Raw genomic sequence first — 49,837 nt, 5'->3', positions numbered from 1 at the left:
AGTAGTAGGTATCTTTACATTAGTTGGTACTATAATCGTTTACTATATAGCTTCAGCAATCACAGGTGGTGGTAGAGTAGATGAAGAGACTGAGCAAGTTGGTCTTGACGAAGCTGTTCATGGTGAAAAAAGTCTTAACCTGTAATTTAGTTGATTTAAACACTAAAAGTGGTTACAATTTTGAAAATTAAAAAAAGAGGGTGAATCCCTCTTATAATAAAAATATTATGGAGTCTAAATAATGAAAAGAATAGAAGCGGTTATAAAACCATTTAAATTAGAAGATGTAAAAGATGCACTTGCAGAGATCGGTATTACTGGTATGACTGTAAGTGAAGTAAAAGGATATGGACGTCAAAAAGGTCATTCTGAGCTTTACCGTGGTGCAGAATATGTAGTTGACTTTTTACCAAAGATCAAAATGGAGATGGTAGTTGACGATAAAGATGTAGATCAAGTTACATCTGCTATCGTAGAAGCAGCTCGTACTGGTAAAATCGGTGATGGTAAAATATTCGTTAGTGATATTGAAAAAATTATCCGTATCCGTACAGGTGAAACTGACGCAGAAGCTATATAGTTTAAGTATTTCCACAACTTTGTGGAAATATCCTAATCTATTCCTCTTAAATATTACTGATTAAAATTTAATCATTCCTCCCTATAATATAAGTTTTTATTTTAGATAAAATTCCCCTTTTGAATGGGAGGAATTGAATGGTTGAGACTGAATTTAAATATGTTATAGATACTTTTTTTGCACTGTTTTCTATGACACTAATTATACTTATGGTACCTGGTTTTGCAATGCTAGAAGCAGGTCTTGTACGTGCTAAAAATGTTACTGCAGTACTTACAATAAACACACTTATCTACGCTATTGCGTCTATCGCTTTTTTACTTATCGGTTATGAGTTGGCATTTGGTTCATGGGAAAATGATTCTATGAGTAAATGGGCTGCTTTTTTATTTCAGATGGCATTTGTCGGAAAAACTATTAATATTATGAGTGGTGGAGTTAGTGAGCGTGTACGTATTATTCCTGTAGCAGTTTTTGCATTTATTATGGGTGGTTTGATATACCCTTTAATAGTGAATATATCTTGGGGTGCTGATATGTTTGCAGGCACTTTTTTAGATATAGATATGTATGACCTTGCTGGTTCGACTGTTATACACTCAACAGGTGGATGGGCATTGCTAGCTACACTAATAATCATGGGTTCAAGAAAGGGAAGATATGGAAAAGACGGAAGTGTTAAAGTAATTCCTGCTTCAAATATCCCTTTAGTATTTTTGGGTGCTTTTCTTTTATGGATTGGTTGGTTTGGATTTAACGGTGGTAGTGTAGGTTCAATATCTTCAGTTGAAAATGCCGATGCTGTAGCAAAAACAATTATGAATACAAATACTGCCGGACTTGCAGGTGCAATTATTGCAACTATAGTTATGTATATAAGATATAAACTATTTGATATAACTATGATATTAAACGGTGCACTAGGTGGACTTGTTGCTGTAACTGCTGGACCAGATCTATATGATATATATACGCCTATTTTAATCGGAGCTATTGGTGGTGCTTTAGTTATTTTAGCAGTTCCATTATTTGATAAGTTAAAACTTGATGATCCTGTCGGTGCATTATCAGTTCACTTGGTAAATGGTATATGGGGCACACTAGCAGTAGGTATATTTGTAAGTGATGTATCTTTTATGGCTCAACTAAAAGGTGTATTAGTAGTAGGAGCTATAGTATTTCCTGTATCACTTCTAGTTGTATATATTATTAATAAATTTACTACTTACACAGCTGATGAAGAAGAGCAACTTCAAGGTATGGATATTGTTGAATGTGGTGTTGAAGCTTATCCAGAATTTAGAAAATCAATATAATTACTACAAAAATTGTGTATCTATAAGTTATTAAACACTTATAGATATACTTAATTCTTCAATAAACAAAAAGACTTTAGGTTAAATTAACTTTATTTGATTATATTTCCAACTAACTATAAATTTTTTATGTAAGAGAAGAAACTTTTATAAAAAAACTAAACTATTAACAGTTTCTACTATTAAAGGAGACCCTTATGAGAACTTCATGGGTAAAAGAGCGTGAAAATGACGAGTGTAAAACTCAGATGTATTACGCTAAGCAAGGTATCATCACACAAGAGATGGAGTATGTTGCTAAAATAGAGGACTTAGATCCTGAGCTTGTAAGAAGTGAGATTGCAAGGGGACGCTTAATAATTCCTGCCAATGTTAATCACACAAACTTAGAACCGATGGCTATCGGTTTAGCATCAAAATGTAAGATAAATGCAAATATAGGATCATCTGCAATAGCAAGTGATGTTCAAGGTGAGATAGAAAAAGTTCAAGTTTCACAACATTATAAAGCTGATACAGCGATGGACTTATCAACTGGTGGTGATCTGGACGAGATTCGTTCAGCCGTAATCGCTAATTCAAAAATTCCAATAGGTACTGTGCCGATTTATCAGATTTTACACGATGTTGGAAATAAGATAGAGGATTTAAGTATAGAGGTTATGCTTGAAGTACTAGAACGCCAAGCGAAGCAGGGTGTTTCATACTTTACTATCCACGCAGGTTTTTTATTAGAGACTATGCCAAAAGTAGCAAAACGTAAGATGGGTATAGTATCTCGCGGTGGTTCATTAATGGCAGCATGGATGATGCACTATCATAGAGAAAATCCTTTCTTTACGGCTTTTGATGATATCTTAGATATTTGTGCTAGATACGATGTTTCTTTATCTTTAGGAGATTCACTTCGTCCAGGTTGTCTAGCTGATGCAAGTGATGATGCACAACTTGGTGAGCTTAAAGTTCTTGGTGAATTAACACTTCGTGCTTGGGAGAAAAATGTTCAGGTTATGATTGAAGGTCCAGGTCATGTTCCTTTAAATCAGATTGAGCGTAATATGAAGATCCAACGTGAATATTGTCACGAGGCTCCTTTTTATATATTAGGACCACTTGTAACTGATATCGCAGCAGGGTATGATCATATCTCATCTGCTATCGGTGCTGCTGTTGGAGGATGGCATGGAGCATCTATGTTATGTTACGTAACTCCAAAAGAGCACTTAGGACTTCCAAATGCAGACGATGTACGTGAAGGTATTATTGCATACAAAATAGCTGCCCATGCTGCAGACATTGCACGTGGACGTAAGGGTGCACGTGATATTGACGATGAAATGAGTGATGCGCGTTATGCATTTGATTGGGAAAAACAGTTTGAACTTGCCCTTGATAGTGAACGTGCACGTGAGTATCATGATGAGACACTGCCTCAAGACGTATTTAAAGAAGCAGAATTTTGTTCTATGTGTGGACCTAAATTTTGTTCATACAAAATAACTCAAGAGATTATGGATAATCCTGAAGCTATTGCGAAAATTGCAGAAGATGCAAAATTAGCTGAAGCTAATTAAATTTTATAAAGGAAAAAATTTTATGACTGAACAAATTGTAAAAGATGCATTATCAAAAGTTACATATCCAGGTTTTACTAAAGATATCGTAACTTTTGGTTTTGTAAAAGATATTCAAATTTCTGGAAATGATGTAAGTGTAACTGTAGATATTACTTCATCGGCTCCAGAGGTTGCACAACAAATTACTGATGATGCACAATCTGAGTTAAAGCATGCTGGTGCTTCAAGTGCGACTATTAATATTACTGCACCTCAAATGCCAAAAGAGAGTTCTTCTAAGGGTAAAAATATAGCACCACAAGTTAAAAACTTTTTAATGGTAAGTTCTGGTAAAGGTGGTGTAGGTAAATCAACTACTTCTGTAAATATTGCAATCAGCCTTGCTAAACAAGGTAAAAAAGTTGGACTTTTAGATGCAGACATCTATGGTCCTAATATTCCCCGTATGATGGGTGTAGCTGATGTAAAACCTGAAGTTAACGGAAATAAAGTTATGCCTTTAAAAGCTTACGGTATTGAAGTTATGTCTATGGGTTCACTTATGGAAGATGGACAATCTCTAATCTGGCGTGGTGCTATGATTATGAAAGCAATTGAACAGTTCCTACGTGATATTTTATGGAGTGAACTAGATGTATTAGTTATCGATATGCCACCGGGAACAGGTGATGCACAACTTACACTTGCTCAAAGTGTACCTGTAACGGCTGGTCTTACTGTAACAACGCCGCAAAGTGTATCTTTAGATGACTCTAGACGTTCACTTGATATGTTTAAAAAGCTTCATATTCCAATTGCAGGTATAGTTGAGAATATGAGTGGATTTATTGCTCCGGATACTGGTGTTGAGTATGATATTTTTGGTAAAGGTACGACTCAACCTATGGCAGATGAGTTTGATACTAAAATAATTGCTGAAGTTCCAATAGAGCCAAGTATTCGTACAGGTGGAGATGAGGGTAAACCTATCTCTTACGTTGCTCCAACTAGTGAGAGTGCTAAACGTTATGATCAAGCGGCAGAAGCTATCTGGGCATTCATAGAAAATATAAATGCAGAGGGTGGGGTTGACAACCAAGCTGTTCAGCCGACTACACCTCCAGGTGTGTCTGCTTGTTCTATGTAATATAATACAAAAAGAAAACCAAAGTATCGGCGCATTTTCAGCGTCGTTACACTTGTCATGTACTTTTAGTACATTTCCTCGTTAAACTTCTCGAAACTACACCAATCTTTTGATTTTTAATTATCAGTTATCTAGTTTTTTTATTTATGTGGGGAAGAAATTAAGATAAAAGAAGTGAATTACTCCACCTCTTTTTAATAAGAACCTTCATATTTATCTTTATCCATCATGCTCTCATCAAACTCTACTATTTTATTTCTACCAGTGTTTTTAGCATTATATAAAGCAGTATCTGCATATTTAATACATTTCCAGATTGTATCACCATCATTAGGGAATTTTGCTATACCGATAGAGATAGTTTTTTGTAAAGATTCTCCACTACCTACATCAAAACGTAGTCTTCCAAAGTCTTGGTGAATTTTTCTTGCTACCATTAAAGCACCCTCATCAGTTGCATTGTGAAGCATGACTAAAAATTCTTCTCCACCGTAACGTATAGCAAGATCTGCTTCACGAATACTGCTTCTAAGTACATTTGCAAGATCAACTATAACTCTATCTCCAACATCGTGTCCATGAGTATCATTTACCATTTTAAAGAAGTCAACATCAAGCATTAATACATGATAAGTTTCATCTGCACGTCTAACTTGACTCATCACTTTATCTATAAAGTTTTCTAAAAATCTTCTGTTGTAAAGGTCTGTCATTCCGTCTCTTAAAGATGTGTCATGTAACTTATCCATAAGCAAGTTACTTTCAATCACAGGTTTAGCAGCTTCAAGATAGTTAGTAATACTTGGCATATAAGAAGTATATTTTGGAATGTCAAGTTCATCATACGACATCATATTGATTAACAGTGATGCTTCATCATTTATCTGATATGGATGGCATATAAAGTGTATATCTTCTGCATGATTTGATGTACAAAGGTTATGGAATTCAGTAGATATTACATCTGAATGTGTCCTACAAGCACGGCATTTTTGCGCATTTTTATCTACAAGTTCTACATTACATGTTTCTGTAAGTTTTTCATCAGTAATATAAATTAGTTTTCTTGTGTTGTGTTTGTTATCTATTTCGTATATTGCAAAGTTTTCGATATCAAATTTTCTTTTTAGAACGTCTATTATTCTAGAATATATGATATTCTTATTTTCATCAAGTTCTATAGTCTTTTTAAATTTATATATATCTGAAAGTTCATTAATGATCTGTTTAGCTTCATATAGCGGATCATTACATGAAGAGGATCTGTCTGTAACAAAAGTTGCTAGATTAACCCTAATCTCACCAAAAGCTTCATGCATTTTTTCAAACAGTGTATTTAACTGTTCAACAACTTTACCTGCTTCACCTTTAATTTTAGTTTGAAATTTATGAGTAAAGTCACCGCTATAAGCCTCTTGAATTCCAGCTTGAAGATCTTCAAAAAGTTTCATGTAAGGCGTTACATAGTAGTTTATAAGTATAAGGGCTATAACAATAAAGATAAGGTTAATACCTAAAATTTTTAAAATAGTAAAAAGACCTGCATTTCTCATGTCTGTAATATTAAATTCCATACTTATGGCACCAAGAGTATCTCCTCTTTTTACATCATGACATGTTAAACAGTTTATATTACCTACAGTAGTAGCTTTATAAGGCATAGTAACCCTAAGGTTTATTTTGTCTGTATACTCATCTATCTTTTTAATAACCTGACCTGTTTTTAGTACCTCTTCATCTATAGCATCACGTGCAAGTTCTGAGTTAAAGCCTTCCCCATATTGCTTTATTACATGTTGACTACGAACTAGCCATAGAGATTTAATATCATCATTATTTGAAATTTGTTCTAAGAAGTATTCACGTTTATCCATAATGCCGTTAACCATATGTGCAGTTAAGCCATCTTCAACAGTTCTAGCAGCTGTTTCAGCTTTTTCAAGAGCTGATTTTATACTGTATTCTCTGAAGTTTAGTGATACGTTTATAATTGTGGCTATAGCTAAGCCAAGAAGCATAAGAGTTACTATAAAAAGAAGTTTTATTTTTGTTCGCATATATATTCGCTTATATTAAGATTTGAATTAATTATCATATCTTAATATAATTTAATATATTTTGAAATTGTAAAAATTATCCTTTATTCTACAGTTACACTTTTTGCTAAATTCCTTGGCATATCTACATCGTTACCAAGGCGTATAGAGATCTCCAATGATAGTATTTGAACAACAATCATCATCTCAAAAAATTCCAGCATATAGTCTTTACATTTATTTATTTGTATAAAGTCATCTGCTTTGTCAAACTCTTTTGAAGATATGGCACATATAGTAGAGTCTCTTGCACTTAATTCCTCTACATTACTTTTAGATTTTTCATATAGTAAGTGTTCCGGTAGCAGAGCTATTGTAAAAAGTTCAGGATCAGCAAGTGCTATTGGACCGTGTTTCATTTCACCACTTGGATAACCCTCTGCATGAAGATAGCTGATCTCTTTTAATTTTAAGGCACCCTCTAGTGCAAGTGGATAAAATATATCGCGTCCAATAAAGAAAAAACCATGTCCGTGAAGATAACGTTTAGATAAACGCTTAATTCTTTCATGCATCTCATCATTTACTTTTACACTTGAAGGAACTTCTCGTAATAAGTCTATCTGGTGTTTTATCTCATTTGCACTCATAGAATTTTTTAGTTTCGCTATATATAAACTAAGCATCCAAAATACGGTAACTTGAGTAGCAAATGCTTTTGTAGAAGCTACACCTTTTTCTATGCCTGCACGAGTTAATATACTAGCATTCGCTTCACGCACCATTGAAGAGTTGTCAACATTACAAATAACAAGAGTTTTTAAACCTGCTTTTTTTGCCATTTTAAGTGTTTCAAGTGTATCTGCAGTTTCACCGCTTTGAGAGATTACTACAAAAAGAGTGTTTTGATTCATGATTGGCTGGCGGTATCTAAATTCACTAGCGATCTCAACAGAACATCTTATTTTTGAATAGCGCTCAAACATATATGAAGCTGTTAAAGCAGCATGGTATGATGTACCGCAGGCACATAGTTTGATCTCTTCAATCCCATCAAAAAGATTTTGATCTAATTCTTCAAATATGATTTCGTCGTCATTTAAGCGCCCAAGCAGAGTATCTGCTATAACATCACTTTGCTCATAAATTTCTTTTTCCATAAAGAAGCGGTAACCGTCTTTTTGAGCTGATAATTTATCTGAATTTAGGGTTGTAAAGTTCGGCTTTTTCTCTTTACCATCCATATCATAAATTTTAATATCATCTTTGCTGACATAACCATAGTCACCGTCTTCAAAGTAGTTGACTTCACGAGCCAAACCTATTAAAGGGGAATCTGACGATGCAAAAAACTTTTCATTTTTATCATTGATTCCAACTAGCATTGGAGATCCGTGCTTTGCAAAAAATATAGTATCAGGACGTGATTTTGTTACTATTAAAGTTGCATATGCACCTTCTAATTCACTAATTGTTTTTGAGAATGCTTCAAATTCATTAGAAGCTGTTTGTAGATTTTTTTCAAACTGATGAACTATAACTTCTGTATCTGTCTGACTTAAAAAATTTACTCCGCTTTGAACTAACTCTTTTTTTAGTTCAGAATAGTTCTCAATTATACCGTTGTGAACTACATATGAACTCTCACCTAAGTGCGGATGTGCATTTATTTCAGTCGGTTTACCGTGTGTAGCCCAGCGTGTATGACCGATTCCAACTGCAAATTTATCTGTTATAAAATCTTTTGTTTTCTCTTCTAAGTTTACTAGTTTTCCGACAGCTTTGTAGTTAGAAAATTCACCGTCTTGTAAAACAGCTATACCTGCTGAATCATATCCACGGTATTCTAGTTCTTTTAAACCATTAAGAAGTATCTCTTTTGTATTATCTTTTCCTAGGTATCCAACAATTCCACACATATATTTACCTTATTTTGTTAGCAGATCATAAATTTTTTCGACATTATTACATATATTATTTTGTTTACTCATTAAAAAGCTATCTCTTACTTTGTATTTTGTTGAGTGTATTTTTGCACTTGCTATATTTATGCCTAGTTTTTCAAATGCATCCATCATATATGCAAGTAGTCCAATTTGGTTTTTTGTATTTATATTCAGCTCTGCATGTGCGAGTGAATGATCACAGTCTATCGTGATCTCTTCTTTCTTAATTTCAATATTTTTATTCTCGACAACTCTGTCCATATCAAAAGCAGCTTCTATAATCTCTTCAACGTCCATTAGTTCAGCACCGTATACATTTTTCTTAAATTCAATTCTGAAGTATTTTATATCATCAAAAAGTGTAAGAATCTCCATTGTTCCAACATCTAAATGACTAAGAGTTGAGAGTAAAAAACCTATATTTAGTGGTACTTTTCTATAAATCTCTATAATTAAAGATTTCTCATTATCTGCAAAGTATTGGAATTCTTTAGTTTCTTTTGCTTTTTTTGCAATTTTTATAATCTCTTGAGGAGAGTGTTTAAAGAAAAACAGATTACTCTCAATCGTAAGGATTTTTTTCTGAAAAGTTTTTGGAAGAAGTTTAAATTCTTCAAGGTTTTTAACACGTTTTTCTATAATAAGACGTCTTTTAGCATCTGTAATTCGATCGGAGTTTTGTGATACTTCTAGTGCATTAACATATAATTCATATAATAATTTAGAGTAAAAAGATGTGTATATATCTTTACCAACACCGTTTATGTCTGCATATGTTAATATGTATAGTAGCTTTAGGTTTTTTTCATCTATAACGTTAGACATAAATTTATATAATGTTTTTTCATTATGTATATTTTCTTTAAAAGCTACACCACTCATATGTACATGATGTTTAACTAAAACAATAGCTCTTTTTTGTAACTCTTCAGACAGGTCTAGTTTTTTTATGTATGGTGCTACTAATTTTGCACCGACTTCGCTATGATCTTGTTTCCTTCCTTTACCAGTATCGTGAAATAAAACAACGACTTTTAAAAGCAGCTTTTCATCATCACTAAGTTCATCATGTAAATTTTTTATAAAAGGCTCTTTTATATTCTCAAGTGCTTCTACACACTTTATAGAATGTATATCTACCGGGTAATGGTGATAACCGTCAAACTGTGGTAGAAACATAACTTTTTTAAAGTTATGAAATAGTTTATGCAATACTCCAGAGTCATAAAAAAGTTTTAAAAAGCAGTAAATATTATTTTTTTGTAAAAGTCGTTTTATTAGTTTATGTGTTGATGGTTTTAGAGGAGATGTTATATTCGTGTATGTAAATTGTTTTAAAAAACCTGCATCAAAATTATATGGTTTGTCTTCTAAGTTTACAAGTATCTCTAAAAGTTCATCTATTGAGAGGTTTTTAAGATTAAATGATGCGTATATTCTATTTTCCAGTAAATATATACCTTTTTGAATTCTATTGTGTCTAAATTTTGTTATATATGCTTGTTTCTCTATATATGGGCGCACCATTTTTTTGACAAATATTTGTGTAAAGTTACTAATACGCCATTGAGCTTCAAGTATCTTTGATACAAGTTTTTGTTCATTTTTAAATCCGAGAATTTTGGCAGCTTCAGGCATAATCTGAAGCTGTAGCCTGTCTTCTTGTTTACCGCTTATAATATGTAGTGCACTTCTTAATCTAAATAGCAGCTCTAAAGCTATACGGTACTCCTTATACTCATCATCTGAGAAAACTTCTCCACAGAGATCTCTTAATGAGTCTACACCGAAAATGGTCTGTGCTACCCAAAATATAAGGTTAGAATCTCTAAGCCCACCTACACTCTCTTTAATGTTTGGTTGCATAGAAGTAGGATATTTTTTTCTTCTTAGTTGAGACTCTTCAACTTTTTGTAATATGAATTCTTTTTGTTTATATAAACGGATTTTGTTTAATTCTCTTTGCGTAGCATGCCAAGTAAAGCTTGAACCTGTAATAAATCTTGCTTCCATTAAAGATGTACGGATAGTAATATCTTCTTGACTTGCGTGAAAGAGGTCACTGACTTCATGTACACGGTGACCTAGTTTAAGTCCTGAATCAAGGGCTAGATAAAAAAGTTTTTCTATTATCTGTTTAGAGTTATAACCCTCTATTTCATGATAAACGATCAAAAGATCTATATCACTATGTACACATAATTGTTCGCGTCCATAACTACCTAAGGCTACTACACTGATTGGAATAGAATTCCTCATAGGAAGATAGTTTCCAAATGTACGACGAAGAATAGTGTTATACATCAATTTTATTATAGAATCTAGTTGTTTAGTATGTTTTACTAAAAAATCTTTACCCTGATTAGACTTAAAAAGTTCAGGCAGAGAAGTTTTATACTCTTTTATGTATTCTTTAAAAAGCTTGCTAAGTTCAAAGTCGCTACCATTTTGTTCTATAACATCTTCTATCTGTAATTTAATATCCAAGCAGTTATTCCTTCATTATCTTCATAAGACATTATAATGTAAATGGATTAATTTGATATAATCCCATAGATTAAATTATAAACAATAATAGAAAGAAAGAGAGTAGTGACAATTTTTTCTTTTTTCCGGCAATATTTTTGAAAATTATGCTCGTTAAAAAGATTGTCACTACATTGAGGTAAACCTAAATGACTATTACAAAAAGAGTAACTTTTATAGCAAAAGATGACGATGCAAGTATCGAAATGATGAAAGAGCTTTTAAGCGCCATGGTAAAGCCAAGTAAAGCTGAGGATGGATGTATATTTTATGAAATATTTCAATATCAAAACAATCCTAGAAAATTTATGGCTTATGAGAGTTGGCGTGATGAAGCTGCTTTAGATGGTCATAAAGCAAGTTCACATTATGCAGTTTATAAATCTTCGTATGAGCCGTATTGTGAGAAAAAATATACAGATGAATTGGAGGTTTTAGGATAATGTATCTATTTACAAGTGAGGTAGTAAGCCCAGGTCATCCGGATAAATGTGCAGATATTATTGCAGACAGTATAGTTGACAGACTGATCATAGAAGATCCAAAAAGCAGAGTTGCGAGCGAAGTTTTTGTAGCAGGTAAACATGTTATTATAGGTGGTGAAGTAACGTCAAATGCAAATGTAAGTGAAGCTGAATATGTACAGATAGTAAAAGATGCACTTGCAGGTATTGGCTATGATGGTAAGAGTGCTTTTACAAAAGAACAGTGTCTGCATCCTGATGATGTTAAAGTTCAAGTACTTTTAAATAGACAATCTCCAGATATCAATCAGGGTGTTGATCAAGAAGACGGTGAAGTTGGAGCAGGGGATCAGGGAATTATGTTTGGTTATGCTTCAAGTGAGACGGCAGATTATATGCCTGCAGCTATAACTTATGCAAGAATGTTAAGTGACAAAGTCTATCACTATGCACTAAAACACAACCATAAACTAGGCGTTGATATAAAAACTCAGGTAACTCTTGATTATGGTACAAAGGAAAACTTTGAAAACTGTAATCCTCAGTCTATCCATACAATAGTTGTATCGGCTCCATCAAACGAAGATATGGATATAGTAGAGGTTAGAGAACTTCTTCAGGGTCTAATCGATGACACTGGACTTCCAACTGACCTATACCATCCTGAAAAAACTATAATACACTTAAATCCAACAGGACGCTATGTAAATCACTCATCTTTACATGATAGTGGTTTAACTGGTAGAAAACTTATTGTTGATAGCTTTGGTGGATATGCACCAATTGGTGGTGGTGCTCAGAGTTCAAAAGATTATACAAAAGTTGACAGAAGTGGACTTTATGCTGCTAGATGGTTAGCTAAGCATATTGTAGCAAGCGGTTACGCTAAAAAATGTAATGTTCAGATCTCTTATGCTATTGGTGTTGCAAGACCTACATCTGTTTCTGTAGATACGTACGGTACTGTAGTTGAAGGTCTTAATGATGATAAATTATCAGAATTTGTAAGTGAAAACTTTTCTTTAACACCTAATTGGATTACGGATAAATTTGGACTAGATCATCCAAGCGAAGAAAACTTTTTATATGCAGATGTAGCAGCCCGCGGTCAAGTTGGTCAAAGTGATTATCCATGGGAAAAACTAGATGCTATGGATATTTTTGCCAAGTTAAAATAAGGTTACAGATGAAAAACCTTTGGAGTGACGAGGAAGCTAAAAACTATAAAACAGATCTGGAGCTTCGCGTGTATACATCTAACCTTTTAGGCAGGAGTGATGAGCTTGTACTTCACGGAGGTGGAAATACCTCTGTAAAAACTGTTCTAGACGGTGAAGAGATCTTACTTGTAAAAGGTTCAGGTTGGGATCTTCTAAGTATAAAAGCTGAAGGTTTTGCACCTGTTAAAATGTCTACACTTTTAGAGATGGCAAAGTTGGAGAAGCTTAGCGATTCAGATATGGTTAGTGGACAAAAAGCTGCTATGATAGATAAAACTGCTCCAAACCCATCTGTTGAAGCTATCTTGCATGCACTTATCCCATACAAAGTGGTTGATCACACTCATGCGGATGCTGTTGTAACTATTTCAAACTCAAAAACAGGACTGGATAATATTAAAAAAGTTTACCCGAACTTTTTGATAGTACCATATGTAATGCCTGGATTTATTTTAGCTCGCACAATTTATGAAATGACAAAAGGTTTGGATTGGGATACAATTGAAGGGATCATATTACATAACCACGGAATATTTACATTTGATGACGATGCTAAAAGATCTTATGATAAGATGATCGATGCAGTGACTTGCGCTGAAGAGTTTTTAGAAGAGAATGCAAAGTTAGAACTTATATCAAAAACTCCTGTTGAATTTAATATAGATCAGTTAAAAGAAAAAGTCGGTGCCGAGTTTATAAATGTAAACCAGTCTGATCTTGCACTTACTTATGCTTCACAAGATGATTTAAGAAGTAAAGTTACTCGCGGAGTTTTAACGCCTGAACATATCATAAGAACAAAACGTCATCCTTTAGTTTTGGAGGATGAAAATATCGCTACGGCTTTAGATAGTTATAAATCTGAATATAAAAAATATTTTGAAAAATTTTCTAAAGATGAGATCATGCTTGATGCAAATCCAAAATATGCAGTTATTAAAGGTTTTGGAATTGTAAGTTTTGGCAAGACTCAAAAAGAAGCTGATGTGATCAATGATGTTATAGAACATACAATGACGGCAGTACTACGCGCTGATAAGCTTGGCGGGTATGAGAGTATCTCTCTAAAAGATAGTTTCGAGATGGAATACTGGGAACTAGAACAAGCAAAACTAGCGAAAGCGGTTTGACTTTGTCAAAAGTTTCTTTAGTAAAATTGAAAAAGTAAAAGAGGTTATATGTCTTACTTGATGGCTATAGATGCAGGAACAGGAAGTATTAGAAGTGTTATCTTTGATACAAAAGGTAATCAAATATCAGTTTCTCAAAAAGAGTGGACACATTTAGAAGAAGATGGTGTTTCAAACTCTATGAGTTTTGATTTTGAGAAAAACTGGCTTCTTACATGCGATGTTATCAAAGATTCAATACAAAAAGCTGACATAGAACCCGAACATATTTTAGCCCTAAGTGCAACTAGTATGCGTGAGGGGATTGTACTTTATGATAAATACGGTAACGAGTTATGGGGAGTAGCGAACGTAGATGCAAGGGCTTGCGTAGAAGTCAAATATCTAAAAGAGTTAGAAGAGGGCATAGAGGAAGATTTTTATGCAACAAGCGGTCAGACATTTGCCCTTGGTGCATTACCTAGAATACTTTGGCTAAAAAATAACAAACCTGAACTTTATGAAAAAGTAGCTCACATGTCTATGATCGGTGATTGGGTACTGGCAAAACTTAGCGGTGAGATAGCAAGCGATCCAAGTAATGGCGGAACTACTGGTATATTTAATTTAAAGACGCGTGACTGGGAAAAGTCTATGGCTACGAAAGTCGGCATTAAAGATGATATTTTTGTGCCTTGTTATGAGGTAGGTACAATTATAGGAAATGTTATAGAGACAGCATCTGAAGAGACAACTCTATCGACAAATACAAAGGTTGTAATGGGTGGAGGAGATGTTCAACTCGGTTCTGCCGGGCTTGGAGTTGTAAAAGAGAATCAAGTTGCAATTTTGGGCGGTAGTTTTTGGCAACAGGTTGTAAATATTAAAAATGATGTAATGCCTCCAAAAGATATGTCTATACGTGTAAACCCTCATGTAGTATCAGGATTAAATCAAGCAGAGGGGATCACTTTTTTCAGCGGACTTGTTATGAGATGGTTTCGTGATGCATTTTGCGAGTTAGAGAAACTTGAAGCCAAAGATATGGGTATTGATACTTATGAGCTTTTAGAGAAAAAAGCTGCGTCTGTTCCAGTTGGCGCATATGGAATACTTCCGATTTTTTCAGATAGTATGAAATACGGTAAATGGTACCATGCATCCCCAAGTTTTTTAAATTTAGGACTCGATGAGTCAAAATACAACCGTGCATCTATGTTTAAGTCCTTACAGGAAAATGCCGCTATTGTAAGTGCTATAAATTTGGAAAATATTAAAGAGTTCTCAAACGTAGAGTTTGACGAGGTTGTTTTTGCAGGCGGAGCAAGTAAGGGTGAATTATGGAGTCAGACTTTAGCTGATGTACTGGGTAAAAAAGTTAAAATTCCAAAAGTAAGAGAAGCTACGGCACTTGGAGCTGCAATGAGTGCAGGTGTTGGAGCAGGGGTATACACAAGTATAGTAGATGCAGCCGAGACTTTGGTTGAATGGGAAAAAACATACGAGCCAAATATGGATAACTATGAAAAATATCAAGAGATTAAGAAAAAGTGGATTTGGGCTTATGAGACCCAACTGAATTTAGTAGATGAAAATATTACAACTTCAATGTGGAAGGCACCGGGATTATAAATGAGTAGAATAAATTATGAAGAGGCATTAAGCCTATATGAGAAAGACCTGTTTGAATTAGGTGAGATGGCAGATAAAATTCGTAAAGAAAAACACGGCAAAAAGACGTACTTTAATATAAACCGTCATATAAACCCTACAAATATATGTGCAGATATATGTAAGTTTTGTGCATATTCGGCAAATAGAAAAAATCCAAATCCATATACTATGACACATGAAGAGATCTTGGATATTGTTGCAGATATTGATAAACGTGGAGCGAAAGAAGTTCATATAGTGTCCGCTCATAATCCCGATACGGGACTTGACTGGTATCTGAGTATTTTAAAAAAAATTAAAGATAAATACCCGCATATACATGTAAAAGCTCTAACGGCTGCTGAGGTTGACTTCTTGGCAAGGCATTACAACAAAACATATGATGAGATACTTGATCTAATGGTAGAAAACGGTGTTGATTCTATGCCGGGCGGCGGTGCCGAGATCTTTGATGAAAAGGTTAGGGATTATATATGTAAAGGTAAAGTTACATCTGATCAGTGGTTGGAGATTCATGAAAAATGGCATAAACGCGGAAAAATGAGTAACGTTACTATGCTGTTTGGGCATGTAGAAGAGCGTAAACATAGAATTGATCATATGATGCGTATACGCGAGCTTCAAGATAAAACTGGCGGTTTTAATGCATTCATTCCCCTTGTATATCAAACTGAGAATAATTACCTAAATATAAAAGAAGCGATCACTGCAAATGAGATTTTAAAGACAATGGCAATCTCACGTATAGTTTTAGATAATGTTCCAAATCTAAAAGCTTACTGGGTTACATCAACCGTAAATCTAGCTCTTGTAGCTCAGGAGTTTGGTGCAAATGACTTAGATGGTACGATTGAGAAAGAGTCAATAAACTCTGCAGCTGGTGCAAAGAGTGCTAACGGAGTTGATCTGGAGGAGTTTGTAGGACTTATTAAGAACTCAGGGTTTATACCGGTTGAGCGTGACAGTGTGTATAATGAAATTAAAGTTTGGTGAAATAATCACATTTAACAAAATATGTTTAATTTAATATGAAATTAAATATCAAGATAGTACCATGAGATTTAAATTTATTTTTAAAGGTTGTATATGAAGATAGTTATTTCATTAATCATGGTTCTTAGTTCATTGTTTGCAAGTGTAGATATTAATAATGCTGATCTTAAATCTTTTGCTGCCCTCAAAGGTGTTGGAAGCAAAAAAGCGGAAGCTATCATAGCTTATAGAGATGCAAACGGTTGTTTTGAGAGTATAGAAGCTCTTGCAAAAGTAAAAGGAATAGGTGCTAAAACTATTCAAAGAAATCAAGACAACTTAGTTTTAGGTAAGTGTAAAAAATAATTGAAAAGGGGATAATTATAGAAATTTCAGTCGTTATCCCCACTTACAACAGATATGCTTTTTTAAAAAGAGCAATATTATCGGTACTTTCTCAAACCTATCCTCCAAAAGAGATTATTGTAGTCGATGACGGCTCACAAGATGAAACTTCAGAAATTAAAAAAGACTTTCCTCAAATAAAATATATATATCAAAAAAACAGCGGAGTGTCTTCTGCAAGAAACTTAGGTATTAAACAAGCAAAAAGTGATTGGATAGCTTTTTTAGACTCAGATGATGAGTGGCGTGTAGATAAGCTGGCAAAGCAGGTGGAATTTCATAAAAATAATTTTGATATCTTAATGAGTTATACGGATGAACTTTGGACAAGAGATGAAAAAGAGGTGAAAGTACCGAAAAAATTTCAAAAATATGGTGGTGATATTTTTGAAAAATCACTCGGGTATTGTAATATAGCACCATCTTCAGTACTAGTACACAAGAAGATATTTATAAATATAGGGTCATTTGACGAAGGTTTAGAAGTTTGTGAGGATTATGATCTATGGCTTAGGATTTCCCTTAAAAATAAAATAGGTCTAGTTGATGAAAAACTGATAGTAAAATATGCTGGTCATGATGATCAGCTTAGTTTTAAACATTGGGGAATGGATAGGTTTAGGGTAGTTGCTCTTGAAAAAATATTAAAGTCAAAAGACCTTAGTTTAATCGCATTAAAAAAAGAATTGGTACTAAAAGAACTTATTAAAAAGTATACGTTGCTGTTAAAAGGTGCTATTAAATATGATAGAATATCCGATATAAAAAAATATGAAATAAAATTAAAAGAATTAGAAAATGAACTTAACTAAAGAAACAAAATTAACACTTATTTATATAATAATTGCATTTTTATTCTCAGTTGGTATGAGAATGATTTGGATTTACCAGTTTAGCGGTTATGAGCAATTTATGTTCAACGGTCAGTTTATGATAAATACTAATGATGGGTATTATTTTGCAGAGGGTGCTAGAGACATTTTGTCTGGGACATCTACAAACCCAAGTGCAGAAGACTTTTATGATAAATTTCATCAGTTAAATGATAGGTCCCCAGTTAGTTTTGCATTATCACAACTTACTGCACTTTTTGCATATATACTTCCATTCTCTTTTGAGAGTATTATTCTTTATATGCCTGTATTTTTAAGTTCACTTATTGTAGTACCTATAGTTTTGATTGCAAAAAATCTTAAAAATCTTGAAGTGGGTTTAATAGCAGCACTTTTATCATCAATCGCATGGAGTTATTATAACCGTACAATGGTTGGATATTATGATACAGATATGCTAAATATTGTAATACCAACTTTTTTACTTTGGTCAATTATTTGGGCTGTGAATACAAATGAGAATAAATATCTTTTAATAACCGCACTAGATATTCTAGTTTATCGCTGGTGGTATCCACAAAGTTATGCTTTAGAATTTGCTTTCTTTGGTCTAATTCTTTTTTATACATTAGTTTGGGATAGAAAAAATTTATATAACTATAAATTACTTACTATTATGATGTTCGCTATGTTAAATATAGATGGTTTCATAAGACTCCCAATAGTACTTTTTGTATTTTATATATTTAAACAAGAAAAGTTTGATAAGTATATTTACTATATCTTATGGATATCCATATTAGCATTCTTTATAACAGGTGGTTTAAATCCAATTTGGAATAAACTGCAACCATATGTTTTTGGAAATGTAGTTGATAAAACAGATGAAGGATTAGGGTTACACTTTTATGCTGTAATGCAAACTGTTCGTGAAGCTGGGAGGATACCATTTGAAATTTTTGCTAACCGTATAAGTGGACATACTATAACATTTTTATTATCACTGATTGGTTATTTATGGCTAGTATATAAACATCGTATAATGTTATTAGCACTTCCTATGTTAGGACTCGGTTTCTTAGCATACGTTGGTGGTCTTAGGTTTACTATATATGCAGTGCCAATTTTAGCTTTAGGGATAGCTTTTTTAATAACTGAAAGTTTAAAATATATAACAAATAAAAAAAGTGTGAAAAAATTATCAACTATTATACTGACAATTGTCATCTTAATACCAAATATTAGTCATATAATATCCTATAAGGTCCCAACTGTATTTAAAAAAGATGAAGTTAAAGTTTTAGATGAATTTAAAAATATTGTAAATAAAGAAGACTATGTAATATCTTGGTGGGATTATAGTTATGCTATAAGATATTATTCAGATGCTAAAACTCTTACAGATGGAGGTAAACATAGTGGTAAGGTTAATTTTCCAGTAAGTTATATATTAACAAACCCGCAGGAAGAAGCCGCAAAAATGGCAAGACTTGATGTTGAATATACAGAAAAAGCATTTGAGTTTAGAAAAAATAATATAGAAGCTATAAAAAATAAAGAGATAAAAGTTTTTTCAAATATAGAACAAATGACAAAAGATTATGGATTTGATAATACAAATGATTTTTTACTTTCTCTTCATACGGATATAAAGTTACCTAAAAAAACTAGAGATATATATTTTTATATACCATATAGGATGTTGGACATATACTCAACAGTAAAAGTATTTTCAAATATTGATTTAATGAGTGGAGATGAGTTTGAACGTCCATTTTTTTATTTATCACGACAATTTAACAGTAAGAATAATTTTGTAAATCTTGGAAATAACGTATTATTAGATTTAAATTCAAATACAATACAAATAGGAACTAAAAAACAGCCTATAAAACGCTTTAGTGTTACAGGATATACCAAAAATGGAAAACTGGATGTTCAAGAGAGGCTTTTAAATTTTACATCTACTCTGAGTGTTATATATATGAAAAGTTACAATACATTTTTAGTACTAGATGAACAAACTTATAACTCGTTATATATTCAGATGATGGTACTTGAAAAATATGATGATGAGCTTTTCGAAAAGGTATTATTAACACCACTTGTTAAGGTATATAGATTGAAAATATAGTCTTTTAAAGTTTTTAATTTTAGATAGTGAGATTATATTATATAATAATGAAGTAAGTACACATAAAGTGTACTTATTTCATTAAAGTGCAATTGAAAGAGTTGAGGTTTTCTAAATAAGAAGATTTAAGTTTTTAAAAGAGAGAGAAATGAATTACACAAATAACTACAATCCAACTATTTCAGACGAAGAGGTGTTTGAGAGTATTAATCAAGAACGTGAACATATAGGTTACTATAACCTTGTGCATCAAGATACAACTCTTTTTAAAGAGTATGTAAAAACTGTAAAACAAAAAGATATAGTTGTGATAGGTATAGGTGGAAGTACACTTGGAACTTATGCTATATATAAGTTCTTAAAGTACTCTAAAAAGTTGAGCAAAAAACTTCATTTTTTAGAGAGTACGGATCCTATTGAGTTGCTCTCAAAAATAGACCATATAGATTTGAATGATGCTTTATTTATAGTGATCTCAAAAAGTGGAACTACGGTTGAGACGATCTCTATATGGAAATATATAAACTCTCTTGTAAAATGCGATGCTTCAAATACTGTCATAGTTACTGAAGATGATTCAAAATTGCATACGTATGCTATAGCAAATAACATGAAAACTTTTGATATACCTAAAAATGTAGGTGGACGTTTCTCTGTTTTTTCCGCTGTTGGATTATTGCCGTTAGCTATTGTCGGTTTGGATATTGATGAGTTACTAAAGGGTGCAAAAGAGGTTAATGAGTCTTTTTTTAGTAAATCAAAATTTTATGAGAGAATTTTAAAAAAAGCAAGATTCTTCGCAGAGTATAAAAATAGTTTTAATATAAATGTAGTTTTTTCATACTCGTCACGCTTAGAGGGTTTTAACAAATGGTATATCCAACTTTGGGGAGAAAGTTTAGGTAAAATAGATATAAATTCAACCAAACAAGGTTTAACTCCTGTTGGAATTATAGGGCCAATTGATCAACACTCTTTTTTACAGCTTATTATGGAAGGTAGACGCGATAAAACAGTGACTGTTGTAAAAGTTGAAGACTTTCATAATGAAGCTCAGATCCCTGGTGTTAGACTAAAAGGTTTAGAAGAACTAAGTTACCTTGAAAATCTTAACTTTTCATATCTTATAAACGAACAAGCTGATGCTACTATACAAGCACTAAACGATCTAAATGACATACCGTGTGATGTAATAAGTTTAGATGGAGTAGATGAGAGTTGTATAGCATCACTTATGTATGAATATGAACTGTTAACTTCTGTTGTTGCAAAATTTTTGTATATAAATGCATATGATCAGCCTGGTGTCGAAGCTGGAAAGATTATACTTAAAACGAAACTAAAAAAAGATTAATAAGATTAAGTAAAATGTGTTTCAGTAGGTGTTAATACGTTAAATAGTAGAATTCTTGAAAAATACACCTGTTTATATTTTCTGATAAACGGGCACCTTGAAATAGTTTTTATGTATAAATTATTTTATAATGAGGAATATAATGGACAAAATATGCGTGATAGGTTTGGGTTATGTGGGATTACCACTAGCACATGCATTTAGTGAAAAATATGAAGTAATTGGTTTCGATATAGCTCAGTGGAGGATAGATGAATTAAAAGGTGGATATGATAGAACTTTAGAACTTTCTGAAAATCAAGTAAAAGAAGCTCTGACAAACGGAATGAAATTTTCTTTAAATATTGATGATATTAAAGATTGTAATATTTTCATTATAACAGTTCCGACACCAATAGATGAAAATAAAAGACCACTTTTAACTCCATTAATTAAAGCAAGCGAAACAGTTGGAAAAGTACTTAAAAAAGATGATATTGTAATTTATGAATCAACTGTATACCCTGGTGCCACAGAAGAAGAATGTGTACCTGTATTAGAAAACGTATCAGGTCTTAAGTTTAATGAAGATTTTTATTGTGGATATTCACCGGAGAGAATTAATCCAGGTGATAAAGAGCACACAGTTACCAAAATACTTAAAGTAACTTCTGGTTCTACTCCCGAGATTGGTAAAAAAGTTGATGATTTATATAAGTCTATTATTTCTGCAGGGACACATTTAGCTCCAACAATGAAAGTTGCAGAAGCTGCTAAAGTTATTGAAAATACTCAAAGAGATGTAAATATAGCATTTGTCAATGAATTAGCATTAATTTTCAATAAACTTAAAATTGATACAAATGATGTCTTAGAAGCAGCTGGCACAAAATGGAATTTTTTAAAGTTTAAACCAGGTTTAGTTGGTGGTCACTGTATAGGTGTTGATCCATATTATTTAGCTCATAAAGCTCAGGAAGTTGGTTATAATCCAGAAGTAATATTAGCTGGTCGTAGACTTAATGATAATATGGGTATTTATGTGGCAAATCAAGTTATAAAACTTATGATAAAAAATGGATATAAAGTTGATGGTGCAAAAGTATTAGTAATGGGTATTACTTTCAAAGAAAATTGTCCTGATATTAGAAATAGTAGAGTAATAGATATAATAAAAGAGTTACAAGAATTTGGTTGTGACATTGATGTTTATGATCCTTGGGCTGATCAAAAAGAGGTTTTTGAAGAATATGGTATTAAACTTTTAGAAAACCTAGAGAGAAAAACATATGCTACTACAGTTGTAGCAGTTTCTCATGATGAATTTAAAACAATAGATTTAGATACTATTAAAAATGGAAGTGAAGCAATAATATATGATTTAAAATCTGTATATGATATAGAAAAAGTAAACGGGAGATTATAGGAATGCCAAACAGTAAGAATTTTGCACTAATAGGTGCTAGTGGATATATAGCACCAAGACATATGAAAGCTATAAAAGAGACTGGAAATAATTTAGTAGCTGCTCTTGATCCATATGATGGAATTGGAATTATGGACTCTCATTTCCCACAAGCTTCTTTTTTTACAGAATTTGAAAGGTTTGATAGGTTTGTAGATAAATGGCATAGAGATGGAAATAAAAAAATAGAATATGTTGGTATAACTACACCAAACTATTTACATGATGCACATATACGTTTTGCATTAAAAAGTGGAGCCGATGCTATTTGTGAAAAACCTTTAGTATTAAATCCCCATAATATAGATCAACTAAAGATCATAGAAAACGAAACGGGTAAAAAAGTATATAATATTTTACAGCTTCGTTTACATCCTTCTATCATAGCTTTAAAAGAAAAAGTAACTAAAGAATTAGAAAAGAATCCTAATAAAATTTACGATATAGATCTAACGTATCTTACTTCACGCGGAAAATGGTATTTTGTTTCATGGAAAGGAAATGAAGCAAAAAGTGGTGGCATCGCTTCAAATATTGGTGTTCACTTTTATGATATGTTATGTTGGATTTTTGGTGACGTAGAAGAAAATATTGTACATCTAAAAATACCAGAAGCAAATGCAGGAAGTTTCAAATTAAAAAATGCAAATGTTAGATGGTTTTTAAGTGTAAACTATGACTATATACCTGAAGAAGTAAAAGAAAGAGGTTTAACTACTTATCGCTCAATAACTGTAGATGGTGAAGAGATAGAATTTAGTGGTGGTTTTACGGATTTACATACAAGAAGTTACGAAGAAATTTTGGCAGGAAATGGTTTTGGATTGGATGAAGCGTACGGTTCTATAAGGACTGTATCAACGATAAGAAACTCTGATGCTATAGGTATGAAAGGTGATTACCATCCATTTGTAAAAAAGGTAATTGTTTAAATGTCTGAATACTTCGCACATGAATCATCATATATAGATGATAAAGTGAATGTAGGAGAAGGTACTAAAATATGGCATTTTTCGCACGTATTGAGTGGAACCAATATAGGTAAGAATTGTTCCTTTGGGCAAAATTGTGTAGTTGGACCAAATGTAAATATTGGTAATGGTGTTAAAGTACAAAACAATATATCAATTTATGAAGGTGTAGAGGTAGAAGATGATGTGTTCTTAGGCCCTTCTATGGTTTTTACTAATGTTATTAATCCAAGATCTTTTATTGTTCGTAAAGAAGAATTTAAAAAAACATTACTCAAAAAAGGATGTTCAATTGGGGCAAATGCAACTATAGTGTGTGGTACTAAAATAGGTGAATATGCTTTAATTGGTAGTGGTGCAGTTATAAATAAAGATGTTAAACCTTATGCATTAATGGTAGGTGTACCTGCTAAACAAATAGGCTGGGTAGGTATCTCGGGTAATACTCTAGAATTTGTTGATGATAAAGCTGAAGATGAATATGCTTTTTATAAATTAGAGAATGATAATTTAAAGGTTACTAATAAATGAAGATAGATTTTGCAAAACTTCAAGATCAATATCAGTTATATAAAAAAGAGATTGACGAAGCTATACAATCTGTATTAGATAAATCAAATTTTATAATGGGCGAAGAGATTAGCCAGCTTGAAGAATCATTACAACATTTCACAGGAGCAAAGTATGCTATAACATGTAGTAGTGGTACAGACGCATTACTACTTGCTATGATGGCACTAGATATAAGTTCTGGTGATGAAGTTATAACTACTCCATTTACATTTATAGCTACTGCTGAAACAGTAGCTTTCTTAGGTGCAAAACCTGTATTTGTTGATATAGATGAAAAAACATATAATATTGATGCAACAAAAATAGAAGCTGCGATAACAGATAAAACTAAAGCAATTGTACCTGTATCACTTTATGGACAGCCAGCAGATATGGAAGTAATTCAATCTATAGCGGATAAATATAACTTAAAAGTTATTATAGATGGTGCCCAAAGTTTTGGAAGTACTTTTAATGGTAAAACAGATAGTGCATTAGGTGATATATCTACAACCTCTTTTTTCCCAGCTAAACCACTTGGATGCTTTGGTGATGGTGGAGCTGTGTTTACTGATGATGAAGAAATTGCTATCAAAATGAAACAATTAAGAGTTCATGGACAAAATAAAAGATATCATCATAAGTATATCGGTATGGGAGGAAGACTTGATACTATTCAAGCTGCAATTTTAAATGTAAAACTGAAGTACTATGAAAAAGATCTAAAGTTAAGACAAGAAGTTGCAAAAAAGTATACAAAATCTTTAAGTGCAAAAAATTTAGTTTTACCATTTGTAGATAATAAAGCTACTTCTGCATGGGCACAATACTCTGTAAGAGTAAAAAATAGATCGAGTTTACAAGATAAACTTAAAGAGGTTGGAATACCAACTGCCGTACATTATCCAATACCATTACATTTACAAGAGTGTTTTAAATATTTAGGTTATAAAAAAGGTGATTTTCCTATATCTGAGATAGTCTCTACAGAAATAATGAGCTTGCCTATGAATCCATATATTTCTGATGACGAAATTAATTATATTGAAAAGGAATTAATTTGATAGATAAGAAAAAGCTAACACATTTAAAGCAACTTGAAGCAGAATCTATGCATATTATGCGCGAAGTGATAGCAGAGTTTCAAAATCCTGCTATGCTTTATAGTGTTGGTAAAGATTCTTCTGTAATGCTTCACTTACTCCAAAAAGCATTTTATCCAGCACCACCACCATTACCGCTTGTACATGTTGATACAAAATGGAAATTTAAAGAGATGATAGAGTTTCGCGATCGTAGAGCAAAAGAAGTTGGAATGGAGCTAATTGTTTATTCAAATCCTAAGGGTGAAGAGATGGATATATCTCCATTTAAACATGGTTCAGCTCTTCATACTGATGTTATGAAAACAGAAGGTCTTAAGCAAATGCTTGATATTCAAAAATTTGATGCTGTTTTTGGAGGAGCTAGACGTGATGAAGAGAAATCTCGTGCAAAAGAGCGTATATATTCTTTTCGTGATGAAAATCATAGATGGGATCCTAAAAACCAGAGACCGGAACTTTGGAATATATATAATGGCAGACACACTAAAGGTGAGTCAATTCGTGTATTTCCATTAAGTAACTGGACAGAACTTGATATTTGGCAATATATTTACTTAGAATCAATACCTATTCCAGATCTTTACTTTTCAAAAAAGCGTCCGGTTGTTGAATATATGGGTACGAAGATACTTGTAGATGATGAGCGTATGCCTAAAGAACTAGCTGATACTGCAAAAATGGAAAATGTAAGATTTAGAACACTTGGATGCTACCCATTAACTGGAGCTGTGAATTCTGAAGCTTCAACACTTCCTGAGATTATTCAAGAGATGCTAGTATGTACAACAAGTGAAAGACAAGGAAGGCTTATCGATAGTGATGGTGATGCATCAATGGAGAAGAAAAAACAAGAGGGGTACTTTTAATGGCTCATCAGTCAGATTTAATAGCAACAGATATAGAAAAGTATCTTCGTGAACATGAAAATAAAGAAATTCTTAGATTCATTACTTGTGGTAGTGTAGATGATGGTAAAAGTACTTTAATTGGTAGATTACTTTATGATTCAAAGATGATTTTTGAAGATCAGTTAGCTTCAATTGAAAAAGATTCAAAAAAATCTGGGACAACAGGTGATAAGATTGATTTGGCACTTTTAGTTGATGGGTTGGCATCTGAAAGAGAACAAGGTATTACGATAGATGTTGCCTATAGATTTTTCTCAACTGAAAAGCGTAAATTTATTATTGCCGATACTCCTGGACATGAGCAGTACACTAGAAATATGGCTACAGGTGCTTCCACTGCAGATGTAGCTATAATACTTATAGATGCTAGACAAGGTGTTTTAACACAGACAAAGCGTCACTCTTATATATCTTCACTTCTAGGTATAAAAAATATCATTGTTGCGATTAATAAAATGGATTTGGTAGATTTTTCTAAGGAAAGATTTGAAGAGATCAAAAAAGAGTATGAAGAAGTTATTCCAAATTTACCACATAATAAAGATATAAGATTTACATACATCCCTATATCTGCTTTGGATGGTGATAATATAGTAAGTATATCTGAAAAGTCTTCCTGGTATGAGGGAAAACCTTTAATGGAACTATTAGATACTATTGAAGTAAATAAAAAAGAGAATAATCACTTCAGACTTCCGGTTCAGTATGTAAATCGACCACATTTAAATTTCAGAGGTTTTTGTGGGACAATAGCTAGTGGCGAGATAAATGTAGGTGATGAGATAACTGTATTACCTTCAAGAAAAACTTCTAAAGTAAAATCTATAGTATCCAATGATGTTAAAGAACTTCGTCCAAAAACTAAAGACGAAGAAGTAGAATCAATTGATAGTGCATTCGCACCTATGGCAACTACATTAACACTTGAAGATGAGATAGATATCTCTCGTGGAGATATGATTGTTAAAAGTTTAGATATACCTGCTGTGTCAAATAAATTTTCAGTTATGATAGTTTGGATGAGTGAAGAACCTATGAAGTTAAATTCAAATTACATTATAAAAAGAGCTACTTCGGTAATAAACGGAGCTTTTAAATCTGTAGAGTATAAAAAAGATGTAAACACTTTTGAAGAGTTAGATGCAAACTCATTAGAGCTTAATGATATTGCAAAATGTACACTAAGTTTAGATAGAAAAATAGCAGTAGACCCATACAATGACAACAGATACACTGGAAGTTTTATAATTATAGATAGATATACAAACAATACTGTTGGTGCTGGTATGATAAGCTCATCAATAATAAATGATTCTATGGACGATGAAATAAATGCAAGAGAATATACAGAAGCTGAAAAAGAATTAAATGCTTACATAAGAAAAAATTTCCCAGAATGGGATTGTAAGGCTATTTCTTAAATGTATAAAGATACTAACAAACGTTCAATAGTTAAAGGTATAAGCTGGAGGATTTTTGCTACAACAACTACGGTTATAATAGTATATATATTTTTTGGAAGGCTTGATTTAGCTATAGCAGCAGGTGTGCTTGAAACAGTAGCTAAAGTTGGACTTTACTGGGCACATGAGAGAGCTTGGGTTAAAATCAGATGGGGAAGAAAAAAAATAGAACCATTTAATTTATGGTTTACAGGATTACCTTTAAGTGGAAAAACTACTATTGCTGATTCTGTATTTAAAGAATTAAAGAAATTAGATATTCCATTAGAACGTTTAGACTCTAAAGATATAAGGGATCTAGTTCCAGGAGTTGGATTTACTAGAGAAGATAGAAATAGGCATATGCATAGAATAGGCCATTTAATAAAAACATTACAAAATAATTCAGTTTCCACAGTTGCATCTTTTGTAAGTCCATATAGAGAGTCTCGTAAAGCAATCCGTGAAATGGTTAAAAATAATGTTGTAGTATATGTAAAAACAGATATTGAAACTTGTAAAGCACGTGATTATAAAGGTGTATATGAAAAAGCTATTAGCGGTGAATTGAAAAACTTTTCAGGTATAAACGATGTATATGAAGAACCACAACATGCAGAAGTAATCATAAATACTGACGAAAAAAGTGTTGAAGAAGCTACAGTAGAAATAGTAAAATATATAAAGAAGAAGTATGTCAGATAATCAACATATAGTGTGGCATGAACATCATGTGTCAAAAGAAGAAAGATCTAAAATGAAGAATCAAAAATCTTGTATATTATGGTTTTCAGGGCTTAGTGGGAGTGGTAAGTCAACTATTGCAAATGCAGTTGAGAGTAAACTTTTAGAACTGAACAAGCATACATATCTATTAGATGGTGATAATATTCGCATGGGATTAAATAAAGGTCTTTCTTTTTCAGATGAAGATAGAATAGAAAATATTCGTCGAATAGGAGAAGTTGCAAAGCTTTTTGTGGATAGTGGCACTATTGTTTTAAGTGCATTTATTTCACCATTTAAAGAGGATAGAAATAGTGTCCGTAAGTTAGTTGAAAATGGAGAATTTATAGAAGTATTTATAGATACTCCCATTGAAGTATGTGAAAAACGAGATCCTAAAGGTCTATATGAAAAAGCAAGAAATGGTGAAATACCAAACTTTACAGGTATAAGTTCACCATATGAAGTTCCTGAAACAGCTGAAATAGTTATTCAAAATGATGGAATAAGTATAGAAGATGCTTCAACTATGGTAATTGAATATCTTAAAAATCATGGATATTTAAATGCTTGAAAAAATTAATATTGAAGATATTAAAAAATTAGCTTTAGAAGCAGGAGAAGCTATACTTAAAATATATAAGAAAGATTTCAATGTTGATTATAAAGATGATAAATCACCATTAACAGAAGCTGATTTAAAATCAAATGAAATAATATGTTCTAAACTAAATGAGCTTTATCCAAATATTCCAATTATGTCTGAGGAAAATAAACAAGTAGAGTATGTTTTAAGAAAAAATTGGGAATATTACTGGTGTGTAGACCCAATAGACGGGACAAAAGAGTTTATTAAAAAAAATGATGAGTTTACTGTTAATATTGCATTGATACATCATGATACACCAGTATTAGGCGTGGTTTATGCTCCGGCTTTAGGTGATATGTATAGTGCTAAGAGTGAATATGGTTCTTTTAAAAATGGAAAAAAACTTCCATTATATGTTAATAATAAAGCAAATGAAAAACTAACTGTAGTAGCATCTAAGTCACACCTTTCAAATGAAACAAAAGATTTTATTAACTCTTTAGATGCTAAAGAGATTGAACAGGTATCAAAAGGAAGCAGCCTAAAACTTTGTATGGTTGCAGAAGGTATAGCTGATATATATCCAAGACTTGCACCTACTATGGAATGGGATACTGCAGCAGCAGATGCAATAGTGAGAGAAGCCGGAAAAATGACTTATCAGTTTGGATTAAATCAACCAATTGTTTATAATAAAGAAAGTTTACTAAATCCTTGGTTTATAGTACAATAGCAAAATGATTTTAATGGAAATAGTATGTCAACAATAAAAATAAAAGATATAAAAATATTTACCTTTATTTGGATCGCTATATTTGCTACAATATTTTTTTATCAATTAGTTAAATATAATAATTTTATACCAATAGTTTTAGTAATTATAATATCATTAATTTTGACAGTTTTATTTAAACCAGTATTGTTGTCAAAACCATATACTTTATGGATTAAATTTGGTGAGTTTATTGGTAATATAATGTCTAAAATTATTATGTCTGTTTTGTATTTTGGACTATTTACACCGGTTTCTATTTTACTTAAAATATTTGGAAAAGATTTGTTAAGAAAAAAAATGGATAAGAAGGAATCTACTTATTGGATTAGTAGAGAGACACAGCCTCAATCAATGAAAAATCAATTTTAGGAAAAACAATATGTCAATGTTAAAAGAATTATGGTCCTTTATGAAAGTAAGAAAGAAGTTTTGGTTAGCACCAATAATTGTAATTATGCTTGGTTTAGGTGCTTTAATAGTATTGTCTCAAGGTAGTGCTGTTGCACCTTTCGTTTACACACTGTTTTAAGATATAAATAATGTATATACTTGGAATATCTGCATATTATCATGATAGTGGTGTAGCACTTATAAATGATGAACATATTGTTGCTGCTGTTCAGGAAGAACGCTTTACAAGAGTAAAACAAGATGATTCTTTTCCAAAAGAATCAATTAAATATTGTTTGAAAGAAGCTGGAATCAATTTAGAAGATATAGATTACATAGCTTTTTATGATAAACCGTTTATAAAGTTTGAAAGACTTCTTGAAACATATTTAACAGAAGCACCTAGAGGTTTTAGATCATTTTTAATGTCTATGCCTATTTGGTTAAAAGATAAACTATTTTTGAAAGAAACTTTAGCTAGAGAGTTTAAAGACCTGTTTGAAGAACTGAATCCAGACTCTAATGAGAAGGAATTAAAAAGTTTTAAATCAAAAATTATAGAAAAGTTTATGTTTGGCGAACACCACCAAAGTCACGCTTCAAGTGCTTTTTATCCAAGTCCTTATGAAGAAGCAGCAATTTTAACAATTGATGGTGTGGGTGAATGGGCAACTACATCTATTGCATATGGTAAAAACAATAAAATAGAGTTTTTAAAAGAGATCCACTTTCCGCATTCCTTAGGTCTTTTATACTCAGCATTTACATATTACACCGGATTTAAAGTAAATAGTGGAGAGTATAAGGTTATGGGCTTAGCTCCATATGGAAAACCGATATATTCTAATATAATCAAAGATAAAATTATAGATATTAAAGAAGACGGTTCTTTTAAACTTGATATGAGCTATTTTAATTATACAACCGGACTTACAATGACAAGTGAAAAATTTCATAAGTTATTTGGTACACCTCCAAGAGAACGTGAGGGAGATCTTACTCAAAGAGAGATGGATTTAGCTGCTTCTATTCAAGATGTGACAGAAGAAATAATGATTAAACTTGCCCGTCATGCAAAAGAGATCACAGGAAGTAAAAATTTATGTATGGCTGGTGGAGTTGCACTTAATTGTGTAGGTAATGGGAAACTACTTAAAGAAAATATTTTTGATAATATTTGGATTCAGCCTGCTGCTGGAGATGCTGGTGGAGCATTGGGTGGGGCTTACTCTGTGTATTATCAAGAACTAAGCAATAAAAGAAGTATCAATCTAAATGAATTGGATAAAATGCAAGGTTCATACTTAGGACCTAGGTATTCAAATGAAGAGATTAAAGAGTATCTTGATAGTGTGGATGCAAAATATGAATTTATTGAAAATGAAGAAAATTTAGTTGATATAGTGGCAAATGAACTTGCTTCAGAAAAAGTTGTTGGTTGGCATTACGATAGGATGGAATTTGGACCAAGATCATTAGGGCATCGTAGTATTATAGGTGATGCTAGAAGTAAAAAAATGCAATCAATTATGAACTTAAAAATAAAGTATAGAGAGAGCTTTAGACCTTTTGCTCCATCAGTACTTCGTGAAAAAGTTAGTGAATGGTATGAATTAGATGTTGATAGCCCTTATATGCTTTTGGTTGCACCTGTAAAAAAAGAAAAGCAGTATAAAATGACTGAAGAAGAAGAAAAATTATTCGGTATTGAAAAACTAAATATTCCAAGAAGTGAAATACCTGCTGTAACTCATATAGACTATAGTGCTAGGATACAAACAGTACATAAGGAAACAAATCCTAGATATCATAAGCTTATATCAAAATTTGAAGACAAAACAGGATGTGCGACAATTGTGAATACATCTTTTAATGTTAGAGGTGAACCGATAGTATGTAGTCCAGAAGACAGTTATAGATGTTTTATGAGAACAGAAATGGATCTTCTTGTGATTGATAACTATGTTCTTTACAAAGAAAAACAACCTGAGTATGAAGATAAAGGGAACTGGAAGGATGAGTTTGAACTGGATTAACGCTAAGTTAATTTTCATAAATATTTTTATTTTTTTTATATTGTATTTGTGTATATCTTCAGTGTTTTATTATTTAAATAAAAATAGTATGAAAAATAAATCAAACAGGATGTACACAGTTAATACTATACGTGCTACATATCCAAACTATAATGACTTTAATAAGAGCACAGCATTAGATATTTTTAATGAATACGCAAATGTTAAAACTGAGTATAAACCATATATAGGATATAGAAGAAAAACATATAATGGAAATGCAGTTAATATAGAAGAAGAATATGGTTTTCGTTTGTCAACTAATCATCAAATAGATGATTCAATTTGGTTTCTAGGAGGCTCTACTCTTTGGGGTACTGGTTCAACAGATGATAGTACAATACCATCTTATTTTGCAAAAATCACTAATGAAAACGTCTTGAATTTTGGTGAAACAGGGTGGAATTCATATCAAAATTTCATTCAATTACAAATGATGTTAATAAAAGGATATAAGCCTAAAAGAGTGATTTTTTATAGTGGTGGAGTTGATGGTTATAGGTATTGTACAAAAGATACTGACTTTATATCACATGGACAAACGCAAAAGTTTAAACAATATATTGAAAGTTATAAAAGTTTAGAAAAAAGTTTGAAAAAAATTAAAAATTCTTCAAACAATGAATGTAAATTTAGTAGTCTATATAATTCAATGTACAGAAAAATGAAAAACTTTTTAAATTCACCTTATATTTATTTCGCAAAAAATAAAGATCAAACAACGAATAATTTAAAAACTGATAAGAAATTTAATAGCTTTGGGAAAAAAAATAGTTATTTAATATGTGAAAATATTGAAAATGCAAAAAAAGCTGCTAACACTACAGTTGAAGTGTGGTTATTAACTTTTAAGCTATTAAAGGAATATAATATTCCAGTATTATTTGTATTAGAACCAGCAGCTACATACAAACCAGAACAATACAATTTAGATTATCTTTTAAACACCGTTAAACAATCCATTGTGGATGAAACTGATAGTAGAACAAATTATATTAATTCTATAAATAATATATGGTCTGATAAGTGTATTAAATATAATATATGTAGTGATCTTTTAGATTTGACTCAGAATATTTTTGATAAAAATGATGCTATATTTATTGATGAAAGACATATTAGTCCGAGTGGTAATAAAATTGTTGCAGAACAGATTGCCAAAAAACTAAAAATAAGGTCAGGAAAATGATTGTTTTGAAGAATTTACTTTTATCAGTAGTTAGTATTTTAATTCTTTTATTTATGATTGAAGGTGCATTAAGATTAAAAAATAGCAATATGAAGAATTATGATATAGAGATGTGGAAATATGCAAAAGAATTAAAAAGATCACATCCTATATTAGGGCATATTCATCTAACAAATAAAAGTGCAATTTTACAAGGTGTTAAGATATCATTGAATTCGTATGGAATGCGTTCGTTAGAACCAACAAAAGATTATAAAAGAAGAATTTTATTTCTTGGTTCATCAATTACTTTAGGATGGGGTGTAAACTATGATGAAACAATGGTTGCTAAACTACAAGCCAAATTTAATGATTTAAATTCAAGTACTGAGGTTTTAAATGGGGCTATAGGAAATTATAATACAGTACGATATACTGAATTATTCTTTGAAAAATTCACAGAACTTAAACCAACAGACATAGTAGTACATTATTTTATTAATGATGCGGAAGTGCTACCTTTAGGTGGAGGAAACTGGTTTTTAAGAAACTCTCAATTAGCTGTAACTCTTTGGATTGCATATCAACGCGTAATTGCAACTGGCAATAAAGGTTTAATAGACCATTATGATAAAGTATATAATCCTCAATATGAAGGTTATATAAAAATGAAAAAAGCTTTAGAAAAACTATCTAAATATGCAAAAGAGAATAAAATAAATCTGTATTTAGCTATGAGCCCTGATATACATTTTTTAAAAGATTATCCTTTTAAAAAGCAACACAAACAGATGGATGAATTGGCTCAAAGTTTAGAATATAAATTTATTGATTTATTTCCTTCACTAGAAGGAATACCTTTTATTGAAGCCCAAGCTATGCCTGGTGATGCACATCCAAACTCTAAAGTTCATGAACTTATGGCTAATGAAATTTTTAAAGCATTAGAAAAATAATGATTTTTAGTTCTCTTGAATTTATTGTTTTTTTTATTATTTACTTTTTGATTCATGCAGTAATTCCTAATAAGTTAAGAATATTTGCATTGTTAATATCAAGTGCTGTTTTTTATAGTTTTTGGAAGGTGAGCTTCTTATGGCTTCCATTTTTTTTAATAACAATTGCTCACTTAGGTTTGCAGTGGATATTAAATGGAAAAAAGGAATCAAAAAAAATTAGGTTAGTCACTATTATATTTTTACTAGTGTTACCGCTAGCAGTATTTAAATACAGCAACTTTTTATATCAAGATATTATAGGCCTTTTTTTTGAAGGAACTAAAAAACTGGTTAATGATGAATTACCATTGGGAATTTCATTTATTACATTTACACTTATAGCCTACGTAGTAGATATCTCCACAAATCGTTATACCCCAAAGCCAAATATGACAACTGCGACTACTTATACAGTTTTTTTCCCTCATTTAATTGCTGGTCCTATAATGAGGCCAAAAGAGCTAATTCCACAATTTATAAAATATCGTTTTCATACGAAATGGTTTTATTTAGGCTTATTTGTTTTTTCTATTGGATTAGTAAAAAAAGTAGTATTCGCTGATCAATTGGGTTTAGTAGTTGAGCCTATATATAAAAACTCTATAGAACCATTACATTCAATATTAGACTTTTGGCTTGCCTTTTATAGTTTTCCAATTCAAATATATTGCGATTTTTCTGGTTATACAGATATGGCTATAGGGTTGGCATTTATGTTAGGAATACGTTTTCCAATCAATTTCAATCGTCCATACTTAGCTGCTTCTATTGCTGAATTTTGGCATAGATGGCATATAACGCTTTCACATTGGATCAGGGATTATATATATATTCCTTTAGGTGGAAATAGAAAAGGTTTAGCAAGGCAGATATATAATTTAATGATAGCTATGGGAATAGCTGGATTATGGCATGGGGCAAGTTGGACATTTATATTATGGGGATTAGTTCACGGAGTTGGTATTGCTTTTTCGCATCTAATTAAATATGTAAAGTTTTTATACTTTATTAACTTTATACCAAAATGGATGAAAATTTTTATAGTATTTCATTTGATTTCATTAAGTTGGGTATTATTTAGGGCAGGTGATTTACAAACTTTTTATTATGTGCTGAATGGTTTAATAGGTGTGGATGTAATAGATATACAAAATATTGATTTAATTTCATCTATTATGCCTCTAATATTAATATTGGTTATATTAGTATTACACCCTTTTGATACTTTATCTAGAATGAGATTAGCAAATATAAAACTAAGAAATATAAGCCTTTTTGTTTATTTCGCAGTTATATCTTTTATGTGGATATTCTCTATTGTAATGGGAACAGGGAGTTCTGCTGAATTTATTTATTTTGATTTTTAGTAGGTTTAAATAATTAGACTTTATTATATATTAATAAGAAAAAAAAGATAGAATACATTTTAGATAGAACATAGGAATTTTAGACAATGAAAATATGTATGATAATACCACCAAAACATAATGATGAATATGTAAGAAGAGAATCTAAAGATGCAAGTTATTCTCAACAACCTTTTATGCCTTATACACAACCTCTTCATTACGCGTTAATTAAAAGAGATTTAGACAATGTAGATATTAGTATTATTGATGCTCAACTAGATAATTTAACAAATGAAGACGTTTTAAAAAAACTAGATGAGATCAATCCTGATATAGTAATAACTTATTTAGCTTGGCACTGTATAGAAAATGATAGAGTTGTTGCAGAGACAAAATATCCAACAATATCAATGATAGTACAACAAAGAGTAGATCAACTTGAAGCTTGTGAAATATATAAATTAAAAAGTAAATATATTTTATACAAGGAATTTGAACTACCGTTAATAGAAGCATTGAAAGAGTTCCAAGCAAGTGGAAAAGTAGAAAAAACCGGGGGAGTTATTATTAATGAAAATGGTAATTATAGATTAACTGCATATCCGGGTATTTATCATTTAAAGGACCTCCCTTTACCTGATTTTGAAGCGTTTAGGTTTTCAGAATATATAAAATTACGTGAAGAAATTTCACCTACATTAAGAGCAAAAACTGCTCATTTAAGTACAATGAAAAACTGTCCTTTTAGTTGTTCATTTTGTGGTAGTTCAAATGATGGATCAAAAACAGAGTATCAAACTCCTGCTCAAGTTATTGAGCAATTAAAATATCTAAATGAAAATTATGGAATCAGTTTATTTATCTTTTCTTGTAATATTTTTACAACTAATAAAAAAAGAGCTAAAGCAATAGCTCAAGGTATTATTGATGCAAACTTGAAAATAAAATATAGTATAAATGATAGAGTTGGGAACTGGGATGAAGAATTTGCTAAGCTTATGGCTAGATCAGGGTGTTATGAAGTTCGTTGTGGAGTAGAGGCAATTGACCCTATAGTACAAAAAGTACTTAGTAAACCATGGGATCGTGATAAATTAGAGGAACAATTTAAAATAATTCATGATGCAGGCATAAGAGTGAGTACATGTTTTACAACAGGTGTGCCTGGTGAAACAAGAAAGTCATTGGATATGAATGCTAAATTTATAAGTGATGTTGATGCTGATGGCTTTACAACAAGCCCTCTTTTTATAATGCCATCATCACCATTATATAATAAACTAAAAGCGGAAAATAAGCTACTTACTTTTGAGTGGCATAAGTATCACGAACTAAAAGAGTTAATATACATAAATGACACATACAATAATATGGAAGAGATATTATTGGCTGAATTATATATGAAAAGAAAAGTTTACAAATATAATATGATGAGGTTCGATAGAGGACTTAAGTATATATTTAAAAACTTAATGAAGTATATTGCTACATTTGATGTATTGAAAAAAATTACAGTTTTTTTACTTCCTAAAAAAATGGCTGCATCCATTAAAAATATATTATATTTTAAACAAAGATAAAAAGTTGTCGCAATATTTATATAATTTTGCAAACAGAATTATAAATAGCGTATCGGTTATAGTTTTTGCTTTAATTCTTGGAAACTTATTAGTACAAGAAGAAGTTGGTATCTATGCAGTTTTTGTTATGTCATCTGCATACGGAGTTGCAATTTTAGGAATTCAAGTAAATGTTGCGCTTATGCAAAAACTAAACGACATACAAAACGAAAAAGTTAAAGAACAGTATTATACTGCCGGTTTGGTTACTACTTTGTTTTTTGGTATTTTAATTATAGCTATATTTAATATTTTTAGTACACCGATGAGTGGTTTGTTTAAACTTGAAGATATTCAAATTATATTTTATTCGTCTATTCTGGCATTTTTAATAATTTTAAGAAGCTATATAACTCATATACTGCAGTCACTTTTAGAGAATAAATATATATTTTATAGCGCAGTTTTAGCATTTATAGTTACTATCATTAGTTTTTTTATAACATATTTTTCAGGCTATAAGCTTGAAGGAGCTATTTATGCCATTTATGCAGGACACACTGTCTTTATATTAACAGGCTTTATTAAAATATCAAAAATATATAAGATAAAGCTGGACAATAAGTTCTATCATTATATAAAATCAATTTTGAGTTTTTCTACAGTTGTTTATTTTGTATCATTGGCAGCTTTTTTAGATAATAATATTGATTTGTTATTAGTGAATTATTTTTTAACAAAAGAAGATGTAGCTGTATATAATTATGCTATTAAAATAGCAGCTTTATTTTTATTAGTAGGGGCTAGTATTTCAAATGTAAGTTTTCCTAAAGTGGCTGCTTTATACAGTAAAAACGAAATGGAAAAAATCTCAGTATTGATGGAAAAAATTCTAAAAACAAATTTTTTTATTGTGATGATCTTGTCAATATTATTTTTATCGGTATCTAAAGATATTGTTGATTTTATATTACCTCCAGAATACAATAAGATCAATGATTTATTGTATCTGTTAGTGCCTGGAATAGTTTTGTTTGCTGGCTTCTTTTCAATAAAATTTCTATTCAATGCTATTAAAATGCCATCATTAGGACTTATTGTAGATTGGGGAGCGTTTTTTATAAATCTAATTTTAAGTCTATTATTAATACCTATATTTGGTTTAATTGGTGCAGCTGCAAGTACTATTACATCGTTTATATTCAGACCTATGATGTTAATATACCTAATTAATAAAAAAACAAAGATAAGTTATAATATCAAATATTTATATCTAATATTACCGTTATATTTTCTTTTTACTTTTTTTATATTTTTATTTGACAATAATGTAACTATTAAAGTGCTAATTGCTATAACATTTATTTGTATTTTAACTTTTATTATAAAGCCATATAACTATTTAAACTATAAATTTAAAGGAAACCATGATTAATATAAAAAATAAGATTATGAAAATATTAGACTCTAATTTTAAATATATCATAAAGTATGGATACGAAGGTTATGATCCAAGGTTATATTATTATTTGCCATTTAATAAACTGGCAAAATTTAAACCTACATTTACAAATAAGGTATTGAGGAAACTTGAAAAACTTGTTGTAAAAGATCTCTTTCCAAATTTACTAATACCATATATGAAAATGTGTAAAATTGATGCAAAAACTACTATTCCTTACGGATTAGGTCAATTTTTACAAGCTTATATTCGTTTAAACGAATTAACAAAAGATAATAAATATTTTGATGAGGCAATAAATGTTTCAGATATGTTAGAAAAATTTTTGATAAAAACTGAATATGGTCTTGGAATTCCTAATCCAAATAATATGGGTAATACAAAATTTATTGATGGTGTTATGGATAACAGTACAATATATTTACCGGGTGGTAGTGAAGTCTTTTTTGGATACTACAAATTATATAAGCACACAAATGATAAAAAATATTTCCACATTTTAAACAATATAGCAGAATCATTTATCAATGACTTCCAGATAAAACAAATTGCTAAAGATAAGGTTGCATTTGATTATAGCAATAAAAAAGATAATTCACACGTACTTAATGCAAATGCTTTAGTTGCTTCGGCTTTAAGTATAATGTACAGTGAAACTAAAAATGAAAACTATAAAGATATTGCTCTGAAGACTTATAATTACATAGATAATTATTTATCTTATGACTCTATTCCATATGCTGGCACTGAAGATAAAATGAAAAATAAATCATGGAATAGTTGTGACACATATCATACTGGATTTACTTTAAGGGGTATGCATACTATAGCAAAAATCTTTAATAAAGATACAGATCAAGTAATTTTAAATGTAAAAAAAATGCTTGATGATTTTGTTATCAAAGAAAAAATAGTTGTTTTAAAAGGTAAGGGACAGCAGGGATTATCACAAGATATACATGCAGTAGCTGAATATATTTATATTTTTGCTTTGTTTTACGAGTACTTTGATGCTTTAGAACAAAAAAAATATTTAGAGATAATATCAAAAAATTTAGATATTTTTTATCAAAAAAAAGATGGTTCTTATTACTATACTGTAAATAAGAATAAAAAGTTTTTCTTACATATGCCAAGATGGTCGCATGCTCCAATGATGAATGCATTGTCTCTACTATACTCTAAAATAGGATAAAAATGAATAAACTATATCGTTTTATGATTTCAAGATTTCTTTTGTTGTTTTCACCTGTTATTAAAATATGGGAAAACAATAAAATAAAAAAGTATTCTAAATTAAAATTAAAACATCAACCAGTGTTTATAATTGGTGCACCTAGAACTGGTTCAACCATTTTATATCAAACACTTACTAATCAGTTAAATGTTATGTATATGGATAATTTAGTTTGTAGATTCTATTTAAATACTTTTTTTGGTTTTTGGTTAAGTACTAAGATTTTTAAAGAAAAAGCACATAATAGTTTTAAATCAAATCATGGCGATACATCAAAATATGGACTTCATGCTCCTAGTGAATGTGGAAATTTTTGGTATAGATGGCTTCCTAAAAATAAACATTTTATAGATTATGATGATATTTCTGAAACAGTTATCAGTGAAATAAGAGATGAAATAACAGCTATAATAAATTATTTTGACAAGCCGATAGTTTTTAAAAATTTAAATGCTGGACAAAGATTAAGATTATTAAAAAAATGTTTTCCTGAAGCAAAGTTCATATTTATTACAAGAGAACCTTTGTTTACAGCTCAATCTATTTTAAAAGCAAAAAGAAAAGTTGGTCTAAGTGACAGCAACTTCTGGTCTATACAACCAAAAAATGTAAAAGAACTTGAAAAGTTAAATGCTTATGAACAAATTGTAAAGCAAGTGTTTTATTTAGAAAAACAAATAGTTGAAGATATAAGACTTTTTGATAAAGAATCTTTTTTGTTTATAAAATACAATGAACTGGGAGAATATTTTGATACTACTTTAGATAAATGTACTGAATTTATTGGTGTTAAAAGTAAAAAAGATTTTAAAAACGCTAAAATTAAACTAACAGAAAAAATATCGCTAAATGAAGAAGAGATAAAAAGTTTTAATGAAGAGATAGAAAAGCTAGATTGGAAGAGTTATAGTGACAAATAAAGAAAAATATAAAAATTTTTGTAGTGATAATAATGATATCCCTATTTTTAGTAAAGATTGGTGGTTAGATAGTGTCTGTGGAAAGGATAACTGGGATGTTTTACTTGTAGAAAAAGGTGGACATATTAGTGCTAGTATGCCGTATGTTTTGAAAAAGAAAGCTATCTTTAACATGATAGTTATGCCAAAACTCACTCAAACACTTGGAGTTTACATAAAGTATCCAAAAGGGCAAAAATACTATAAACGTCTTTCTTGGGAAAAAGATATGATGACAAAAATTATAAAACAATTGCCTGAGTTTGATTATTTTACACAAAATTTTAATACAAGTATAACAAATTGGTTGCCATTTTATTGGAATGGATTTGAGCAGACTACAAAATATACATATCGTATAGAGAATATAGAATTAGATGAGCTAGATAATAAGTTTGAAACAGATATCAGAAGAAGAAGAAAAAAAGCACTTCAATTAGGTGTAGAGGTAGTTGAAAGTGATGATATTGAAACATTTTATGAACTAAATACAATGACATTCAAAAGAAAAGGTATAGAAATACCATATAGTTTTGAATTAGTGAAGAAAATATTTGAATCTTGTAAAAAACATAATTCAGTTAAAATGTATTTTGCGAAATATGATAATCAAATAATAGCTGTTAATTTTTTAGTTTATGATAATAATACTGTGTATTATTTAATGGGTGGAATAGATGACACAAAAAAAGATCTAGGTGGTATGGACTTAATATTATTCGATAGTATAAAATATGCTCTTGAAAATAATAAAGCATTTGATTTTGAAGGTAGTATGATAGAAAATATTGAAAAATATTTTAGAAGTTTTGGGGCTGTACAGACTCCGTTTTTTACAATAACAAAAATAAATTCTAGGTTGTTAAAACTCAAAAATATGTTTAAAGAAATCATAAAATGATTAAACTAACTATACCAAATAATAATATCCATGAAAGAGAATATATCATAGATATTATATTTCGGGAGTTTTTAAATATAGAATATAAAATAGTCATAAGTTCTAATCCTAGTTGTTGTAACTGGGAAATTGAATTAGATAATGGCAATAAAATATTTTGTGAGGATCATTTTTTTAATAAATACAAAACAGAACTAGAATATTTAAAATTGGAAAATCTTCCTTCCGAAGTAAAATTTACTAAAAATAAATTTATTAGTAAAAATGATGTAGCAGTTATTTATGGTAGTTCAAATTTTGACATAAAAATTAATGACAGAGAAAAAGTGGTTATATGTGGTATTGATATATTTGCTTCAATATTTTTCATGCTTACTAGATGGGAAGAATATGTAAATAAGAAAAGAGATCAGCATAATAGGTTTTCTGCCTTTGAAAGTATTGCTTTTAAAAATGGTTTTTTAGAACGAGCTGTTGTAGATGAATATATTGCTATGCTAAAAAATATTCTTATTGAGCTAGAATATGATAGCAATCGGTTTAAAGTAAAAGACTATGAACTATATATAAGCCATGATGTAGATGTTATATATAGATGGAAGAGTTTAAAACAAGTTTTGAAAATTGCTATATCAGATATAATTAAAAGAAGAAGCTTTAGTCTTGCTTTGGAAAGAATTTTAGAATATTCTGCTATATGTAGAAATAAAATAAATGATCCGTATGATACTTTTGATTTTCTTATGGAAAAAAGTGAATTTTTAGGTACTAAAAGCAGATTTTATTTTATGAGCGGCGGTAATACTAAATACGATAAGCAGTATAATATTTTTGACTTAGAAGCAGTAGATTTAATAGAGAAAATAAAAAAAAGAAAGCATATAATTGGTATACATCCATCATATGATGCTTATAATGATTTTCAACAATTAAAGCTGGAAAAAGAGTCGCTAGAAAAAATATCTAACCAAAAAATATTAGAAGGAAGGGAACATTATCTTCGTTTTGAAGTGCCTACAACTTGGCAGATTTGGGAAGATGTCGGATTAGAAGTAGATTCGACATGTGGATATGCAGACTATATAGGGTTTAGATGTGGTACAGGTAAAGAGTATAGTGTGTTTAATATTCTTAATAGAAAGAAGTTAAAGTTGAAAGAAAGACCTTTAGTTGTTATGGATGCTAGTTTATTTAACTATAATGAATTTACATATGAATCAGCCTATAATAAAGTCTTGAACTTAATGTATTCAACAGATGAATTTACCATGCTTTGGCATAATTCGTCAGTTAATAATATTAAATTTTATAAAAATTTAATTGACATGGTTAGACAGAGGTTGATTTCTAAATGATAATGGATTTTTACTTTATTTTACTTTTTTTTATTTTTCCAATTATCGCAGTTTATATATATAATAAATTATTTTCTAGTGTACTGAGTCCAACAATCCCAAGTTTTTTAATAATAGCTTTATTAACATTAGCCTATGTAGGTACAATTTCTTTTTATTTTCACTTAGATAGTTTTAGTTACAAAATAGGAATAGATAATAAAGAACATATTATGTATATGCTCTTTGCTAATATTTGGACGATAAGCAGTGTAATACTCGGTTTTATATATGCAAAGTATGTATTAAAAATGGGAACAATAGAGAGTAATTATGCTAATTCTAGACAACTTAACTTAAATGAAAATATCATAATATTTATATTGTTTTTAATTGGGATTACAGTTTTGTATATGTACCTTTCAAAAGTTCCTCAAATTGCTCTTTTAGTAGCGCTTTCAGATAGTGATGAATCAATAGATATGGCAAGAAATTTAATGGGAAATAGTTTTGGTGGTAATTGGCATTGGTATAAACTATATGGTAACCAAATGCTTGTTCTGATAACTTTTATATACTTTGCATCATGGTTGATAAAAAAAAATATATTCAATTTTACTTTATTTTTTACTTCATTTTTAGTGTCAAGTTTTGCAGTTTTATCGATAGCCAAAAAGTCGCAATTTGTTTGGTTAATAATAGGCTTATTGATAGTTTATACAATGATTAAACTAAAGGGAAGAATAAATGTTCGTTATCTTTTGATTTCTATTATTTCTATTTTTGTATTTTTATATATAACTTATTCTTTATTTATTCCTTCATACGAAGGTAAATTATTCTTAATATTAGAAAAAATTCTCTCAAGAATTTCTATTGGTTTATCTGGTGCTTATTTTATATTTGACTATATTCCTAAGGAAAATGATTTTCTTTTAGGCAGTACTTTTCCAAATCCTGGAGGTATATTACCTCATACTCCTTTTAATTTAAATGTTAAATTATTTGAATTTGTTCATCCTGAAATGTTGGAACTAGATATAGTGGGAAATAAAAATTCTGTGTTTTGGATGGAAGCATATGCAAACTTTGGTGTTTTTGGTATTCTAATACTACCGTTTATAGTTGGACTAATTATTTATTTTATTTCACATGTATTAAATAGACTAGAAAAAACACCTATTGTTATAGGTACAATAGTTTTTTTAATGTTACATTATAAAGATATTTCTATTACTGGCATTTCTTCATACGTCATAGATATAAAATTATTTTTTCTAGTTGTACCATTACTTTTAGCTATGTTAATGGTTAATTTGAAGCTTCATAAAAGGAAAGTTATAGTTTGAAAAAAGTTGTCCTAATAGTTCTAAATGATTTTACAAATGATAGTAGAGTTTTAAAAGAAGCATTAAGTTTATCAAAAAATTATAATGTCAAAGTTGTTGCATTACATAATGATGGACTGAAGTTAAAAGAGCAAATTGGAAATGTAGAAGTTGAAAGAGTGTCATTAAAAACTAGATTTTGGCCAAAACAAAAAATTTTTCAACTTTTTAAGTATTTTGAGTTTATTTATAAAGTAGTAAAAGGTTTTAAGAGTTATGATATTTTGCATTGTAATGATCTAAACACTTTACCAATAGGTGTACTTGTAAAAGTTCTTTTTAATAAAGAGGTCAAAATTGTATATGATGCTCATGAATGGGAAATTAATCAAAAGCCTAATCAATCTAAAATAAGTGTGAAGTTAAACTACATTGTAGAAAAACTATTAATAAGATATGCGGATGAAGTGTTGACAGTTAGTAAAAGAATAGCGCAAGAGTATACGTATACATACAATATAGATGAACCAAAGTTAGTTTTAAATTGTCCTGGATACAAAACGGTTGAAAAAAAGAATATTTTCAGAAAAAAATTTAATATATCATCTGAAAAAAAAGTTTTTTTGTATCAGGGTGGTTTGAGTTATGGTAGAGGTATAGAACTAATTATAGAAGCATTCGTTAATATTACTGAAAGTGATAATGTTATAGTTTTTATGGGATATGGTCCTTTAGAAAACTATATTAACAAATATGTTAATAAATATAATAATATTTTCTTACATCATGCAGTTGAACCACAAGAACTTTTAGAGTACACTTCTAGTGCAGATTTTGGTATTTCATTTATCGAGGGCAGTTGTTTATCATATGAGTATTGCTTACCTAATAAAATGTTTGAGTATTTAATGGCTGAAATACCAGTAATAGTATCAAACTTACCAGAGATGAAAGAGTTTATTAAAAAATATAAAGTAGGTACAGTAGCCGATGCTAATGACGTAGGTTCTCTTGTAAAATCTATAAATGAAATATTATTGTATGATGATTTTGAATTGAAAAAAAATATTTTAAATGTAAAAAAACAATACAATTGGGAAAAGCAAGAAGAAGTGCTTTTAAGTACTTATGAAGGGATGAGCTAGTGTGTGGGATTAGTGGGATTATCAATAAAAATGCAAATTGTGTTGATAAAAATGAAATAACTAAAATGAATGATCTAATATCACATAGAGGACCTGATTCAGATGGTTTTTATTTTCAGAAAAACTTTGCCTTTGCTCATAGAAGGCTTTCTATTTTAGATCTTAGTGATGACGGGCATCAACCAATGAACTATATGGACAAGTTTACTATTACATACAACGGTGAAATATATAACTATTTAGAGATTAAACAAGAACTTATAGAATTTGGATATGTTTTTAAGTCACATACTGATACTGAAGTTATTTTAGCGGCCTATGATAAATGGGAGCAAAAATGTGTAGAAAAGTTTAACGGAATGTGGGCTTTTGCAATTTATGATAAAGAAAAAGATATTATATTTTGTAGTAGAGATAGATTTGGTATAAAACCGTTTTATTATTTAAATAATTCAGATAAATTTATTTTTGGTTCTGAAATAAAACAGCTTTTAAACTTTAACAACAAAAACAAAGTTAATAAAAAAATACTTGTAAACTATGTTGTTACAGGTTATTTAGAATATTCAGAAGAAACATTTTTTTCAAATATAATTAAACTGCAAGGTTCTCATAATTTAGTTTATGATTTAAAGAACAATACTTTTAATATTTATAAGTATTACAACATTAAAATAGATGAAGATATTAAAAAATTATCTTTAGAAAAAAGTGTTGAACTTTATAAAAATGAGCTCTCTAGATCAATTGAGTATAGATTAAGAAGTGATGTAAAAGTTGGAACTTGTCTTAGTGGTGGTTTAGACAGTTCAACTGTTGCTACTATGGCAAGTGAAAAATATGAAAAATCATCTGATAGTAGTTTTACAGCTATTCATGCTAAATCAATTGATAAAGCAACAGATGAAAGTTTATTTGCAGAACAAGTAGCAAACATATCAAATTTGGATATGAATGTAGTAGAACCAAGTATAAAAGATTTCAAAAAAAGTATAGAGGAAGTAGTATATACTCAAGAAGAACCTTTTGGAAGTACTTCAATATTTATGCAATATTTTGTTATGAAAAAGGCAAAGAATATAGGTTGTACAGTTTTATTAGATGGACAAGGTGGTGATGAAACATTATTAGGATATGATAAATATTATCCAGCAATGTTTATTGATATCTTTAAAAATCATGGTTTTTTTAGTCTTATAAGAAGTATACATTCTAGTTCGAAGCATAGTAACAGAATGGGTATAATGAATATACTTAAGTTTTCTATAGGTTTTTCATTTGCTGAAATAAGAAAAAAACTATATATAAAACAATGCTCTTTTTTAAAAGAATCATATTTGGATGATTTTAAAGTTTTAAATCATATATCCAACAAATATTTTTCTATAGAAAAGCTTCAAGAATTAGAGATTATCAATACAAATTTACCAGCTCTTTTAAGATACGAGGATAAAAATTCAATGAAAAACTCCATTGAGACTAGATTGCCATTTATAGACTACAAAACTTTGGAAACAGCTTTAAGCATTAATAATAGTTTTAAAATAAAAGATGGTTGGAGTAAATATATTTTGAGAAAAACTATAGAAAATATACTTCCAAAAAATATAGTTTACAGGACGGATAAACTTGGCTTTGCTTCACCCCAAGACATTTGGCTTGATTCAATAAGTGAAGATATGAAAAAAGAAGTAAAAAGATCAACAGTTTTAAATGAAATATCTGATATGAACATTTTGATTCAACAGTTTGATGCATTAAAAAGTAGTTTAAAATGGAGACTGTATAATATAGCGATTTGGGAAAGGGTATATAATGTCAAACTCTAGTAAAAAGAAAAAAATTTTAACAATATTGGGAGCTAGACCACAGTTTATTAAAGCTGGAGTAGTTAGCAGAGAGATTTTAAAGCATAATAGTTTACAAGAAGTTATTGTACACACTGGTCAACATTATGATGTTAATATGTCAGATGTTTTTTTTCAACAAATGAAAATCCCAAAACCAGACTATTTCCTTGGAATAGGAGGAAAATCACATGGTGCAATGACAGGACAAATGATTGAAAAAATAGAGGAAGTTGCATTAAATGAAAAACCTGATTGGATTATGGTATATGGAGATACTAATTCAACACTAGCTGGAGCTCTTGTAGCGAGTAAGCTGCATATAAAATTAGCTCATATAGAAGCAGGTCTAAGAAGTTTCAATATGAATATGCCTGAAGAGATCAATAGAATTCTGACTGATAGGATAAGCAATATCCTTTTTTGCCCTACAGATAAAGCAGTTGAAAACCTTGAAGCTGAAGGATATAGAAATTTTGACTGTGAAATTGTTAAGAGTGGTGATGTTATGCAAGATGGTGCATTTTTCTATAAAAAATTTGCACAAAAGCCTTCCTGTAATATACAAGATAACTTTTTACTTTGTACTGTGCATAGAGCTGAAAATACTGATGATAATGAAAAATTAAAAAATATTTTTGATGCACTAGATGAAATTGCAAAAAATGTTCAAGTTATTTTGCCACTACATCCTAGAACAAAAAGTAAGTTGGAAAACATAAACTATAAAATATCTGATAATATCACTATTATAGAGCCTGTAGGATATTTAGAAATGGTTTGGCTTCTTGAGCATTGTGAATTGGTAATAACTGATAGTGGAGGTTTACAAAAAGAAGCGTATTTTTTTGAAAATCCATGTATTACTTTAAGAGAAGAAACAGAATGGGTTGAACTAGTTGAATGTAATGCTAATGTATTGGTTGGCACTGATAAAGAAAAAATCATTGATAGTTTTTATGAGATACATAAAAATATAAATAATAAACAGTTATTAGTCAATAAAGACTTGTACGGTAATGGTAAAGCAAGTCAAAATATAATAAATGAGTTATTAAATGATAGAAAATAAAGAAAAGTATGTCTTAATATTTACTAAATCAAATTGGGACGAAGCTCCAAGAATAAGACATCAAGTAACAAATTTATTAACAAAAGTTGGTAAAAAAGTTATTTTTTTTCAAAAAGCTTACAATATTCCAAAAGCTAATAGGTTTGAAAAAATCAACGAAAACTTATATACAGTAAATTATTATGAACCTTTTCACCATCAATTAAAATTTATTAATATACTAAACACTTTCAATAACTATATAACTAAAAAAAATATTCAAAAAGTTTTAGGTGATATTAACATAGACTATATAGTTAATTTTAATTATGACTATGATTTTTTAAGAGATATATTTAAAAGTGAAAAAATCGTAACTGTAATAAATGATGATTTTGTAGCACAAGCTAAACCATTTAGAAAAAAGTATGCTGAAAAATTACTAGTAGACACTTGTGCTAAGTCAGATAAAGTTTTAGCAATGTCTACTTCAATATATAAGGATTTGGAGACATACAATAAAAATATACATCTTTTCCTTCCATGGGCTGAGAATAAATATTCAAAACCTAAAGAAATTGAGAAGCGAGATATAGTTTTATTTTATGGTTATATTAATGATAGGTTAGATTGGGAGTTTATAGAAGGTATTTTAAAAAAGAACATTAAAGTTAGGTTTGTTGGACCTATAGTTAAAAGTTCTATACAAAATGTTGAAAAGCTAAAGAATTATAATAATTTTGAGTATACTGGTACTAGTGATATTAATAGCCTTTATTGTGATGATGTAGTTTTATCATTTATACCTTATGTAAAAGATCAAAAAGATGTACAGGCTATAACTATCAATAATAAAAGTTTTAATTTACTTTCAAAAGGTATACCGCTTGTTTATCCTAATTTACCTAATTTAATGAAATGTGATTCTTATGCTATTTCAAAGTACTTAGATGTAGAGTCTTTTATTAATGATTATGAATATATTAAAAGTAATTTTTTTGAAATACAAAAAGATATTAAAGTTTTACTAGAAGAAAACTATATTGAGAGTAGATATAGCTTAATTCTCGATGTATAAGGGATATAAAAGGTGCTTTTTAACAGTTATGAGTTTATCTTTTTATTTTTACCTATAACGTTTTTTATATATTTCTTTTTATTAAACAGAAGGTTAGTAGTAGGGGCAAAGGGTTTATTAGTTTTTTCATCGTTGTTTTTTTATAGCTGGTGGAATATAGCATACTTACCT

General features: G+C 30.2%; 42 protein-coding genes and 2 pseudogenes. 41 read left to right on the top strand and 3 right to left on the bottom strand.

Annotated elements, in window-relative coordinates; translation table 11 throughout:
* The 5 genes and pseudogenes from ABZA65_RS11170 to ABZA65_RS11150 form a co-directional block, all read left to right on the top strand.
* Positions 1-145: pseudogene (locus ABZA65_RS11170) on the top strand (ammonium transporter); the annotation flags it as partial.
* A 96-nt stretch (positions 146-241) separates the two neighbouring features.
* Positions 242-580 carry a P-II family nitrogen regulator gene (locus tag ABZA65_RS11165; RefSeq protein ID WP_373073658.1) on the top strand — a complete coding sequence of 113 codons (339 nt, stop codon included), beginning with the start codon at positions 242-244 and terminating at the stop codon, positions 578-580.
* A 137-nt stretch (positions 581-717) separates the two neighbouring features.
* Positions 718-1,896: an ammonium transporter gene (locus ABZA65_RS11160; RefSeq protein WP_373073656.1), complete on the top strand. Its 1,179-nt coding sequence runs from the start codon at positions 718-720 to the stop codon at positions 1,894-1,896.
* A gap of 197 nt (positions 1,897-2,093) precedes the next feature.
* Positions 2,094-3,470 (top strand): phosphomethylpyrimidine synthase ThiC, encoded by a 1,377-nt coding sequence (gene thiC / locus ABZA65_RS11155; RefSeq protein WP_373073654.1) that lies wholly within the window; start codon positions 2,094-2,096, stop codon positions 3,468-3,470.
* Between the two features lie 22 nt (positions 3,471-3,492).
* On the top strand, positions 3,493-4,599 hold the full coding sequence (locus ABZA65_RS11150; RefSeq protein ID WP_373073652.1) for a P-loop NTPase: 1,107 nt from the start codon (positions 3,493-3,495) through the stop codon (positions 4,597-4,599).
* 194 nt (positions 4,600-4,793) lie between these two features.
* Here ABZA65_RS11150 and ABZA65_RS11145 read toward each other — a convergent pair whose 3' ends face one another.
* From ABZA65_RS11145 to ABZA65_RS11135, 3 genes are all read right to left on the bottom strand, one after another.
* Complete coding sequence (locus ABZA65_RS11145) at positions 4,794-6,656, bottom strand: diguanylate cyclase (protein WP_373073650.1); 1,863 nt, start codon at positions 6,654-6,656, stop codon at positions 4,794-4,796.
* 83 nt (positions 6,657-6,739) lie between these two features.
* Complete coding sequence (gene glmS, locus ABZA65_RS11140) at positions 6,740-8,554, bottom strand: glutamine--fructose-6-phosphate transaminase (isomerizing) (protein ID WP_373073648.1); 1,815 nt, start codon at positions 8,552-8,554, stop codon at positions 6,740-6,742.
* Positions 8,555-8,563: 9 nt separating this feature from the next.
* On the bottom strand, positions 8,564-11,068 hold the full coding sequence (locus tag ABZA65_RS11135; RefSeq protein ID WP_373073646.1) for an HD domain-containing protein: 2,505 nt from the start codon (positions 11,066-11,068) through the stop codon (positions 8,564-8,566).
* Positions 11,069-11,256: 188 nt separating this feature from the next.
* Here ABZA65_RS11135 and ABZA65_RS11130 point away from each other — a divergent pair, with 188 nt between their 5' ends.
* From ABZA65_RS11130 to ABZA65_RS10955, 36 genes and pseudogenes are all read left to right on the top strand, one after another.
* Complete coding sequence (locus ABZA65_RS11130) at positions 11,257-11,550, top strand: putative quinol monooxygenase (protein WP_373073644.1); 294 nt, start codon at positions 11,257-11,259, stop codon at positions 11,548-11,550.
* Positions 11,550-12,749 (top strand): methionine adenosyltransferase, encoded by a 1,200-nt coding sequence (gene metK, locus ABZA65_RS11125; protein WP_373073642.1) that lies wholly within the window; start codon positions 11,550-11,552, stop codon positions 12,747-12,749. The genes ABZA65_RS11130 and metK overlap by 1 nt, the downstream gene beginning before the upstream one ends.
* A gap of 8 nt (positions 12,750-12,757) precedes the next feature.
* Positions 12,758-13,921, top strand: coding sequence for a class II aldolase/adducin family protein (locus ABZA65_RS11120; RefSeq protein WP_373073640.1), 1,164 nt, complete (start codon positions 12,758-12,760; stop codon positions 13,919-13,921).
* A 48-nt stretch (positions 13,922-13,969) separates the two neighbouring features.
* Positions 13,970-15,532, top strand: a complete 1,563-nt coding sequence (gene lsrK / locus ABZA65_RS11115; RefSeq protein ID WP_373073638.1) for an autoinducer-2 kinase — start codon at positions 13,970-13,972, stop codon at positions 15,530-15,532.
* A complete protein-coding gene (gene mqnE, locus ABZA65_RS11110) occupies positions 15,533-16,567 on the top strand; it encodes an aminofutalosine synthase MqnE (protein ID WP_373073636.1) in 1,035 nt (344 codons plus the stop codon).
* A gap of 93 nt (positions 16,568-16,660) precedes the next feature.
* The gene (locus tag ABZA65_RS11105; protein WP_373073634.1) at positions 16,661-16,912 is read left to right on the top strand and encodes a ComEA family DNA-binding protein; all 252 of its coding nucleotides are present in this window, start codon (positions 16,661-16,663) and stop codon (positions 16,910-16,912) included.
* Positions 16,909-17,763, top strand: coding sequence for a glycosyltransferase family 2 protein (locus ABZA65_RS11100; RefSeq protein ID WP_373073660.1), 855 nt, complete (start codon positions 16,909-16,911; stop codon positions 17,761-17,763). Before ABZA65_RS11105 ends, ABZA65_RS11100 begins: the two co-directional genes overlap by 4 nt.
* Positions 17,750-19,918: an STT3 domain-containing protein gene (locus tag ABZA65_RS11095; RefSeq protein ID WP_373073632.1), complete on the top strand. Its 2,169-nt coding sequence runs from the start codon at positions 17,750-17,752 to the stop codon at positions 19,916-19,918. Before ABZA65_RS11100 ends, ABZA65_RS11095 begins: the two co-directional genes overlap by 14 nt.
* Positions 19,919-20,066: 148 nt before the next feature.
* A complete protein-coding gene (locus ABZA65_RS11090) occupies positions 20,067-21,272 on the top strand; it encodes a glucose-6-phosphate isomerase (RefSeq protein ID WP_373073630.1) in 1,206 nt (401 codons plus the stop codon).
* Between the two features lie 142 nt (positions 21,273-21,414).
* Positions 21,415-22,677, top strand: a complete 1,263-nt coding sequence (locus tag ABZA65_RS11085; RefSeq protein WP_373073628.1) for a nucleotide sugar dehydrogenase — start codon at positions 21,415-21,417, stop codon at positions 22,675-22,677.
* A gap of 2 nt (positions 22,678-22,679) precedes the next feature.
* Complete coding sequence (locus ABZA65_RS11080; RefSeq protein WP_373073626.1) at positions 22,680-23,648, top strand: Gfo/Idh/MocA family protein; 969 nt, start codon at positions 22,680-22,682, stop codon at positions 23,646-23,648.
* Positions 23,649-24,218: an acyltransferase gene (locus ABZA65_RS11075; protein WP_373073624.1), complete on the top strand. Its 570-nt coding sequence runs from the start codon at positions 23,649-23,651 to the stop codon at positions 24,216-24,218.
* Positions 24,215-25,303: a DegT/DnrJ/EryC1/StrS family aminotransferase gene (locus ABZA65_RS11070; protein ID WP_373073622.1), complete on the top strand. Its 1,089-nt coding sequence runs from the start codon at positions 24,215-24,217 to the stop codon at positions 25,301-25,303. Before ABZA65_RS11075 ends, ABZA65_RS11070 begins: the two co-directional genes overlap by 4 nt.
* Positions 25,300-26,211, top strand: coding sequence for a sulfate adenylyltransferase subunit CysD (cysD, locus tag ABZA65_RS11065; protein ID WP_373073620.1), 912 nt, complete (start codon positions 25,300-25,302; stop codon positions 26,209-26,211). Before ABZA65_RS11070 ends, cysD begins: the two co-directional genes overlap by 4 nt.
* Complete coding sequence (gene cysN / locus ABZA65_RS11060) at positions 26,211-27,674, top strand: sulfate adenylyltransferase subunit CysN (protein ID WP_373073618.1); 1,464 nt, start codon at positions 26,211-26,213, stop codon at positions 27,672-27,674. The genes cysD and cysN overlap by 1 nt, the downstream gene beginning before the upstream one ends.
* A complete protein-coding gene (gene cysC / locus ABZA65_RS11055) occupies positions 27,675-28,400 on the top strand; it encodes an adenylyl-sulfate kinase (protein ID WP_373073616.1) in 726 nt (241 codons plus the stop codon). It abuts the gene before it with no gap.
* Positions 28,390-28,995, top strand: coding sequence for an adenylyl-sulfate kinase (cysC, locus tag ABZA65_RS11050; protein WP_373073614.1), 606 nt, complete (start codon positions 28,390-28,392; stop codon positions 28,993-28,995). The genes cysC (ABZA65_RS11055) and cysC (ABZA65_RS11050) overlap by 11 nt, the downstream gene beginning before the upstream one ends.
* A complete protein-coding gene (gene cysQ / locus ABZA65_RS11045; protein ID WP_373073612.1) occupies positions 28,988-29,743 on the top strand; it encodes a 3'(2'),5'-bisphosphate nucleotidase CysQ in 756 nt (251 codons plus the stop codon). The genes cysC (ABZA65_RS11050) and cysQ overlap by 8 nt, the downstream gene beginning before the upstream one ends.
* Positions 29,744-29,767: 24 nt before the next feature.
* Positions 29,768-30,154 (top strand): SxtJ family membrane protein, encoded by a 387-nt coding sequence (locus tag ABZA65_RS11040; RefSeq protein WP_373073610.1) that lies wholly within the window; start codon positions 29,768-29,770, stop codon positions 30,152-30,154.
* A 10-nt stretch (positions 30,155-30,164) separates the two neighbouring features.
* Positions 30,165-30,314 carry a DUF5989 family protein gene (locus tag ABZA65_RS11035; protein WP_373073608.1) on the top strand — a complete coding sequence of 50 codons (150 nt, stop codon included), beginning with the start codon at positions 30,165-30,167 and terminating at the stop codon, positions 30,312-30,314.
* A 10-nt stretch (positions 30,315-30,324) separates the two neighbouring features.
* A complete protein-coding gene (locus ABZA65_RS11030) occupies positions 30,325-32,211 on the top strand; it encodes a carbamoyltransferase (RefSeq protein ID WP_373073606.1) in 1,887 nt (628 codons plus the stop codon).
* Positions 32,198-33,439 (top strand): hypothetical protein, encoded by a 1,242-nt coding sequence (locus tag ABZA65_RS11025; RefSeq protein WP_373073604.1) that lies wholly within the window; start codon positions 32,198-32,200, stop codon positions 33,437-33,439. Before ABZA65_RS11030 ends, ABZA65_RS11025 begins: the two co-directional genes overlap by 14 nt.
* Positions 33,436-34,374, top strand: coding sequence for an SGNH/GDSL hydrolase family protein (locus tag ABZA65_RS11020; protein WP_373073602.1), 939 nt, complete (start codon positions 33,436-33,438; stop codon positions 34,372-34,374). Before ABZA65_RS11025 ends, ABZA65_RS11020 begins: the two co-directional genes overlap by 4 nt.
* Positions 34,374-35,783: an MBOAT family protein gene (locus tag ABZA65_RS11015; RefSeq protein WP_373073600.1), complete on the top strand. Its 1,410-nt coding sequence runs from the start codon at positions 34,374-34,376 to the stop codon at positions 35,781-35,783. The genes ABZA65_RS11020 and ABZA65_RS11015 overlap by 1 nt, the downstream gene beginning before the upstream one ends.
* An 86-nt stretch (positions 35,784-35,869) precedes the next feature.
* Positions 35,870-37,345, top strand: a complete 1,476-nt coding sequence (locus ABZA65_RS11010; protein WP_373073598.1) for a radical SAM protein — start codon at positions 35,870-35,872, stop codon at positions 37,343-37,345.
* Positions 37,346-37,349: 4 nt separating this feature from the next.
* Complete coding sequence (locus ABZA65_RS11005) at positions 37,350-38,759, top strand: lipopolysaccharide biosynthesis protein (RefSeq protein ID WP_373073596.1); 1,410 nt, start codon at positions 37,350-37,352, stop codon at positions 38,757-38,759.
* 16 nt (positions 38,760-38,775) lie between these two features.
* Positions 38,776-39,981, top strand: coding sequence for a hypothetical protein (locus ABZA65_RS11000; protein ID WP_373073594.1), 1,206 nt, complete (start codon positions 38,776-38,778; stop codon positions 39,979-39,981).
* Between the two features lie 2 nt (positions 39,982-39,983).
* A complete protein-coding gene (locus ABZA65_RS10995) occupies positions 39,984-40,943 on the top strand; it encodes a sulfotransferase (protein WP_373073592.1) in 960 nt (319 codons plus the stop codon).
* Positions 40,933-41,883, top strand: a complete 951-nt coding sequence (locus ABZA65_RS10990; protein ID WP_373073590.1) for a GNAT family N-acetyltransferase — start codon at positions 40,933-40,935, stop codon at positions 41,881-41,883. The genes ABZA65_RS10995 and ABZA65_RS10990 overlap by 11 nt, the downstream gene beginning before the upstream one ends.
* On the top strand, positions 41,880-43,238 hold the full coding sequence (locus tag ABZA65_RS10985; protein ID WP_373073588.1) for a polysaccharide deacetylase family protein: 1,359 nt from the start codon (positions 41,880-41,882) through the stop codon (positions 43,236-43,238). Before ABZA65_RS10990 ends, ABZA65_RS10985 begins: the two co-directional genes overlap by 4 nt.
* The gene (locus ABZA65_RS10980) at positions 43,235-44,566 is read left to right on the top strand and encodes an O-antigen polymerase (RefSeq protein ID WP_373073586.1); all 1,332 of its coding nucleotides are present in this window, start codon (positions 43,235-43,237) and stop codon (positions 44,564-44,566) included. The genes ABZA65_RS10985 and ABZA65_RS10980 overlap by 4 nt, the downstream gene beginning before the upstream one ends.
* Complete coding sequence (locus ABZA65_RS10975) at positions 44,563-45,690, top strand: glycosyltransferase (RefSeq protein ID WP_373073584.1); 1,128 nt, start codon at positions 44,563-44,565, stop codon at positions 45,688-45,690. Before ABZA65_RS10980 ends, ABZA65_RS10975 begins: the two co-directional genes overlap by 4 nt.
* Positions 45,690-47,519 carry an asparagine synthase (glutamine-hydrolyzing) gene (gene asnB, locus ABZA65_RS10970; RefSeq protein WP_373073582.1) on the top strand — a complete coding sequence of 610 codons (1,830 nt, stop codon included), beginning with the start codon at positions 45,690-45,692 and terminating at the stop codon, positions 47,517-47,519. The genes ABZA65_RS10975 and asnB overlap by 1 nt, the downstream gene beginning before the upstream one ends.
* Positions 47,506-48,609, top strand: coding sequence for a non-hydrolyzing UDP-N-acetylglucosamine 2-epimerase (gene wecB, locus ABZA65_RS10965; protein ID WP_373073580.1), 1,104 nt, complete (start codon positions 47,506-47,508; stop codon positions 48,607-48,609). Before asnB ends, wecB begins: the two co-directional genes overlap by 14 nt.
* Complete coding sequence (locus ABZA65_RS10960; RefSeq protein ID WP_373073578.1) at positions 48,596-49,666, top strand: hypothetical protein; 1,071 nt, start codon at positions 48,596-48,598, stop codon at positions 49,664-49,666. Before wecB ends, ABZA65_RS10960 begins: the two co-directional genes overlap by 14 nt.
* A 12-nt stretch (positions 49,667-49,678) precedes the next feature.
* A pseudogene (locus ABZA65_RS10955) lies at positions 49,679-49,837 on the top strand (MBOAT family protein); the annotation flags it as partial.

Origin of the sequence: Sulfurimonas sp., assembly GCF_041583195.1 — a bacterium.
GTDB lineage: Bacteria > Campylobacterota > Campylobacteria > Campylobacterales > Sulfurimonadaceae > Sulfurimonas.
This window is presented reverse-complemented; position numbering and strand designations above follow the sequence as displayed.

Excerpts from the sequence above, each read along its gene's own strand:
- ABZA65_RS11165 (WP_373073658.1), top strand. The coding sequence starts at position 242 with ATGAAAAGAATAGAAGCGGTTATAAAACCATTTAAATTAGAAGATGTA.
- ABZA65_RS11160 (WP_373073656.1), top strand. The coding sequence starts at position 718 with ATGGTTGAGACTGAATTTAAATATGTTATAGATACTTTTTTTGCACTG.
- thiC (WP_373073654.1), top strand. The coding sequence starts at position 2,094 with ATGAGAACTTCATGGGTAAAAGAGCGTGAAAATGACGAGTGTAAAACT.
- ABZA65_RS11150 (WP_373073652.1), top strand. The coding sequence starts at position 3,493 with ATGACTGAACAAATTGTAAAAGATGCATTATCAAAAGTTACATATCCA.
- ABZA65_RS11145 (WP_373073650.1), bottom strand. The coding sequence starts at position 6,656 with ATGCGAACAAAAATAAAACTTCTTTTTATAGTAACTCTTATGCTTCTT.
- glmS (WP_373073648.1), bottom strand. The coding sequence starts at position 8,554 with ATGTGTGGAATTGTTGGATACCTAGGAAAAGATAATACAAAAGAGATA.
- ABZA65_RS11130 (WP_373073644.1), top strand. The coding sequence starts at position 11,257 with ATGACTATTACAAAAAGAGTAACTTTTATAGCAAAAGATGACGATGCA.
- metK (WP_373073642.1), top strand. The coding sequence starts at position 11,550 with ATGTATCTATTTACAAGTGAGGTAGTAAGCCCAGGTCATCCGGATAAA.
- ABZA65_RS11120 (WP_373073640.1), top strand. The coding sequence starts at position 12,758 with ATGAAAAACCTTTGGAGTGACGAGGAAGCTAAAAACTATAAAACAGAT.
- lsrK (WP_373073638.1), top strand. The coding sequence starts at position 13,970 with ATGTCTTACTTGATGGCTATAGATGCAGGAACAGGAAGTATTAGAAGT.
- mqnE (WP_373073636.1), top strand. The coding sequence starts at position 15,533 with ATGAGTAGAATAAATTATGAAGAGGCATTAAGCCTATATGAGAAAGAC.
- ABZA65_RS11105 (WP_373073634.1), top strand. The coding sequence starts at position 16,661 with ATGAAGATAGTTATTTCATTAATCATGGTTCTTAGTTCATTGTTTGCA.
- ABZA65_RS11095 (WP_373073632.1), top strand. The coding sequence starts at position 17,750 with ATGAACTTAACTAAAGAAACAAAATTAACACTTATTTATATAATAATT.
- ABZA65_RS11090 (WP_373073630.1), top strand. The coding sequence starts at position 20,067 with ATGAATTACACAAATAACTACAATCCAACTATTTCAGACGAAGAGGTG.
- ABZA65_RS11085 (WP_373073628.1), top strand. The coding sequence starts at position 21,415 with ATGGACAAAATATGCGTGATAGGTTTGGGTTATGTGGGATTACCACTA.
- ABZA65_RS11080 (WP_373073626.1), top strand. The coding sequence starts at position 22,680 with ATGCCAAACAGTAAGAATTTTGCACTAATAGGTGCTAGTGGATATATA.
- ABZA65_RS11075 (WP_373073624.1), top strand. The coding sequence starts at position 23,649 with ATGTCTGAATACTTCGCACATGAATCATCATATATAGATGATAAAGTG.
- ABZA65_RS11070 (WP_373073622.1), top strand. The coding sequence starts at position 24,215 with ATGAAGATAGATTTTGCAAAACTTCAAGATCAATATCAGTTATATAAA.
- cysN (WP_373073618.1), top strand. The coding sequence starts at position 26,211 with ATGGCTCATCAGTCAGATTTAATAGCAACAGATATAGAAAAGTATCTT.
- cysC (WP_373073616.1), top strand. The coding sequence starts at position 27,675 with ATGTATAAAGATACTAACAAACGTTCAATAGTTAAAGGTATAAGCTGG.
- cysC (WP_373073614.1), top strand. The coding sequence starts at position 28,390 with ATGTCAGATAATCAACATATAGTGTGGCATGAACATCATGTGTCAAAA.
- cysQ (WP_373073612.1), top strand. The coding sequence starts at position 28,988 with ATGCTTGAAAAAATTAATATTGAAGATATTAAAAAATTAGCTTTAGAA.
- ABZA65_RS11040 (WP_373073610.1), top strand. The coding sequence starts at position 29,768 with ATGTCAACAATAAAAATAAAAGATATAAAAATATTTACCTTTATTTGG.
- ABZA65_RS11035 (WP_373073608.1), top strand. The coding sequence starts at position 30,165 with ATGTCAATGTTAAAAGAATTATGGTCCTTTATGAAAGTAAGAAAGAAG.
- ABZA65_RS11030 (WP_373073606.1), top strand. The coding sequence starts at position 30,325 with ATGTATATACTTGGAATATCTGCATATTATCATGATAGTGGTGTAGCA.
- ABZA65_RS11020 (WP_373073602.1), top strand. The coding sequence starts at position 33,436 with ATGATTGTTTTGAAGAATTTACTTTTATCAGTAGTTAGTATTTTAATT.
- ABZA65_RS11015 (WP_373073600.1), top strand. The coding sequence starts at position 34,374 with ATGATTTTTAGTTCTCTTGAATTTATTGTTTTTTTTATTATTTACTTT.
- ABZA65_RS11010 (WP_373073598.1), top strand. The coding sequence starts at position 35,870 with ATGAAAATATGTATGATAATACCACCAAAACATAATGATGAATATGTA.
- ABZA65_RS11000 (WP_373073594.1), top strand. The coding sequence starts at position 38,776 with ATGAAAATATTAGACTCTAATTTTAAATATATCATAAAGTATGGATAC.
- ABZA65_RS10995 (WP_373073592.1), top strand. The coding sequence starts at position 39,984 with ATGAATAAACTATATCGTTTTATGATTTCAAGATTTCTTTTGTTGTTT.
- ABZA65_RS10985 (WP_373073588.1), top strand. The coding sequence starts at position 41,880 with ATGATTAAACTAACTATACCAAATAATAATATCCATGAAAGAGAATAT.
- ABZA65_RS10980 (WP_373073586.1), top strand. The coding sequence starts at position 43,235 with ATGATAATGGATTTTTACTTTATTTTACTTTTTTTTATTTTTCCAATT.
- wecB (WP_373073580.1), top strand. The coding sequence starts at position 47,506 with ATGTCAAACTCTAGTAAAAAGAAAAAAATTTTAACAATATTGGGAGCT.
- ABZA65_RS10960 (WP_373073578.1), top strand. The coding sequence starts at position 48,596 with ATGATAGAAAATAAAGAAAAGTATGTCTTAATATTTACTAAATCAAAT.